The organism is Methylobacterium sp. Leaf108, assembly GCF_001423265.1.
In the GTDB taxonomy this organism is placed as follows: domain Bacteria; phylum Pseudomonadota; class Alphaproteobacteria; order Rhizobiales; family Beijerinckiaceae; genus Methylobacterium.
On the sequence record NZ_LMND01000012.1, the window covers coordinates 456,700 to 511,319 of the forward strand.

The window sequence follows — 54,620 nt, forward strand, 5'->3', positions numbered from 1 at the left end:
ACCAGTTCGGGCAGGTCGCGGAAGGTGCCGACCACCTCGCGCTCGATCAGCGCCCCGTTGGGGATGCGCCCGGCGGTGGGCACGCCCTGCGTCACCGTCTCGGCCGCGCCGCCGGCGGTGAAGCCCGAGACCGCCAGCGGTCCCTGCGCCGCGGCGTAGACGAGGCCGTCGCCGCCCATCAGCGGCGTCATCAGCAGGGTGCCGCCCTTGAGCGACGAGGAATCGCCCAGCGAGGTCACCGTGACGTCGATGCGCGAGCCGGTGCCGGTGTAGGGCGGCAGGTCGGCGGTCACCATCACGGCGGCGACGTTGCGGGTGCGCAGGCGGGCGTCGCGGACGTTGATGCCCATCTTGTCGAGCATCGACTGCAGCGACTGCTCGGTGAACTGGGCGTTGCGCAGGGTGTCGCCGGTGCCTTGCAGGCCGGTGACGAGGCCGTAGCCGACGAGCTGGTTGTCGCGCACGCCCTTGAGGGTGGCGATGTCCTTGATCCGCGTGCCGGCGGCGGCGGGGACGGCCGCGAGGACGAGGGCTGCCAGGACCAGGAGGATGCGGCGCATCACTTGTCCCCGGTGCGGATGCGGCCGTCGGCCATCACCGTGCCGAGGACGATGCGGCCGGTGTCGGCGTTGCGCACCCGGATGAGTTCGCCCAGGCCCCCGTTCTGGAGGGGCGAGCCCACCGTGGTGATGAACAGGCCGTTCTCCTCGAACACGATCTGGGTGGGGGCGCCGCGGCTGACGAGGCGCGGGTCCTCGACGGCGTTGACCGGCACCGGCTCGCCCGGCAGCAGCATCCGCCGGGCGGTGCGCCCGACCATGGCCAGCGGCGCGTCGATGACCGCGCCCCGCGCCCTGAAGGTCTCGGGATAGGCCTGGGAGCGCAGCATCGACTCCTTGATGACGTCGCCGGCGTAGATCGTCACCGTGGGCACCGGCAGCACGAGGTCGGCCGCCCAGAGCGGGCCGGCGCAGAGGGCGAGCCCTGTCGCGGCCGAGGCGAGGCCCCGCGCGATCCGTCCGGTGAGATGTGTCTGGCCCATGGTGGTCGCGCTCTTCATCGTGTGTCCGGCCGGCGGCGAGCCGGGTCCCTCGGCCGGGCGTCCGCCCCGCCGTCCGCCTGTTCGAGGTCTCGGGCGGCACGCATCGAGCGGGCGCCGCCGGTGGGGTGGAGGAGCGGGGCGGCCCCGCCTCAGCGCGGCCGGTGGCCCTATCGGATACCCTTCGCTCAGCGGATGCCCTTCGCTCAGCGGATGCCCTTGGAGACCGTGCCGGCCATCTCGTCGGCGGCCTGGATCACCTTCGAGTTCATCTCGAAGGCGCGCTGGGCGGTGATCATGTTAGTGATCTCCTTGACCGGATCGACGTTCGATCCTTCGAGGTAGCCCTGCTGGATCTTGCCGAAGCTGACGTCGCCGGCGACGCCCACCACCGGCTGCCCGGAGGCCGGGGTCTCGCGGTAGAGGCCGTTGCCCAGGGGCTCGAGGCCGGATTCGTTGGCGAAGTTGGCGAGCGAGAGCTGGCCGATGTTCTGCTGGGCGACCTGGCCGTCGATCTTGGCGAAGACCTGGCCGGACTGGTTGACTACCACGTCGACGGCGTTGGCGGGCAGGAGGATCGCCGGCTCGACGGTGTAGCCCTCCAGCGTCACCAGCTGGCCGGCGTTGTTGCGGTTGAACGAGCCGGCGCGGGTGTAGTTGATCTCGCCGTTGGGGTTGGTGATCTGGAAGTAGCCGCGGCCGTTGATGGCCAGGTCGAGCTGGTTCGACGTGTTGGCGAGCTGCCCCTGGCGGTGGAGGTTGCGGATCGCGGCGGTGCGCACGCCCAGGCCCAGCATGGCGCCCTCGGGCACCGGCTCCTGGCCGGCCTGGTTGGGCACGCCCTGCTGGCGCTCGGCCTGGTAGAGCAGGTCGGTGAACTCGGCCCGCGCCTGCTTGAAGCCGGTGGTGTTGAGGTTGGCGATGTTGTTGGCGATGACCTCGAGGTTCATCTGCTGGGCGTTCATGCCGGTCGCGGCGATGGCGAGTGCTCTCACGGCGGTACTTCCTTAAATCGGCGGATCTCAGATCGGCATGCGGCTGAGTTCGAGGTAGGCGGCCACGACCTTGTCGCGCACTGCGATGGCGGTCTGCAGGCTCTGTTCGGCGGAGAGCACCGCCTCCACCACCTGTTGGGCGGAGGCCTTGCCCTGGATGCCCTGGATGGCGGTGGCCTCGCCGGTCCGCACCGAGGTGCGCACCCCCGACACCAGCTGGGCCATGACGTCGCCGAAGTCCGTGACCGGGGCGGCGCCGCCCACGGCGGGCATCACCGCCCGCTGCAGGGCGGCGGTGCCTTCGGTGCGCGAGGCCGCGCCGGCCCGGTCGAAGGCGGAAATGGAGGCGAGGGCTTCGATCATCGGGGCGGGTCTTCTTTCAGGACTTCAGGAGGTCGATGACGCTGGCCACCATGGCGCGGGCCTGCTTGATCACCTGCACGTTGGCCTCGTAGGAGCGGTTGGCCTCGCGGATGTCGGCCATCTCCACGAGCATGTTCACGTTGGGCATCTTGACGTTGCCCTCGTCGTCGGCGGCCGGGTTGCCGGGATCGCGCTCGATCCGGAACGGGCTCTTGTCGGTGCCGATGGTGTTCAGCTTCACCGAGGCGAGGCCCGCGGCCCGGTCCATGGCCGAGCGGAACGACACCGTCTTGCGCGCATAGGGGTCCGAGCCCGGCTCCGCCCCGGTGGACTGGGCGTTGGCGACGTTCTCGGCGGCGATGCGCAGGCGCAGGGACTGCGCCTCCATGCCGGCGCTGGCCAGGCGCGTGGAGGCGGAGAGCGGATCGATCATCAGCCCGCCCTCACGGCGGACATCAGCATGCGGTGAAACGCCTTCACGATGCCGGTGTTGAGGTTGTGGTCGCGGCTGACCTCGCCGGCCTTGAGCATCTCCTGCTCCAGGCTGACAGAGCTCGAGGTCTCGAGGGCGTCCCAGGCCGCTTCGGCCTTGACCGGCCGCGTCGGAACCGGGCTCTCGGCGGAGGCGACATGGGCGCTCGCCGTCATCGCCAGCCCGGTCATGGAGCCGGCGCGGGAGAGCACCTCGGCGAAGGGCACCACGTCGCGGGCCTTGTAGTCGGGGGTGTTGGCGTTGGCGACGTTGCTGGCGATCGTCGCCTGCCGGACGGCGAGGTGACGGGCCTGCTGCGAGGCGATCTCGAAAAGGTAAACGCCTGTCACCGCCCTGGCTCCGGATGTGATCGTCTTCGATGTGGACCAGTAGGGCGGCAACCTTGTCCGAAGCTGACGGGCGAGGCCGGCGCCGCGCCCAACCTTGACAGGCCGGGGAGGAGACCGCAGGTCCGAGGCCGGCCCGGGCCCCTGCCCGTTCGATGGTCCGTCCCGCTTGATCCCGAGCCCGCGATGACCCTTCGCCCCCTGCCGGACGTCGCATGAGCGGGCCGACCCCCTCGCCTGACCCCTCCCCGGCCCGCTATGCCGGCGGCGCCCACCCCGGCGCTGGCGAAGACGAGCACGTGGTCGGCACCAAGAACCGCTGGTCGCGGGTGGTGCTCGCCTACGGCGACCTCGTCCCCGACGGGTGGTGCGAGGTCCGGTTCGGCATCGCCTGGGACGCGGACGAGACCGCGGCGGCCGCCCCCGATTTCGCCCTGGTCGGCATCGACCCGCAGGCGCAGGACGGATCGAGCCTCGACCTCGACCAGGTGCTGGGCCTCGACCGCACGCAACTCGACCCCCACGGCACCTGGATCGCCGGCCCGGCCTATCACCCCGGCGAAGCGGCGGCGCCCCGCGCCGCGCTCGTGCGCGTCGCCTTCATGCTGCCGGCCCCGGCCGCGCGGGTGGCGGTGACGATCCGCTCCTGGCGCAACACCCGGCCCTTCGTCGTCACCCGCCCGCAGCTGAGCCAGGCCCGGCGCGACGCCCTCGCCCCATTGCCCTCGCGCCGCCGCCGGCGTCTCGGGCCTGAGCCGGTATGGTTCGACCACGTCCTGGTGCCGGGGCGGCCCCTGGTCCTGCGCGGGCAGATCTTCGCGGCGACCCCCGGCGAGCACGCCGCCCACGCACGCATCCTCTACCGCGACGCGGACGGCACGCCGATCCCGCCGCCCTATCCCGGCACCATCGTGCTCCCGGCATTGGGCGCCTTCGTCGACCTGCCGACCCAGCAGCAGGCCCGCCGCTTCACCCTCGACCTCATGCCGCCACCGGACGCGGCCCGCGTCTCGGTGGGGTTTGCCGCCTGGGACGGGGACGGGCGCCCGGTCGAACTCATCGACGACCCCGAGGTCGCCCTCGACGACAGGCTGCGGCTGGAGAGCGTGAGCGGCGACGACCTCCTCGCGGCCCCCGCCTTCCTCGCGCGGCTGGCCGAACACCTCGAGCTGTCGGACGCGGCGGTGGCGGCCTGGTGCCCTCCGCGCAGGACGGTCGCCGCGGTGCCCCCGATCCTGGCCAGGGCGCGCGCCCTGCAGGACGGCGAGGCGAAGGCCGGGGCCGGCGTGCTGCGGCTTGCCGCCTGCCCCGACTGGCCCGTGCCGGAAACACCGGACTGGACCGAGGATCCGTTCCGCTCGGTGCCCTGGCGCATCGCCTACCAGGCCCTGACCTGGCTATGGCCCATGGCCGAATCCCCGGACGGGCCGGAGCGGGCGCTGGCGCTGGCGCTATCGTGGTCCGCGGGCAATCCCTGGGGCGATCCGGCCGACGGACTCGCCCTGCATCCGGCCGCCCTCGCCCAGCGGGCCGAGGTCTTCGTCAGACTGCTCGGGCGTGCGCCCGAGGGCGAGGCCGCCGCCCTCGTCCTCACCGGCGAGATCGCCCGGCACGGGTTCGCCCTCGCCGAGATCGTCGGGCAGAACGCCCTGGCGCGCTCCCTCCTGCAGCTCGAGGCCGCCGCCGCCCTCCTCGGGGTCGCCCGCGCCCTGCCCGCCCTGCCCGTGGCCGCCCATTGGACGGGGCTGGCGCTTAGCGGCGTCGCCGCCTGCATCGAGCGCCAGATCCGGCCCGACGGGTCCATCCCCGACCCGAGCCTGCATCGGCGCCTCGACCTCGCGACCCTGGGACGCGCGCTGGCCGAGGGGCTGACGGACCACCCCCTCGCCGCGACCATCGCGGGACGGGTGGAAGCGGCGATGCCCGGGCTCACCGGCCTCCTCGATCCCGGCGGACGGCTGCCGCCGTTCGGGGACACGCCCCACGGGGTGGACCACGCCGCCTGGATCGGACGCCTGCGCGGCCGCAGAGCGCTGGAGACGGACTTGGTGGCCGACCGCCGGCGCGGCCCGCCGCCACCGCCCCCGGAGCCGGCCGCCCCGTCGGGCGGCGTCATCGTCCTGCGCCAGGACGCCCCGGGACGGCTGTGGGGCCACCTCGCCTGCACCTACGCGGCCAACGGGTCCGGGCATCGCGACGCCACCTCCTTCGTCTACGCGACGGAGGGCGTGCGCTGGATCGTCGAGGCGGGCGGGTCGAGCCTCGTGGAGACGGGGGCGGTGCGCCACCACCTCGTGAGCGCGCAGGGCCACAACGTGGCCGCTCCCGACGGGCGCGAACCGATGGCGGGCGAGGCCTGGCTCGCGGGCGTGACCGCCCTCGACGGCGCCACCGCCTACGAGATCGGCACCGGCGTCCACGGCCCCGCCTATGCCCATGCCCGCCTCGTGGTGGCGCTGCACGACCTCAGCGGGCTCGTCGTCCTCGATCGCTTCGCGACGCGGGGCGGGCCGATCGCGATGGAAGGATTGCTGCACCTGGGCCCCGACATCCTGGCCGCCATCGTCTCGCCGCGCCGGGCGATGGCGCAGCACGGGCGCTCGCGGCTGGCCTTCACGCCGATCGTCCAGGCCGGACGCGCGGCGGGGCTCGCCATCGTCAACGGCCGCAACGACCGGCCCGGGACGATGCAGGGATTCGTTTCGCAGGCCGCGGGTGCGCTCACCCCCTCCAGCGTGCTGCGCTACGCCCTGTCCGGGACGGACCGGGTCTGCGGTGGGATGATGATCGCCTCCGACACCGTGGCCGAGGGGCGTCTGGCCACCCTGCTCGCCGGGCGTGCCCTCGCCCCGATCCTGGCCGGACCCGAGTCCTGAGGGCCTTCGCCGCCCGTCGTGCAAAATCCGTCTGATTGCTTTGCAATGCGGATTTTGGCTTCGCTCAGATGCCGCGCGGGCTTGGTGATAAGGTTCCCGCTTTATCCAAGCGGAAACCGTATCACTGGCCGACGATGCCGTAGATCACGATGCAGGTGCCGATGGCGATGAGGCCATAGGCCAGGGCGGTGTTCTTCCAGTGGTCGAACTCGGATGGGGTGTCGCCGTCGAACTCGTTCATCTCGGCCTCCGTCGTCGATCGTGAGGGATGCTCTGGGCAGGCGCCGCCGGCCTCACGGCCCGCAGCGGGCGCGAGGCCGGCGGCGGGCTCGCTCAACGGAAGGAGATCCCGGCGCCGAAGGGGCCGACGTGAAAGACGGGACGGACGCCGTAATGGCCGCGGCCGCCATAGCCGTCGTCACCGCGATAGGGCCGGCCGTAGCCGTAGCCGTAGCCGTAGCGGCGATACATCGGGCGGCAATCGCCGAAGCGGTTGGGGATCCAGCCGGGGCCGCAGCCGTAGGCGACCGTGTCGACCAGCGTCGCCGCCGGCGAGGCGGGCACGGCGAGCGGCGCCGCGACCGCCGGGAACACGAGGCCGACGCCGGTCAGGGCGAAGGCGGCAAATCCGATGTTTGAAAGGCACGTCATGATGGGACCTCCTCGAAACGTCGAAGCGGCACCGGCCGGCTCCGAACGACGACTGGGTTAGGCCCCCACCACACCTGTGGATGTGCTGTTCGTTACATGTGGATATTGATTTCGGCACGGGCCAGCCAGCGGAGCCGAAGGACATCGCATCCGTGTGCGGGCTCGCACGATCGGGCCGCCGTTAGCCGGATCCCGCCGTCGTCAGCCGGATCGGGCGCGGCGGCGGGATCGGTCCGTCGCGGTCGATCCACGCGATGACACGGGGGTACCCGCGACCGCGATTCGGCCGAGCGCGGCTCGCCCCCTCCCCGCGAGCGGGGAGAGGGGATAGGCGGGCGTCGCGCTACTTCTTGGGCTCGGGCGCGGCGGCCGGGGCGGCGTCGGTGCGCTCGATCTTGGCGCCCTCGCGCAGCTTCAGGATCAGGTCCTGCTGCGCCTTGCGGGTGATGTACTGGTCGACCTGATCCTTCATCTCGGCGAAGGTCGGCACCGGCTTCACGCGCTTCTCCTCGACCTTGATCACGTGCCAGCCGAACTGGGTCTTGATCGGGTCGGAGACCTCGCCGGCCTTCATCTTGAACGCGGCCTCGGCGAAGGGGGCGACCATGCGCTCCTTCGTGAACCAGCCGAGATCGCCGCCCTCGGTCTTGGAGCCGGGGTCCTTCGAGGCCTCGCCGGCCACCTTGGCGAACTCCTCGCCGCCCTTGATCCGCGCGGCGATCGCCTTGGCCTCGGCCTCGTTGTCCACCAGGATATGGCGGGCGTGGACCTCCTCCTCGGGCTTCATCGCCTTCACGGTCTGCTCGTAGAGGGCTTTGGCGGCCTCCGGGGTGGCGGCCTTCTTGGCCTCGCGCTCCAGGTATTCGTCGAGCAGGAGCTTGTCCTTGAAGTAGGCGAGCTTGCGCTGGAAGTCGGCGGTCTCGCCGATCTTGGCCGCGTTCGCCGCCTGGGCGCCGACCTTCAGGTCGACCATGTAGTCCACGAGCAGGTTCTTCTTCTGGTCCTCGTCGACGCCGGGCAGAGACAGGGCCGGGTCGTCGCTGGCCACGGCGAGGTCGCCGGCGGTGATGGGCGCGCCGTTGACCTTGGCCACCACGGTCTCGGGCGCCACCAGCGCCGCCGCGGGGGCGGGCGTAGCGGCCGGGGGCGTCTGGGCATCGGCGGGCAGGGCCGCACCGAGCGCGAGGGCGCTCGCGAGCCAGAGACGGGAGGGCTTGATCATGGGGGATGCGTCCTTGGAAGCGCCGCCGCGGGCCGGCTCTCGTGGCCGGATGGGGCGCGGAAGGCGTGGCGGTTTGCGGCGTGACGGCCGCGGCGTTTCACGCCGACACACGTGGCGCGGGCCGGGCCCGATGGCAAGCCCGAGGGGACCGCAGCACCTCCGCCCGATCGCACGGAAAGCGTCGAATACGAACGGTTGCATCCACTCGGCCTTAAGGCCCCCGCCGTAGGATGGCGCCGTCTCAGCCTCGACCCGGAGGACAATCGGATGCGCCACGCCGTCGTGATCGGTGCCCTCGCCCTGGCGTTCGCCTCCGTCCAGGAGGCCCAGGCCCGCGGCGGGCGCGGCGGCGGTGGCCGCGGGGGTGGCGGCATCGTCTACGCGACCCCGGCCCGGACCCACGACGCCTCCGCTAGGCGCACGGCGACGGCCGGCATGCCGGTGGAGCCGCAGGCGGCCTTCCTGCGGCCGATCCTGCCGGTGCGCGCCCCCGTCCAGGCGATCCAGCCGGCCTCGACGGGGGCGGTGGCGGCGAACTGCGCCAGCGGCCGCCTCGTCGGCCAGGGCGCCGGGTTCTGTCAGATCAACTGACCGATCGAACGCCGCCCCTGCGATCGGGCGCCTGCGCGGAACCAAGCGTCCGCCGGGCGCCTTTGGCATGGCCCGTCCTCTTCTGCCCGTGATCGGGCCGCGGGGGCGCCAACCCTTGTCTGATGCGCAGGCCGATAATTACCTCTATAAGCCCGGCCCAACAGACCGTTCAGACACTTTCGATCGACCGCAGGTTCACGATGCTCGGCGCCCTCGCTAAGAAGATTTTCGGCTCGTCCAACGACAGGCGCGTCAAGGGCTATCGTCCCCGTGTGGCCGAGATCAACGCCCTGGAGCCGCAGATCGCAGCCCTGTCGGACGATCAGCTGCGCGCCCGCACCGAGATGCTGAAGGCCGAGATCGCCGCGGGCAAGAGCCTCGACGACATCCTCGTGCCCGCCTTCGCCACCGTGCGCGAGGGCGCCAAGCGCGTCCTCGGCCAGCGGCACTTCGACGTGCAGATGATCGGCGGCATGGTGCTGCACGAGAGCGGCATCGCCGAGATGAAGACCGGCGAGGGCAAGACCCTGGTCGCCACGCTGCCGGTCTACCTCAACGCCCTCTCGGGGCTCGGCGTCCACGTCGTCACCGTCAACGACTACCTCGCCTCGCGCGACGCCGAGTGGATGGGCCGGGTCTACCGGTTCCTCGGCCTCACCGTCGGCACCATCGTGCACGGCCTCGACGACGAGCAGCGCAAGGCGGCCTACGCCTGCGACATCACCTACGGCACCAACAACGAGTTCGGCTTCGACTACCTGCGCGACAACATGAAGTACGAGCTGAGCCAGCTCGCGCAGCGCGGCCACAACTTCGCGATCGTCGACGAGGTCGATTCGATCCTGATCGACGAGGCGCGCACCCCGCTCATCATCTCCGGCCCCGTCGACGACCGCTCCGACCTCTACGTCTCGGTGGACGCGCTGATGCCTCACCTCGAGCGCGAGCACTACGACCTCGACGAGAAGCAGCGCACGGTCTCGCTCACCGAGAGCGGCAACGAGTTCATCGAGGAACTGCTGCGCGGCGCCGACCTCCTGAAGGAGGGCGACCTCTACGACGCGCACAACGTCACCCTGGTCCACCACGTCAACCAGGCTCTGCGCGCCCACACCCTGTTCACCCTCGACAAGGACTACATCGTCAAGAACGACGAGGTGGTGATCATCGACGAGTTCACGGGCCGCATGATGCAGGGCCGGCGCTACTCGGAGGGGCTGCACCAGGCCCTGGAGGCCAAGGAGCGGGTCACCATCCAGCCCGAGAACCAGACGCTCGCCTCGATCACCTTCCAGAACTACTTCCGCCTCTACTCCAAGCTCGCGGGCATGACCGGCACCGCCTCGACGGAAGCGGACGAGTTCGCCGAGATCTACAAGCTCGAGGTCGTCGACATCCCGACCAACAAGGAGGTCGAGCGCGTCGACGAGGACGACGAGGTCTACCGGACGGTGGACGAGAAATACGCCGGCATCATCGCCGAGATCGAGAAGGCGCACGCCCGCCACCAGCCGATCCTGGTGGGCACCGGCTCCATCGAGAAGTCGGAGCACCTGGCCGACCTCCTGCGCAAGGCCGGCTTCAAGGCCCTGGACTATTCGGACCTGAACGCGCTGACCGACGTCTACAAGGCCGCCCGCGAGGGCAAGGTCACCAAGACCTTCGCGGTCCTCAACGCCCGTTTCCACGAGCAGGAGGCCTACATCGTGGCCGAGGCCGGCGTGCCGGGCGCCATCACCATCGCCACCAACATGGCCGGGCGCGGCACCGACATCAAACTCGGCGGCAACCTCGAGATGCGCATCGGCAAGGAGCTCGCCGACGTGCCTGAGGGGCCCGAGCGCGAGGCCCGCATCGCCGCGATCAAGGCCGAGATCGAGGCGTACCGCGCCAAGGTGCTGGCCTCGGGCGAGCCGGCCGATCCGGAGGCCGGCCGCAAGAAGGCCCTACCCGGCGGGCTCTACATCATCGGCACCGAGCGCCACGAGTCGCGCCGCATCGACAACCAGCTGCGCGGGCGTTCCGGCCGCCAGGGCGATCCGGGCCGCTCGAAGTTCTACCTCTCGCTCCAGGACGACCTGATGCGGATCTTTGGGTCCGACCGCATGGACGGGATGCTGACGCGCCTGGGGCTCGAGCCCGGCGAGGCGATCATCCACCCCTGGATCAATAAGGCCATCGAGAAGGCGCAGCAGAAGGTCGAGGCGCGCAACTTCGACATGCGCAAGAACGTGCTCAAGTACGACAACGTCATGAACGACCAGCGCAAGGTCGTGTTCGAGCAGCGCCGCGATTTCATGGGCCAGGAGAGCGTGCGCGACACCGTCGACGAGATGCGTCACGGCGTCATCGACGACCTCGTGAGCGTCCACATCCCCGAGAACGCCTACGCCGAGCAGTGGGACGTGGAGGGGCTGCGCGAGCGGGTCACCACCGTCCTCAACCTCGACGTGCCGGTGGAGGACTGGGCCAAGGAAGAGGGCATCGCCGACGAGGAGATGCGCGAGCGCCTGCGCACCGCCGCCGACGACGCCTATGCCGGCCGCGTCGAGAAGAACACGCCCGAGCTGATGACCTACGTCGAGAAGCAGGTGCTGCTCCAGACCCTCGACCACCTCTGGCGCGAGCATCTCGTCACCCTCGACCACCTGCGCCAGGTGGTGGGTTGGCGCGGTGTCGCCCAGCGCGATCCGCTCAACGAGTACAAATCGGAGGCGTTCGAGCTGTTCAACGGCCTCGTCGCCTCCCTGCGCGAGCAGGTGACCCAACAGCTTTCGCGCATCGAGATCATGTACGAGCAGCAGGATCAGGCCCCCGATCCCTTCGCCTCGCCGGCCCTGCCGCCGATGTTCGCCCAGCACCTCGATCCGGTCACCGGCGAGAACGAGATGGACTATGCCGGTGCCGCCCGCGCCACCATGGTGGCCGGCGCCGAGGCCGGCGACACCGCGGTGCTGGAGCGCAACCCGGACGACACGGAGACCTGGGGCCGCGTCGGGCGCAACGAGCCCTGCCCGTGCGGGTCGGGCAAGAAGTACAAGCACTGCCACGGCCGCTTTTCGGTCTGACGCCGTTCGGGCGCGCGGTCGACGGAGGGGTCCGGCATCGAGCCGGACCTGGGCGTGAGGAATGACGCCGGGTTCTCGTCGTCTACGGCGTCAACAGCCGCCAGCGTCGTGCTGCCGCTCGCGGCTGCGCCCCGGGTAGTCGTCGTAGGCGATCGCAAAGGCATGCCGCGTGCGGCGGACACCGTCCGCGATCCGGCAGCGGGGTGCGCGGAGGACTCGGGGTAAGGCGGTCTCCGCCTCAGGCGGCGGTGCCCTCGGCCAGGGTTCGGATCGCACGGATGATCGCGGAGGCCCGGTAGGGCTTGGTGAAGAACATGCTGCCTTCGATCAGGCGCGGCGGCGTCGTCGTGAAGCCGGTGGCGTAGATCACCGGAAGTCCGGGCCGCAGGCGGCGAGCCGCCTCGGCGAGCTGCCATCCGTCCATCGCCCCCGGCAGCCGGATGTCCGTGAACAGCAGGTCGACGGCCAAGCCCTCGCGCAGGAGAGTGATGGCGTTCTCCGCATTGGCCGCACTGGTGACGGTGAAGCCCGCATCCTCGAGATCCGCCGTGATCACTTCCAAGAGCAGCGATTCGTCCTCGACCATCAGCACCCTGTGTGTGGATGTCTCGCTCATCGATGAAGACCTCAGGCAAACTTCGGCATGGAGAAGGCGGACGGGCCGGACCGCTCGGACGCGGCGGGGAGCAGACGCGGTTCGGGTAGCCGCGAGGGATCGTGACGCGGCAGGTAGAGACGTACCACGGTGCCGCTGCCGATGCGGCTTTCGATCTCGGCATGCCCATCGGACTGCTTCGCGAAGCCGAACACCTGGCTGAGGCCGAGACCGGTGCCCTGGCCCACCGCCTTCGTCGTGAAGAACGGCTCGAAGGCCCGCTCGGCCACCTCCCGCGACATGCCAGAGCCGGTATCCACCACCTCGATGCAGACGTAGTCGCGCGGCTGGAGCCCGGCGTGAGCGGCCGCCGTGGCCGCCGGCAGGTTGCGTGTGCGGATCGTGAGCACGCCGCCCGGCTGCATCGCGTCCCGGGCGTTGACGGCGAGGTTGAGGAGGACGCTCTCCAGCTGGTTGGTGTCGGCGTTCACGGCCCAGAGGCCCTCGGCCAGTTCCAGCCGCGGCTGGGCGATGGCGTGGAGGGCGCCGCGGACCAGTTCCGAGAGATCGCCGATCAGGCGGTTGGCGTCGATCACGGTCGGGTGGAGCGGCTGGCGGCGGGCGAAGGCGAGCATCTTCTGCACCAGGTTCGCCGCACGCTCGGCCCCCGTCATCGCATCGGCGATGGCGTGGTCGGCCTTCGCGTCCCGGGGGACGACCTGGGCGATACGGTCGAGGTTGGCGATGACGATGCCGAGGAGGTTGTTGAAGTCGTGGGCGACGCCGCCGGTCAATTCGCCGATCGCCTCCATCTTCTGGGTCTGGCGCAGCATCTCCTCGGCCCGGTCGCGCTCGGCATTGGCCTGGCGCAGGGCCGCCAGGGCCGCGTCACGCTCGGCGATGCGGGCCCGCAGATCGGCGTTGGCCTGCCGCAGCGTCTCGGGCGAGGGCAGCGCCAGGGCCTTGGGCAGGAGCGGCCACAGCGCCGCCGCGGTACCGACGGAGACGACCGCCGTCGCCGCCTTCACCAGCGCCTCGGCACCGTAGTCGGGCACCCACAGGGTCCAGATCGCGAAGAAATGCGTGGTGCCGCACGCCAGGATGAAGAGCGCGAAGGCCCAGAACATCCAGCCGAAGGCGATGTCGCGCCGTTGCGTCACGAACACCCCGAGCGCCACGGGGATCGAGAAGTACGCCAGCCCGATCACGAGGTCTGAGACGACATGCGTCCAGATCAGTTCGGGACGCCACAGCAGGCAGATCCCATGCGGAGCGAGGGGGCTCCGATCGAAGAAGGTCCCGAGAAAATCCAACATGGCGAGTCTCGGTCTCGGATCAGGTTAGCTTGGCGACCTGTTCAGCGTTTGGCGAAGGAAAGACGGATGCGGTTGGCATACCGCATCCTCAAATGCTCCCACAAACATGCTGACATCAATTCACATCATATGACAAGTTGCGCCCAAAGCAACTTTCGGTAATCTTCGACCGCTCCGACACATCCCAGAGACGCGGTCGGAACCCTCCCGCCGATCGATGATGAAGACGATAGTCCACGCGAACGGCGGGACGGCATAGTCGTCACGGGAGAATTCGCCGTCATCGCGGAACCGTGATGTGCGGATCGGGCCGGCAAAACCTGTGGAAGAAGGCCGGCGGCGCCCGCCCTCCCCGTTCAGGGCCGTGGCGCCCTCAGCGGCACTCCTCGCGGGTCCGCTTCATCGCGTCGCCGAAACCCGCCAGAGCGTATTCGTCGCTGGTCGGGTTGCCCTTCATCGACGTCGCCTTGACGACGACCTTGGGCGTCCGGGACATTTCGGCCACGACCCGCGCCTCCTCGGCGGGGTTCTGCAGCCAGGCGTTCCCATCCTTGACCACGAGGCCGTAGCGGACGGCACCGAGGGCCAGGGCGGGATCGCCGGAGGCGGAGATCGCCGGTGCCGCGGCTGCGGCCGGCTTGGCCTGGCTGGCGGCGGGCTTGGCGGGGAAGCCGAGCATCACGGCGACCTCGTTCTGGATGTTCTCGCCCTTGCGAACCGTGACGAAGAGATAGGCGGAATCGCGCTTGAGGGTCTTGGGCGTGCGCGTCTGCGGCTGGGCGATGGCGTAGCACACGCGGGTCTTGCCCTGGCCGGAGGCGAACACGTTCCAGTCCCCGAAGATGGCGACGGGGGTGGCCTGCTGCATGCCCGGCGCCGTCCGTGTCGCCTCGCGGGAGGCCTCGCGGCCGCGGCGGCCGCGCTTGCGCGAGGGTGGCGCCTCGGTCTCCTCGACGGCGGCGGGAGCCTGCTGCTGGGCGAGGGCCGGTCCGGGACCGACCGGCCCGGCGATCGGCACCGACAGGAGGACGAGGGCCGAGGTTCCGAGAACGAGACTGCGGGCGACGACACGCGACATGGGCTTCTTGGGTCCTGTGGGCCTCGAGGCGGCCGCCGTGGCCGCTCCCGCCGCATCGCCCGGCCGGAGGCCCCGTTTTAACCGTCACGCCTTTTTCGGCAAGCATCGGCCGGCGCGGCGCAGGACATCACCCCCTTCAGCCGCGGGCGTCGCCGGTCAGCGGACGTGATGGTCGACAGGGCCCGGGGCGGCCGGGATCGCGGCGAGATGGGCGAGGTCCGCGGCCTCGACCGGGCCTTCGCCATCGGGCGTCTCGTCCGCCAGCACGATCCGGACCGGGGCCGGGGCCGGGCGCACCAGGGTGCGGGGCTCGGGGTCGTTGTAGGGCGTGTTGTAGCACTTCACGATCGAGGCCCAGAACGCCTCTCGCTCGGCCTCGTCGAGGCGCGCAAGGGCCGCGTCGATGTACGTTCTGGCCTGCGCCGCCTGGGCGGGCACGTCGTCCGGCCGAGTCCAACTTTCGACGGGCATCAAGCGATCTCCGAAACGCTGGCGGTGATCTAACGGGGCAAACCTGGCTGGGCCGTGAACGGCCACGCTTACAACCCGTGAGACCACAAACAAGTTTCACGCCGATTGCGCGGGAACGCCGGGATCGGTTTTGCCGGCCTCTTCCCCGGCGGCGGGCCGGAACGGGGCCGCGCCCCTGCCGTCAGACCCCGTAGTAATCCCGGTACCATCGCACGAAGCGCTCGACGCCGACCTCGATCGGGGTCGAGGGGCGAAAGCCCACGGCCTCGGTCAGGGCGTCGATGTCGGCATAGGTCGCGGGAACGTCGCCCGCCTGCATCGGCAGCAGCTGGCGGACCGCCTTGCGGCCCAGGCACGTCTCCAGCACCTCGATCAGCCGCAGCAGCGCCACCGGCCGGTTGTTGCCGATGTTGTAGATGCGATAGGGCGCGCTGCTGCTGGCGGGGTCGGGAGCCATGCCGGTCCAGGCCGCATTCCCGGACGGGACGGCCTCGCCCACCCGCAGCACGCCTTCCGCGACGTCGTCGATGTAGGTGAAGTCACGCTGCATCGCGCCGTTGTTGAACACGGTGATCGGCTCGCCCGCCAGGATGGCCTTGGTGAAGATGAACAGCGCCATGTCCGGCCGATACCAAGGGCCGTAGACGGTGAAGAACCGCAGGCCCGTCGTGGGCAGGCCGTAGAGGTGGCTGTAGGAATGGGCGAAGAGCTCGTTGGCCTTCTTGGTGGCGGCGTACAGGCTGACGGGATGGTCGACGTTGTCGTGCACCGAGAACGGCATCTTGGTGAGCTTGCCGTAGACCGAGCTCGACGAGGCGTAGACGAGGTGTTCGCAGCCGTGATGCCGGCACCCTTCGAGGATGTTGAGGAAGCCGTCGACGTTGCTGTGGGCGTAGGCGCGCGGGTTCTTCAGCGAGTATCGCACCCCCGCCTGGGCGGCCAGGTGGACGACCAGCCGAAAACGATGCTCGGAAAACAGCACATCGACCGCCGCGTGGTCGGCGATGTCCATCCGGACGAACCGGAAATTCGGGTCGGCCGCGAGCCGTGCCAGCCGCGCTTCCTTGAGGGAGACGTCGTAGTAATCGTTGAGGTTGTCGATGCCGACGACCGGCCGCCCTGCGGCCAAATACCGTTCGGCGACGTGGAGCCCGATGAAGCCGGCAACGCCCGTGACCAGCACCGTATCCATCGCTCGACTCCTATCGCGACGTGAGCGGGATCCGCAAAAGAGCGGCCCGCGGTTCTGCGGTCGCAGCCCGCGGCACCCGAGCGACCGAGGTAGCGCGGGTCCGTCGACCGCGCTTGCGCATCACGCCGCAGGCGCGTCCAGCGCCGCGAGCCAGCGCGTGGCCTGGGCACGCACGTTGTCGGGGGCGGTGCCGCCGTGGCTGGTCCGGCTCGCCACCGAATTCTCGACCCCCAGAACCGCATAGACGGCCTCGCCGATGCGCGGCTCCGCCTCCTGCAGGTCCGCGAGCGACAACGCCTCCAGGCCGACGCCCCTGGCCGCGGCGACGCCGACGAGGCGCCCGGTGACGTGGTGCGCCTCCCGGAACGGCAGCCCGAGCTCGCGCACCAGCCAGTCGGCCAGATCCGTGGCGGTGGCGTAGCCGGAGCCGGCGGCGCGGGCGAGCACCTCCGCGTTGGGCTCGAGGTCGCGCACCATGCCGGTCATGGCGGCCAGACACAGGGACAGGGCCTGGAGCGCGTCGAAGGTGCCCTCCTTGTCCTCCTGCATGTCCTTCGAATAGGCGAGCGGCAGGCCCTTCATCACGATGAGCAGGCCGGTGAGCGCGCCGATCACCCGCCCGGACTTGGCCCGCACCAGTTCGGCCGCGTCCGGGTTGCGCTTCTGCGGCATGATCGACGAGCCGGTGGTGTAGCCGTCCGACAGGCGCACGAAGTCGAACTGGGCCGAGGTCCACACCACCAGTTCCTCGGCGAAGCGCGAGAGGTGGACGGCGCAGATGGCGGCGGCCGAGAGCGACTCCAGCGCGAAGTCCCGGTCGGCCACCGAATCGAGGGAGTTCGCGGTCGGCCGGTCGAAACCGAGCGCGGCGGCCGTGGCGTGGCGGTCGATCGGGAACGACGTGCCGGCCAGTGCGGCGGCACCCAGCGGGCATTCGTTGAGCCGGCGGCGCGCGTCCTGGAACCGGCCGCGGTCGCGCGCCAGCATCTCGACATAGGCCAGGCAATGGTGGCCGAAGGTGACGGGCTGGGCCGACTGCAGGTGGGTGAAGCCCGGCATCACCGTGGCGGCATGCGCCAGCGCCTTTTGCGCGAGCGCCTTCTGCAGACCGGCGGCCTGGGCGTCGAGGCCCTCGAGGGTGTCGCGCACCCACAGCTTCATGTCGGTGGCGACCTGGTCGTTGCGCGAGCGGGCGGTGTGCAGGCGCCCGGCGGCCGGGCCGACGATCTCGGTCAGGCGGCTCTCGACCGCCATGTGGATGTCCTCGAGCTCCCGGCGGAACGCGAAGCGGCCCTCCTCGATTTCCGCGGCCACGGCCTTGAGCCCGGCCTCGATCGCGGTCACATCGTCGGCCGGCAGGATGCCGGCTTGCCCCAGCATCGCCACATGCGCCAGCGAGCCGCGGATGTCCTGGGGTGCGAGGCGCTTGTCGAATCCGATGGAGGCGTTGATCTCCTCCATGATCTCGGCCGGTCCGCTCGCGAACCGCCCGCCCCACATCCGGTTGCTCATGTCGTCATCGATCCTTCCATCCGCCGCGGGCACGCAACGATGATGCCTCGCACCACAGCGGCGTTCGCCGCCGGCATCGGGCTCGTCGCGGCGCTCGCCGCCGGCCTCGCCCTATACGGGACCGGGACGACGGGCGGCAACACCGGCGCCTGCGCGGGCGCCGCCAAGACCTCCGCGCGCCTCGCGCCGCTGGCACGGGGCGAAGTCGCCGCCCTCCAGGTGCTGGAGACGCCGCGCCCGGCGCCGGCCTTCCCGTTCAAGGACCCGGAGGGCAGGGACGTCACCCTGGCGGGAATGGGCGGGCGCACGCTCCTGGTCAACCTGTGGGCGACGTGGTGCGCCCCCTGCAAGGCGGAGATGCCGGCCCTCGACCGCCTGCAGGCGGCCTTCGACGCGAAGGACTTCCACGTCGTCGCCATCAACCTCGACACGCGCAACCTCGAAACGCCACCGCTCTGGCTGAAGGAGAACGGCATCCGGGCCCTGGCCTATTACGCCGACCCGACGGGGCGCGTGCTGCCCGTGCTCCAGAAGGAGACGGGCACGCTGGGCCTGCCGACCACGATCCTGGTGGATGCGGGCGGCTGCACGCTCGGCATCATGAAGGGCCCGGCCGACTGGGCGAGCGAGGATGCCAAGCGCCTCATCGCGGCGGCGATCGGGCGGCCGTGACCGCGGCGTCGCGTTCAGTTCCTGCCGGCGGGTGACGCAACGTTGTGGGCGGCGGGCTTCGGCTCCGCCTTGCCATCGCCCTTGGCGGGTTTGGCCACCGTCGCCGGATTCGGTGCCGGCTTGACGGCGGCGGCGGCCGTCCGCACGGGCTTGGCGGGCGTCACCGGCGCGGCGGCGACCACGGCGGGAATGGTGGCCGCATCGGTAGCCGGCGTCGCCGGCGCGGTGGGGCCGGACTTCAGCAGCCCGCCCAGCAGCTTCTGGTAGGCGCTCGGGTCGCCATCGGCATCGGCCACCATCACCCGGGCCGGCTTGACCGGCTCCGGCGCCTTGGCCGGCTCGGGCGCGGCCATGCGGGTGGCGCCCTTGCGATCGGCCCCCGCCTTGTCGGCGACGGACTTGTCGGCGACGGATTTGGCGGTGAGGGCCGCGGCGGCGGCCTTGGTCGGGATCGCCGGTTCGGCGGCGGCGACCATCACCGGACGGCCCTTGGCGTCGACCTCGATCTCGCGACCGGCGGCGGCCAGGGCATCGGGCCGGCTCACCTCGCCGAGATGGCGGCGGGCGAAGTCCTTGGCGTCGTAGGGGAGTTCGGGCTCCTCGGACTTGCCGAGGCTGGCGAAGGCGGTGGTCGTGGCCGGCGCCCGGAACACCGGGTTCTGGCCGCCGTCCTCGTAGACCACCCGCGTCGCCGGGGTGCCCTTGGCGATCAGCTCGGCCACGGCCTGGTTGTCGCGCTCGCGCTTCTCGGCGACCAGGGTCTCGACCTTGGGCGTGCAGGAGCCCGCCGCCACGTCGGCACCGCCGAAGACGTAGCGCGAGCCGCACACCGCCACCCGCGGCTCCTCGCCCAGGGCCTCGAAATAGTCCGAGCCCTCCTTGAGGTTCTTCCAGAACGGGGTGTTGGGGTCGTTGCGGTACTTGGCGACGTTCTGGGCCGTCATCCGGAACGGATAGGACTGGAACTGGAACGCGCGCTGGCCGCCGGCGAAGGAGTCGCGCGCGAGGGCGTAGAGCTCGCCCATCGACTCGTCGGTCATGGCAAAGCAGCCCGCCGACGAGCAGGTGCCGTGGACCATGATGTAGTTGCCGGTGCGGCCCTGCGCCCGGTCGTAGGCGTTCGGATAGCCGGTGTCGAAGGAGAGGTAGTACGAGGAATTCGGGTTCATCTGCCCCGGGGTCACCGTGTAGAAGCCCTCCGGCGCCTGACGGTCGCCCTGCTTGGTCTTGGGGCCGAGCTGGCCCGACCAGCGGCAGATCGGGAAGGTCTTCAGGAGCGCGTAGCGGCCGCGGCCGTCGCGTTTCCAGACCTCCATCTCCGCTTCCTTCTTGAAGGCGCGGATCAGGATCGGGTCGTTCTGGCTCATGCCCTTCTGCGCCATCAGCGCGAGGGTCTTCGGCGGCACCGGGGCGAGGTGACGCGTCGAGGCGACACCGCCGAGCCCGCCGTCCTGGCAGGCGCCCAGCGAGATCGTCAGAGCGGTGATGCACGCCGCCGCGAAGGGACGAAAAGCCATGGGGAACCCCGTCTTGCCGTCGTGCGCGGGATGTCACCCTCGCGCCCAATACTCCCCAAACCCATAGCGTCGTTAAACTTACCCGTTCTTTACCGCAAGGCGAGCGACATGGCCGCAGGCCCCGCGACCGCGCCGGGGTGTGAATTCCGGGATTGTCGGGGGGAGATACTGGATCGCGGGAACCCGAATACGTCGGGGCCCCACGACCGGATTCAGCCGCGCAGGAGGTTCGCGACGAAGACGTCGTCGGCCGGGTCGCGAAAGCGGATGCCGGTGGAAACCGAGCGGGTTGCGACCCGAAGCCGGGTCAGGTCGGCACGCGGCTGCTCGACCCGCTCCACGGCCGCCGCGGCCTGGCCGGGCGCGACTTCGAGAAGCGTGAGATGGTTCCGGGACGTACGCCGCGCCAAAAGGTCGCAGAGCTGCATCAGGGCCGCCTCCCGGACCGGCATCGCGGTCATCAGGTAGAACCGGTTCTCGGTGCCCGGGGTGTCGAGGGCACGGCGCAGGCGTTCGACGCCGCGCTCGAGGAAGGCGTAGTCCACGTCGTTGCCGGCCGGGTCGTGGTGGTTGAACACGAACGGGATCCGGTGGCGCTGGCAGTAGATGCGGTGCCGGCCCAGGAACTCGCCGGGCTTGGGCCGCTCCTCGGGCCGCGTGGTCTCGTGCTGGCGCCGGTCGAGGAGCAGCGCGAAGTCGTCCGAGAGGCAGTCTCGCACCATGCCCGGCGCGGAGAAGATCCAGTCGAACGGGCCTGACCAGGTCCTGAGGCCGCTGTCCTTGAGGATCTGGGCCATGTGGCAGTGGCTGCCCAGCGAGACGTGGTTGAGGGCGCCCGGCTCGCGGGTATCGGGCGCGCGCTCGGTCCGGCGCCTCAGGAGGGAGCCGAGGGACAGGCGCATCGGCGCTAGAGCTTGCGCCCGATGTCGAGGAACTTCGCCGCGCGCCGGTCGCGGACCTCGTCCGGCGAGAGGCCGTCGAATTCGGCGAGGGAGGCCGCGATCGCCTCGCCGGCCGCCGCGATGGCCGCCTCGCGGCCGCGGTGGGCGCCCCCGGTCGCCTCGGGCACGATCCGGTCGATGATGCCCAGCCGCAGGAGGTCCTGCGCGGTGATCTTCATGGCGGTGGCCGCGTCGCTGGCCCGGCCCTGGTCGCGCCACAGGATCGAGGCGGCGCCCTCGGGCGAGATCACCCCGTAGATCGCGTGCTCCATCATCAGGACGCGGTTGGCGGTGGCGAGCGCGATGGCGCCGCCCGAGCCGCCCTCGCCGATGACGAGGGCGACGTTGGGGACACCGAGCGCCAGGCAGGCCTGGGTCGAGCGGGCGATGGCCTCGGCCTGGCCGCGCTCCTCCGCCTCGATGCCGGGGAAGGCGCCCGCCGTGTCGATGAAGGCGAGCACCGGCAGTCCGAAGCGGTCGGCGAGTTCCATCAGGCGCACCGCCTTGCGGTAGCCCTCCGGCCGCGCCATTCCGAAATTGTGGCGCAGGCGCGCCTCGGTGGTCGCCCCCTTCTCCTGGCCGATGACGCACACCGAGCGCCCCTGGAAGCGCCCGAACCCGGCCACCACCGCGGCGTCCTCGCCGAAGGTGCGGTCGCCCGAGAGCGGCGTGAACTCGGCGATCAGCCCGGCGCAGTAATCGACGAAATGCGGGCGCTGCGGATGACGGGCGACCTGCGTCTTCTGCCAGGGCGTGAGGGCGGCGTAGATGTCCGAGAGCGCGGCCGCGGCCTTGGCCTCCAGGCGCCCGACCTCGTCGGCGATGGAGACGGCGCCGTCGCGGGCGGCCACCGTCCGCAATTCCTCGACCTTCGCCTCGAGTTCGGCCACCGGCTTCTCGAAATCGAGGTAGGAGCGCATCACCGTCATCGATCGGGGGTCCATGTTGGTCGCCGCGGCCGGATGGGTCGCCCCGGGCCATGCTCGTCGCCCGGGCACGGCCGGCCCGCCCAGGCGAACGGTGCCGTGGCCGCCGGGCCGAGAACGGCCGGCACCCGGCCCGGGGGTGTTGGCGAAGCCGCCTCGGCTGTCAACAGCGAGGGGTCCTTGCGATCGCCGACCCCGCCCCCTTTTTCCCGGGCCACCGGCCCGACCGCATCCTACCGGGCGACCAGGATGCCAGCCCGTGGCGACAGGCGCAGCCAGGGCACGCGGTCCGCCTCGAACCGACTGCGCGCCGCGCGCCGCCACAGGGGCGGGGCATGATCTCCCACGAGAAGGATCTCGGTCCGCGGGTTGGCCACGGCCAGGCGGGTCACCGCCGCGAACAGGTCCTGCCAGATCTCGGCCATGGCGCAGACCTCCGGATCTCCGAACGGGCCGCCACCGTCGTTGCAATCGTGGCGCCGCGTCGCCTGGCCGGGCTTGACCGGCACGTGGGAGTTCAGGGTCAGCCAGTAGACGAAGAGGGGGTCGCGGGCCTCCGCCATCGTCCGGCCGATCGTCTGCGCGATATCGACGTCGCAGGGCCCCGAGAAGGCGCTGCCGCACCGGCGCGGCGCGATGCCGGTGAGGGTCTCGCCGAAGGCGCTGCGGGCGAACCCGACCTGCGGATACCAGGCGGCACGGTCGCAGAACATCCGGCTGAAGCCATGCAGCGCCAGGGTGCTGTAGCCGTGCGCGGCCATCCGGTTGGGCAGGCAGGCGGTGGTTTCCCCGCTCGCCGCGATGTCGCCGTAAGCGGTGCGCGTGCGGCAGAGTTCACGGATCTCGCCGTGGGAGGTCGCCCCGAAGAAGGTCGTCGTGCCGCGGGTGACGTCGAACCGCTGGACCAGATCCGGCGCCTCGAAGGCGGAGAACAGGATGGCGCGAGCCCGGGCATCGCGCAGCACGCCGAGGCTCTCGACGACGACGAGGAGGACGTTGCGACCGGGCACCGCCGGGCTTGCGAGGGTGTCGAAGCCCGAGGCGATCACCGCCGATTCGAACGGCTGGCCGATGCTCGCGAGCGGACCCACCGCCTGGGCGAGCATGCCGTCGTCGCTCAGGTCTGCCACGCCCAGCGCGAGGGCCGCCGCGAGGAGGAGCGACCGGTTGCCCGCGGCCATCCGCCGACCGCACGAGGCCAGGACCGCGAGGTTGACGGCGAGGTGGACGCAAAGGCCGGCCAGCAAGGCGATGTAGAATGGTGACGCCAGCAGATCGACCTGCGCCAGCAGGCCGAGGTTGCGCCCCATCGCCCCGATCTCGATGAAGAACATCCGAGGGATGGTCATGGCGAGATCGAACAGGAGGAGAAGGGGAAACAGGGCGACCACGAGTGCCCTCGGCCAACGTCCGCAAGTGAGGGCGAGAATGGCGTAGGCCGTGATCGACAGCGTCCGGCACGGGAGCCCGAAGGCGAGTTCGGCGCCGAGCGCGAGGGCGTTGGGGAGGATCAGGCCGGCGGCCAGCAGCCACAGCGTCGGTCCGATCCGGAGCGTGCCCGGCGACGGCAGGCGTGACCACCATGGCGCCCGGTACGTCGCCGGCGCTGGCACCCCCACCGACGCTGCCATCGTGCCACTCCCCATCGTCCGGGATGCGACATCGACAGCCTTCCCGTGCAACCGATAAGTGCATCGACTCAGTATCGATCCCGTAAACGCGGGCGCGAAACGGCATGCACGGCGAGAAGAATGAGATTCGCCGGCACCTGCCGGTCAGTTTCCGTCGAGGAACGTCAGCATCAGGTCGTTGAAGCGGGCCGTCGCCTCCATGTGGACGAGATGGCCGATGCCGGGCAGCACCTCGGCGCGGCCGTTGGGCATCTTCGCGGCGAGGGCCTTCGCATGGGCCGCGTTGTCGCCCATCCGGTCCTTCAGGGCGGGCGGGGCGAAGGGTTTGCCCGGCGCATTGCGGTCGTTCTCGCCCATCACGAACAGGGTCGGGGCGGTGACGAGGGGGATCTCGTGCACCACCGGCTGGCCCCAGATGATCTGGTAGGAGTTCACGAAGGACTGCACCCAGCGCGGATACTCGCCCGAGCCCTTCACCCGCTCGCGCAACGCGACGAACGGCTCGATGGCGGAGGCGGGCAGCGACAGGGCGTAGTTCGTCATCAGCTGGCGGCGGTAGGCCTCGGCGGTGGCGTCGGTCTCGATCCGCAGCAGGGTGTCGTTGGAGACCGGCGGCACGAAGAACCGGTAGTCCTCCAGGCCGATCGGGGCTTCGAGGACCAGGGCATTGACCCGCGCCGGCGCGTTGCGGGCGAGCCGGACCGCGAGCATGCCGCCCATCGAATGGGCGACCACGTCGACCCGGGGCAGGCCGAGGGCATCGAGCAGCGCCACCGTCTCGGCCGCCATGGTGTCGAAGCTAAAGGGCGCCACCGGCTTCGACGACTTGCCGAAGCCGAGCTGGTCGGGCGCCACCACCCGGTAGCCACCGGCGCTCAGGGCGGCGATCACCGGCTCCCAGTAGCTCGACGGAAAATTGCGCCCGTGCAGCAGGAGCGCGGTGCGGCCGTTGGGGGTGCCCGAGGCCGGCACGTCCATGTAGGCGAGGCGCTGGCGCTCCCCATCGCGCATCAGGTCGAGGAAGCGCACCGGATAGGGATAGGCGAAGCCCTCGATCCCGATCCCGAGGGGAGCCTCGTCGGCCCGGACGGGAAGCGGCGCGAGGCCGAGCACGAGCGCCAGGCACAGGGCCGAACCGGTCAGCGCCGAGGACACGGCAGGGCCGCGTTTGGGGAAAGCCATGGGGAACTCCGGTGTGGCATGCCTTGAACGAGGCGGATGCGCGGTGACATAGGGCGGCACGGTCGCCGTACCGGCCATGGACACGCTCATGACGCAAGAGGCCGATACGCAAGCCGCCAGCGGGCCGGACGCTGCAAAGTCGATGGACGGCCTGCCGCCGCGCGAGCGGATGCTGGCGCTCCTGGCGATCGCGCTCGCCATGACCATGGCAGTGCTCGACGGGGCGATCGTCAACGTCGCCCTGCCGGTGATGGCCAAGGACCTCGGGGTGAGTCCGTCCGCGGCGATCTTCGTGGTCAACGGCTTCCAGATCGCGGTGACGGCCTGCCTGCTGCCGTTCGCGTCGCTGGGCGACATCCTCGGCTACCGCCGGGTCTACCTCGGGGGGCTGGTCCTGTTCACCGCCGCCTCGCTGGCCTGTGCCCTGTCGCCCTCGCTCGGCTGGCTGGTGGCGGCGCGGATCGCCCAAGGGGTGGGGGCGGCCGGGATAATGAGCGTGAACATCGCGCTGGTGCGCTTCATCTATCCGAGCCGGCTGATCGGGCGCGGGGTCGGCAACGTCGCCCTGATCGTGGCGATGGCCTCGGCGGCCGGCCCCACCGTGGCGGCGGCGATCCTGTCGGTGGCGACCTGGCCGTGGCTTTTTCTCGTCAACCTGCCCGTCGGGGTCGTCGCCTTCGCGGTGGCGTTGCGCACGCTCCCCGCCACGCCCCGCAGCGGCGCCCGGTTCGACGGGGTCAGCGCGGTGCTCAACGCGCTCAGCTTCGGCCTCCTCATCATCGGCATCGACGGCATCGGCCAGGCCGAGGGGCGCGCAATCGCCCTCCTCGAGATCGGCGCGGCGCTGGCCGTCGGCACGGTGTTCGTCCTCACGCAGCTGCGTAGGCCGGCACCCCTGCTGCCGGTCGATCTCCTGCGCATCCCCGCCTTCGCCCTGTCGATGGCGACCTCCGTCGCCTCCTTCGCGGCGCAGATGATGGCCTACGTGGCGCTGCCGTTCTACTTCCAGGACGTGATGCGGCTCTCCGAGACGCAGACCGGCTTCCTGATGACGCCCTGGCCCATCGCCATCGCGGTCATGGCGCCGATCTCGGGGCGGCTCGCCGACCGCTACGCGCCGGGCCTGCTCGGCGGCGTCGGCCTCACGCTCCTCGCCCTCGGGCTGGCCGCGGTGGCCCTGCTGCCGGCCGATCCGTCCGCCGTCGACATCGGCTGGCGCCTGACCCTGTGCGGCCTCGGCTTCGGGCTATTCCAGTCACCCAACAACAAGGTCATCATCACGAGCGCACCGCGCCACCGCAGCGGGGGCGCGAGCGGCATGCAATCGACGGCCCGCCTCACCGGGCAATCCCTCGGCGCGGCCCTGGTGGCGGTGATCTTCGGGCTCGGCCAAGGTCTCGGGCCCGGCCCCGCCATCACGGTCGCCCTGTGGTGCGCCTGCGGGCTGGCGGCGCTGGGCGCGGCGGCCAGCGTGATGCGGCGCCAGCCGCAGGGGTGACCTCCGCCAACCCGGCGGCCTCCGACGCGTTGTCGGGGTACGTCGACCAGCATCAGGAGTGGCCATGAACCTCGACCTCACCGGGCGTACCGCCCTCGTCACCGGCTCCACCGGCGGCATCGGCTACGCCATCGCCAAGGCACTGGCGGGCCTGGGCGCCACCGTCGCCGTCAACGGGCGTACCCCCGACCGCTGCGCCGACGCGGTGGCCCGCCTCAAGCGGGAGACCGGCTCGGGCGCGATCTTCGCCGCCCCCGGCGACGTCTCGGCGGCCACGGGCACGCAGGCCGTGGTGGCCGGCCTGCCGGCGGTGGACATCCTCGTCAACAACGCCGGCATCTTCGAGCCGAAACCCTTCTTCGAGATCCCGGACGAGGACTGGCAGCGGTTCTACGAGACCAACGTGATGAGCGGGGTGCGGCTGTCGCGGGCCTACACGCCCGGCATGGTCGAGAAGGGCTGGGGCCGCGTGGTCTTCATCTCCAGCGAATCCGCCGTGAACATCCCCGTGGAGATGGTCCACTACGGCATGACGAAGACCGCGCAGCTCGCCATCGCCCGGGGCCTCGCCGAGACGGTCTCGGGCTCGGGCGTGACCGTCAACAGCGTGCTGCCCGGCCCGACCCTGTCGGAGGGCGTGGCCGACTTCATGAAGGCGATGGCCGAGGGCAGCGAGAATCCGGACCTCGACGCGATGGGCAAGGCTTTCGTTGCCGAGCACCGGCCGACCTCGCTGATCGGGCGGCTCGCCACCGTGGACGAGGTCGCCAACATGGTCGCCTACGTCTGCAGCCCGGCGGCCAGCGCCACCAGCGGCGCGGCCCTGCGTGTCGACGGCGGCGTGCTGCGCAACATCGCCTGACGGAAGACCCCGGACACGACGACGCCCGGTCCGTGACGGACCGGGCGTGGTTTTCGGTTGGGTCGGAAGCGGACCGTCAGGCCGACTTGAGATGGGCCGCGAGGTGCTTGTTCATCTCGAACATCGTGCACTTGTCCTTGCCGAAGACCTTCTTGAGCTTGTCGTCGGCCAGAATCTCGCGCTTGTTCTCGGGGTTCTGGAGATTGTGTTTCTTGATGTACTCCCAGACCTTGCTGACCACTTCACCGCGCGGCAGCGAGGCGGCGCCGACGATGGCGGCGAGTTCCTCGGTGGGCTTGAGGGGCTGCTGCAGGGCGTTGGGCTTGGCGGCCTTGGTCTCGGCGGCCTTGCCATCGGAGCCCTTGGTCTCGGCTGCCTTCTTCCCCTTGGGAGCGGCGGCCGCCTTCTCGGTGGCCTTCGGTGCGGTCTTGGTAGCCATGGCTTCCCTCCGGATGTGGCTGCGAGCGCCAGTCGATCCGTGGCCCAAGGCCTCGGGGCGCATAGCTGCAACAACTAAGCGGTGACCACCGCGTTCCAAGGGGAAATCACCGCCAGCGCGATCGTCATCCACAGATGGTGAAGACGGAGCGACCTGGAAGACCCATTCCGCGCGCCGCGGCGGCCGCCCGGCGGAACCTCGCGGCCCGCGACGGGCTTCCCCTTCGGCAACAGCGAACCCGCGCCGGCCCGGCCCCGTCGGCGCCACTCCAGGAGACCGCATGCCCACGGACCTGCCCGCCTCGCACCGCCCGCCGCAGGACGATCAGGAGCGGATTCTGCGCGCCCCCGGATCGCTCGAACTCGACCCCGCCGCCGAGGACATCGGCACCGACGAGACCGCGCGCCTCATCGCCTCGACCCGCGTCGAGGGCACCGCGGTCTACGACCAGGAGGGCACGCACCTCGGCGCAGTGAAGAGCGTCATGCTCGACAAGGTCTCGGGTCAGGTCGCCTACGTCGTGCTGGCCGCCGGCGGCTTCCTGGGGCTGGGCGAGAGCCTGCACCCGCTGCCCTGGCGCTCCCTGCGCTACAGCGTCGAGCTCGGCGGCTACGTGGTCGAGATCGACCGCGACGCCCTGGAGCAGGCGCCCGGGGACGGTCGCGACCAACCCCTCCTGGCGAACGACATGCCGACTTCGGGCGGCGAACCACGCCTGTAGCCACCATGCCCGGACGGCGAGCGGACGACGCCGAGACGTCCGGGCTAGCCGCCGGTCCCATGTCCCGGCCCGATGTCATCGTCCTGCCTCGCGGGGGACGGTGAACGCATCGACGAGCGCTCCGGCTCGACCGAGAGCGCCGTGGGCCCGTGCGGGTACCGCTTGAAAGGCAGCGACAAGGTCGGCAGGCCGTCGCTTCGACGGCGGCGGATGATCGTCTCGCTCTCGTGTTCCGCGGGAACGGCTACGACGAGACTTCGCCGGCCCGGGGCCCCGCTCGACGCCACACCGGTCTGCCTCAGCGAGGAAACCCGCGATGGCGGTGCAGCCAACGCATTCGAGGTCGGCCTGAGCGTGCAATCCGCCCCGTGGGATTCGATCTTGTCAGCACCGGCCGTCCAGCCTAGGTCCGGATGCGCAAGCAACGCAAGACGTACATTGGAATGTTTATCATTCTTACCTGCGTAGCGACACGGCGATTGATGCGACATTATTGAAGGCATCGATTTTTTGTCCGACAATGGCGGTCGATGGAATTCCGGCTCCGACGCCGAGGCATGAGGTTTTTGCAGTGTCGAACACCACCTCGACCTCGATCCGCAGCGGATCTCGCCTCGTCGGTGGAGCCAGGATCGCCGGACGGGTCGCCCTGGCAACGGGAGGAGGCTACGGGATCGCCGCGCTCGTCACCGCGCTCCTGTCGCTGACGCTGCCCCTGTCGCGGCCCGAGGCGGTGACGACGGCGACGCTTCTCAGCTTTGCCGTCATGGCGGGGGTCGTCGTGCTGGTCTTCGCGATGCGCTCCCTCCTGCGGGCGACCGTCATGACGGCGGGTGCCGCAATCGTCATCGGCGGGAGCCTGTGGCTGGTGGCCTCCGCGGGAGCGGGATTCTGATGCCGGCCGCCCTCGTTCTCAACCTCGGGCTGGGTTTTGCGGCGCTCGCGGCCCTCTGCCTGAGCCTGGACCGGCACCACAGGGAGGTGTTCCGGTCGAGGCCGGGAAAACGGCGGGTCGTCGCCCTGCGCCTGGCCGGATGGGTCGGCATCGGCCTGTCCCTGCTCCTGACCGGGCACGTGGAAGGCTGGGACCTCGGGCTCGTCGGATGGATCGGTGCGCTGACGGGGGCGGCCGTCGCCCTCGTCCTGCTGCTGTCCTATCGTCCCCGCATCGTTTATCCGGCCGGCGCGGGAGCATTCCTCGTCGGAGCGTGCGCGGGTCTGCTGCTCTTGTTGCGCTGAGGCCGATCCGGCCGGGCGTGACAGGACGTGTTCTTCAAGAGACCGTCATCGTCGGCTCGATCGGGCGGTCCGAAGCCTTCCGCCGCGGGGCTTCGTAGCGGACGACCTTGCGGGCCGCGAGGGCGAACAGGGCCGCCAGCATCAGCATCGCGGCGTCGAACCAGGCGAAGAGCGGATCGCCGCCGGATCGGCGCAAGGGGTGACCGGGCGTCGTGAGGACGTCGGCGGCGACGACGGCCAGGCACAGGAGCGCGACCGCGGCGAGGCCCTCGCACCAGGCCCGCCGCTCCGGGCGGGCGAGCGGCAACACGGCCGCGACGATCCAGGCGGCGAAGAACGCCTGGACCTCCCGATCCCCCCGTCCGGCGAGGTCCACGGGCAGGAGCCGGTTGGCGAGGAAATAGACGGCGACCGCCGCCGGAAGACCCACGATGCTGCCGACGTTCAGCGCCTGGACGAGGCGCAGGCCGAAGAAGGGTCGCTCGGCCGCTTTCGGCAGGCGCGCCAGCGACCACAGGACGATCCCGGTCGCGATCATGGCGCAGCCCATCACGCCGCACAGGAAGAACAGCAGGCGCAGGGCCGTGCCGGCGAACTGCCCTTCGTGCAGGCCGGTCATGACCGTCAAGGTCTTGGCTGCGGGCTCGAGGCCGCCGTTGCGGACCTCGAGGATCTCGCCGCTCACGCCGTCGAAGGCGATCTGGGGCTGCTCGTGGGAAATGCCGTGCGGCTCCTCGAACATCGCCACCACGGTCGCCTTGGCATCGCCCTGGTTCGCGATCGTCAGCCGCTCCAGCCTCTCCGGCACGGTGGCGAGCGCCCGCGCGACGAGCGGCCCGACCGGCGCGAGGGCGGCGGGCTTTCCACTCGGCGGGCGGGCCGTCGTGGTCCAGCCGGCCTCGGCGAAGAAAGTCCTGGCCTCGCCCTTGTAGGCCGCGGTCACACCCCACGGCATGTAGAACGTCGCCAGCGTCACGAACCCCGTGTAGGTGATCATCAGGTGGAACGGCAGCGCCAGGACGCCGGTGACGTTGTGGGCGTCGAGGAAGCTGCGCCGGGACGCCTTGTCCCGGCGGAAGGTGAAGAAGTCGGCGAAGATCCGCTTGTGGGTGACGATGCCGGAGATCAGCGCCACCAGCATGATCATGGTGCAGACGCCGACCGCCCAGCGCCCCCAGAACGACGGCAGATGCAGTTCGAAGTGGAACAGATAGAGGAAGTCGCCGCCCTCCGTGTCCCGCACGGCGGCCGGTGCGCCGGTGCGCGGATCGAGCAGGACGTGGCCCGGCGGCTCCCCGGGCCGGTTGCGCCAGAACAGGTCGAGCACCGGGTGATCGGGCCGGGGCATGCCAACGAGCCAGGTCCTGGCTTTGGGCGCGTGCTCCTTGAGATAGGCCACCGCCCGCTCGGCGGCCGCGGCGAGTTCCGGCCCCTGCACCGCCTCGACCTGGGCGAGTTCGGGGCGCATCCAGCGGGAGATGTCGGTGCGGTAGTAGCTCGCGGTGCCCGTCACGAAGACGGCGAACAGCACCCAGCCGACGACGAGGCCGGACCAGGTGTGCAGCCACGCCATCGACTGGCGAAAGCTTCCTGTCACGATGCGGTCCCCCCACCGGGGGCGAGGATCGTCGCGGGTCCGATCGTCATCGCAGGCCTCAGAAGTCGAAGGATGCGGACAGGATGAACGTGCGGGGCGCCCCCACCGCGAGGAAGCCGCGGGCGGCCGACGCCCAGTACGAATCGTCGAGGAGGTTCTCGACGATGGCGCGGACGACGACGGGCTTGCCGTTCACGCCCTCGAAGACGTAGCGCAGGCCGGCGTCGAAGCGGGTCCAGTCCGGCACCGACTGCGTGTTGGCCTGGTTGTAGAACTGGCCGCTCGTGTAGATCGCCCGGCCGGTCAGCGTCAGCCCCGGCGCCAGCCACGGCGGCAGGTCGTACTCGCCGTAGAGGTTGAACGCGGTGTCGGGGACGCCGGGCGCGGCATTCCCGTCGAACTGGCGCCCCAGGGTGTTGACGAGCTTGGCGTCGATGAGGGTGACGCCGCCGAGCAGCCGCACGCCGGCGAAGGGCTCGCCGAACACATTGAACTCGATGCCGCGGTTGCGCTGGAGGCCGCTGACGGAGAACCGCCTGGTGGTGGGATCGGTGAAGGCGCTCGGCTGCTCGATCTCGAACAGCGACGCCGTGACCGCGACGGTGCCGAAATCGTACTTGGCGCCGACCTCCTTCTGCATGTTCACCGTGGGGGCGAAGATCTCGTTGGCGTTGACGGCCACGGTCGGTGCGGTCGCCCCCGGCACCAGGGCCTCGATATAGTTGCCGTAGAACGACAGCGCGTCGAAGGGGCTGAAGACGACGGCGATGGCCGGAGTGATCTTGCCCTCCTTGTATTGCGACGTCGGCGACCCCTGGGTCGGGCCCGGGAGCGCCACGAAGCCGTTCTGGTCGATCTCCTGGTAGCGCCCGCCCAGCGTCAGCAGGAAGCGGTCGCCCGCGAGGGAGAGGGTATCGGCGATGGCCACGCTGCGCGCGGTGAGGTCGGCGAAAATGGGCTGTCCGCCCGAGCGAGGGAATCCGATCGTCGGGACGGAGCCAGACGGCAGGTAGACCGGGTCGTAGATGTTGGTCTGGTAGCTGGGGAGCCGCGGTGCGGTGTAGCCGCGCGAGAAATTGCCGTTGTAGGCCTCGACGGCCGAGACGTTGAACCGGTGGCCGACGAACCCCGTCTCGAACTGGGAGCGCAGCCCGACTTCGATGCTGCGGCCCTGAAGCTCGGTGGGAGAGATGGACAGCGTGTTCGTCGCCCGGCCGGTCGGGCTCGTGATCTGATAGAAGGAGGACAGGGAATCCTCGTTGTAGCGGCTGATGCCGCCGGCGGCGTAGACCGTCGTGTCCGGCAACAGGTCATATTCGACCCGCCCTGCCAACATATTGTACGACGAATCGTAGTACTCGAAGGAATTCGAGGTGTTGCGTCGATTGTTCGGCGCCCGGGGAATCGCGATATTGGCCGCCGCCGAGTTGAAGAGCGACGACGGTGCCGTGACGTTCTGCTTCGAATGCGTCAGATCGAGCGCGGCGCGGAAACGGTCGCCACGGTAGTCGAGGCCGACCGCGAGGTTGCTGACCTCGAGAGCGTTCTTGTCGAGCGGTGTCGCGCCGTTGCGGTAGGCGCCGTTGAAGCGAACGCCCCATTCCTTGAACGCCCCGTAGCGGCGGCCCACGTCGAGATGCGTCCCGACCTGCGCGTCGCTCGTGTAGAAGGTGTTGATCCGCGTCAGCGGTTCGTCGAAGGCGCGCTTGGGGACGAGATTGATGGTGCCGCCGACCCGGCCGGTCCCGCCGCTCAGGAGCGCGGTCGGACCCTTGAGGATCTCGACCCGCTCGATGCCCTCGAGCTGCGTGCGGCGCGGATTGGCGATGTAGAACAGGCCGTCGAAGGCGGTATCGAGGTTGGTGACCGAGAAGCCGCGGATGAAGAACGAGTCGCGATCGCTGAACGCCGGAGCGTCGTTGCGGACCGACGGATCGTTGAGCACGACGTCGGACAGCGTCCGGGCCTGCTGATCGCCGATCAGCTTGTTGGTGTAGCCCGTGACGTTGAAGGGCGTCTTCAGGACCGAGCGATTGCCCAGGAAGCCGACACGGGTTCCGGACCCGACCTGGCCGCCGGCATAGGGGACGGGGGGCTGTCCCACGGTGCCGGACGAGGGCGGCTGGCCGCCGACGACGCCGCGGCCCTGGACCTGCCCCTCGACGCGCAGCTCTTCGAGCGTCACCGCGTCCGCACCCTGCGCGCCGAGCTGGACGTAGCGCGGATTGACCGGAGCGATCGTCGAGGCGTCGACCCGTCGGAGGGTCGGGCCGGCACCGCCGCCTGCGACCGCCGCCTGGGTCATCACCCCCATGGACACGCCGGCGAGGGCGACCCACGCCGTCCGCCTGTATGATCCACGTACGCACAACGCCATGTCAAAACCCCCGTGATGTGTCCGCCGATCGGCCCGCTGCGCACGATCGCCGGCGCCAGCGAGGCGGCGCTTTTCCAAATTAAGCAACTCCTCCAACAGGTTATATCTATTCCAGCCTGGCATCGGTCGGCACGGCAAGTCGCTGACCTCCCTCACGAATCGTGCCGTCGTCGACGCCGGATGAGAAATAGAACAGTTATAAGATACATTTCATTTAGAGGCGCCGTTGCAGGCAAGACACACGCTCGATACGTTATTATGGAAGTATTCTAATCGATAGATGCTTGCAAAGCGCCACGTTTTTCTGGAACAAGAGCGTGCCATTCGCGATTGGGCCGTGATGACCCTCGCCCTGCGTGAAGGCGCATCCGAGGACACCGGCCGCCGATGATCGCCGGGCCATGCGGAACCGCTCGGTGGGCCGAATACGGGAGGCGCCCGACGTCGTGGCGTTGCCGAAACGCGTCGACCGGAAGATTGGGCGCCCGACAAGCACGGCATATGGATCGGACAAACGAGCTTCCGAACGATAACCCAAACGTGAAAGCCATCGTAAATGACGCCAGCCGCATTGGTTTGCGATAAAAATGGAAATCGACGAATTCCAATCTATCGTTTTTGTCTTGACGTCGTTTCTACGATCGATCATTTCATGCCAAACATCCAATAAATAGTACATGATGCTATCTTAAAATAATATCTATCAATATATGATCTCTATATCAGCGATATCAATACCCATATTGGGCGTGCAATAGAGATGATTCGACGGTTTTATTTCTTTCGTTGGATCTTCGCGACGATCGGCATGGGGAGGAGAATGCCATTGACGAAAACAGGAGGCGCCCGGGTCGTCATCGCGACTTCACGCAACCGCGAATTCGCCGGCGGGGCGATCTCGTACCGGCCGGTGCGCAGCCCTGCGGCCGCGCGCGAAACGATGGCCCGCCGTGCCGCATCGTCGGAGCGACGTGTCGCTCCGCACCGTCCTGAGGCGATGGAGACGTCGCGCAGGATGCCGACCGTCGGCCGGTAGACCGTCCGATCCCCTCGCGGCCGTCCTCGGCCGCGCCGCCTGGCAACCCGAGGCCTTCGCCACCCCAAGGCCTCGCCACCCCAAGGCCTCGCCACCCCAAGGCCTCGCCACCCCAAGGCCTCGCCACCGAAGGCCTTCGCCGAGGATCGATCCTCATGCCACCATCGTCCCAGCCCATTGCCGAGGCGGCGGCCTTTCGCAGTTTCGCGAACGGCTACCTGCGCGAGATCGATCCCGGCATCCGGGTCCGTCATGCCCTGCCGGACAGGCCGCCGGCAGCCTGCGTGGAATGGAACCTGCGCAGCCAGCGCATCGCGATCCGCGCCGAAATCCGCTCCCCTTCGCTGTGCGGCGCGCAGATCTTCGGCCGCCTCTGGACCCGTCATCTCCACGAGCCCCGCTGGCGTTCGGTCGCGCCGATGCGCGCGATCCAGGACCTCCTCGGCGAGGCCTATGCGCGCGTGGACGAAGGATCGGGGGAGACGGCCCGCGGGCGCGAGCTGGAACTGCTCGGGCGCGTGCTCGACAGCTACCGCGAGACCGCCCGCCAGCTCGATCTCGCCCGAGAGGCGACGGCCGACGACACGAGCTTCATCGGGGCCGACCGCGCGCTGGTTTTCGGACACTGGCTCCACCCGACGCCCAAGAGCAGGCAGGGTCTCGCGTCCTGGCAGGCGCGAGCCTATGCGCCCGAGGAAGCGGGCACGTTCCAACTCGCCGTCTTCGCCGTCCGTGCGGACCGCGCCCGGCACGATTCGGCAGGGTCCCGCTCCGCGCCCGAGGTCGCGCTGGAGCTTCTCGGCGCCGATGCGGCCCGGGTGCCGCTGCGGCCGGGCGAGATCGCCGTGCCGATGCATCCGCTCCAGGCCGAGGCCCTGATGCTGGAGCCGCACGTCGCGACGATGGTCGATGCGGGCGTGCTGAGGCGCCTCGGCGCCTTCGGCCCCCGCTTCACAGCGACCTCCTCGCTCCGGACCGTCTACGCGCCGGAGAGCCCCTGGATGGCGAAGTTCTCGCTTCCCGTCACCCTCACCAACTCGCTGCGCGTCAACCGGATCGCCGAACTCGAAGCCGGCGTCGCCATGGCCCGGCTCATCGCGCGCAGCGGGTTCGCTGCGCGCCATCCCGCCTTCCGGATCCTCTCCGACCCGGCCTATCTCACGCTGCGCTGCCCCGACCGCGAGGAGAGCGGCTTCGAGACGGTGTTTCGCGAAAACCCGTTCCGCGATGGGGCCGAGCGGGGCGTCGCCACCCTGGCGGCCCTGACCGCCGAGCCGCTTCCGGGCCGCCCCTCACGGCTCGAGACCCTGCTGCGCCATCTCCGCGACGACGGCACCGCGCCGTCGAAGGCCGCCCGAACCTGGTTCGGCCTCTACCTCGATTGCATGCTGGAGCCCGTGGTCGCGCTCTACGACGCGCACGGGATCGCACTGGAGGCGCATCAGCAGAACGCGCTCCTCGACGTCTCCACCGGCTGGCCGCGCCGGGGCTTCTACCGCGACAACCAGGGCTTCTACCTGTCGGAGTCGGCCCGCCCGCGGCTCCTGCGCCTCGCGCCCGAGACCGCCGCCATCGCCGGGCTCTATTTCGAGGACGGCGAGGTCCGCCGCCGCCTCGCCTATTATCTCGTGGTCAACCAGATCTTCTCCGTGATCTCCCGGATGGGGCACGACGGGCCGGTCGGCGAGGATATCCTCGTCGACGACCTCGCCGACCGGTTGGAGGCGATGGCCCGCCGCATGACGGGACATGGCCGGGCCTTCGCCCGCGCGGTGCTGCAGGGGCCGACCCTCTGCACCAAGGCCAACCTGCGCGTGCGCCTGTCCGATCGCGATGAGCTGGCCTCGGGCGACGGCAGCGGCAACTACATCGACATGCCCAACCCGCTCCGCCTGCGCGCGGCGGCTCGGACGGAGGCCGGCCATGCCCTCGCCTCTTGAGACGGCATGCGCGCGCGATGAGCGCGTCCTTCGGACGGTTTGCGCGCGTGATGAACGCGTCGTGCGGACGATTTGCGCGCCCGATGAGCGCGTCGTGCGGACGGCTTGCGCGCCCGAGCTGCGCGTCCTGCGGCAGCTGGCGGAAGCGATCCTGTTCGAAGGGCTCGGCGAGCATGACACCGCCCGCGACGAAACCTCAGGACGGCTGGCCTCAGGACAACTGACTTGGCGCGCCGGCGGGCGCCGCTTCCGCGCCACCGGCGCGATCGGCCCGTTCGGGCGCCCCCGCCTCGATCCGTCGACCCTCGAGACGGCCGAGGCCGGGGGAGCGTGGCGCCCGGCCGACCTCGCGGCACTCGTGGACGCCCTGCCGGCGCCCCCCGAGCGCCGGGAACGCCTGCTCGCCGAGTTGCGCCAGACGGTGGAACTCTGCCGCTGGAACGCCGAGACCCTGTCCCCGCCGGACCGCCGCGCCCTCCCCTTCGCGACCCTCGACGGCGCCGTCTGGGAGGGACACCCCTACCATCCCTGCTTCAAGGCACGCACCGGGTTCACCCTGGCGGACCATCGCCGCTACGGCCCCGAATGCGCCGAGCCGTTCCGGCTCGAATGGCTGGCCGTGCGCAAGGATGCGATCGCCCTCTCGCTGCCGGGCGCGCAGGCCGGGTTCCACAGCGCCGAACTCGGCCCGGACTGGGACGTGCTGGAGCGGCGCCTCGTCGAGGCCGGCCATGCGTTCGACACCCACGCCCTCCTGCCCGTCCATCCCTGGCAGATGCGCCACCTCGAAGAGGGACCGCTGCGGCCGTGGCTGGCGGAGGGCCGCGCCATCGCGCTGGGCGTCGCCGGGCCGCGCTACCGCGCCAGCCAGTCCCTGCGCACGCTGCACAATCTCGACGACCCGCGCGCGGGCAGCGTGAAGCTCGCCCTGAGCGTCGTCAGCACGTCGAGCCTTCGTACCCTGGACCCGCGTTTCGTGCTCACCGCCCCCGCCCTCTCGGCGTGGCTGGCGGGGATCGTCGCGGGCGATCCATTGCTGCGCGGCCGCTACCGGATGGACGTCCTGCGCGAATACGCGGCCGCGCTCGTCGACCGGGACGGACCGTTCGCGGGCCGGCTCGCCGCGATCTGGCGCGAGAGCGTCGCGCTGTCGCCCGGCGAGGCCGCCCTGCCCTTCAACGTCCTGGCGACGCGCGAGCCGGATGGCACCGCCTTCGTCGCCCCCTGGCTCGCGCGCTACGGCCTGCGGGCGTGGCTCGACCGATGGGTCGAGGTCGCGGTGCTGCCGGTCTGGCATCTTCTGGTGGCCCACGGGGTCGCGCTGGAAGCTCACGGCCAGAACATGATCCTGGTGCATCGCGACGGCTGGCCGGAACGAGTGATCCTGCGCGACTTCCACGAGAGCGCGGAATACGGGGCCGATTTCGTATCGGATCCCGCCCGCGTGCCGGATTTCGGCGCCATCGATGCCGCCCATGCCGGTCCGGTGGACGATCGCTTCCACGCCATGCGCTCGCCCGCCGTCCTCGGCGAACTCGTCACCGACAGCCTGTTCGTCTTCAACCTCTGCGAGGTCACCGATCTCGTCCATCGCACGCATGGGCTCGACGAGACGGATTTCTGGCGACGCCTCGGCCACCGCCTGAAGCGCCATGCGGCCGAGCACGGGCTGGAGGACCGGCTGGCCCGGCTCGCCATCGACGCCCCGCGGCTGCGGGTCGAGGCGCTGCTCTCGCGAAAGCTCGGCCTCGACGAGGAACGGTGCAGCCGCCTCGTGCCCAACGCCCTCTTCCCCTCCCCCAGCGATTCCTCGGGACACCCCATGATCGAGATCGACGGACGCAACGTCGGTGCGGACGAGATGGATGCCGCCATCCGGCGCATCGCAGAACAGGCGCGCCTGTGCGGCGGCGGCGAGCGCATCGCCGCGCGCTTTCGCGACACCGCCGAGGGCCTCGCGCTCATCCTCGCCGCGCGCCGCATCGGCGTCACGCTGCTGCCGATCCACCCGGCCGTGCCTGACGAAGGCGCGCGGCGGCTCGCCGAGCGCGCCGGCTGCCACCGCCTGTTCCTCGACACGCTGGACGGCGAGGTTTTGGGCGGTGCCCCGCCGCCGGTTCCGGGCGAGGGCCGGCTCCTCCAGATGAGCTCCGGCACCACGGGCGAACCCAAGTGCATCGCCCGCCCCTGGAGTGCGGTGGAGCGCGAGATCGAGAGCTACGTCGCGGCCTTCACCGAGCCGGACGGGATGACCCCGGTCGTCGCCTGCCCGATCACCCATTCCTACGGGCTGATCTGCGGGCTCCTCGTCGGCCTGCGCCGCGGCCGCGCGCCGGTGGTGGTGGACACCACCAACCCGAAATACCTCCTGCGCCGCCTGCGCGAGATCGACCGCCCGCTGCTCTACACCTCGCCGGCCATGCTCCACACGCTCGCCCGGCTGCTGCCCGAGGGCGAGTCCATCCACGCCGCGATGGTCTCGGGCACGCTGCTTCCCGCGCCCTGGTTTTCGGCCATCCGGGCCCGCGTCGTCCACCTGTTCCAGCAGTACGGCTGCTCGGAAGCGGGCTGCATCGCCGTCAATCCGGACCTGCGACGGGCAGACGCGATCGGCTACCCGCTGCCCCATCACCGCGTCCTGGCAGGCGCGAGCGCCGAGGGGCCCGCCGAAATCGTGGTGGAGGGCGAGGACGGCCCGGTCCGCACCGCCGATCTCGGCCACCGGCGGCCCGACGGCATGCTCGTCTTCGTGTCGCGCATGGACGACACCATCAACGTGTCCGGCCTCAACGTCTATCCCGGCGAGGTCGAGGACGTGGTGATGGCGATGTCCGGCGTCACCGATGCCGTGGCCTTCGCGCGTCCCGATCCCTTCGCCGGCGAGCGGGTGACGCTCCTGTTCAGCGCCGACGCGCCGGTGCCGCCACGCGCGCTCCAGGACTGGTGCCGCCGCTGGCTCGCCGGCCACCAGGTGCCGGTCGAGGCGGTGCAGGTGCGCGCGATCCCCCGTCAGGCCAACGGCAAGATCTCTCGCCGCGAGGTCGCCGACCGGTACGAAAACGGCCGCCTCGGCGACCTCGTCGCGGAGGCCGTGGCATGAACCGGGACACCGTCGTCGCGGCCATCGGCACGATCCTGCGCGAGGAGATGAACCACCCCCACCTCGATCGGTTCGGGCCGGACGCGCGGCTGAACGAGGACCTCTATCTCGACTCCGTCCAGCTCCTCCAGCTCATGCTGTCGCTGGAAACGAGCCTCGCCCTGTCGATCCCGGAGGAGGCCATCGGGCGGCAGGACCTCTCCACCGTCGCCGACCTCGCAGCGCTCCTGGCTCCGGGCGGGCAGGACGACCGGGCGGCCGCAGCCGGCGAACCGGCGGCGCCCGCGGACGGCGTCCACGGCGAAATGCCCTACGACCTCAAGATCCACTGCTTCGTCAGCTGCCTGTGCGACGGGCTGAAGGCGCGCGGCATCGACCACCGCCCCTTCTACTTCCTGATCTGGGATGCCGAGTTCGCGATCACCGACGGCTTCCGGCTCGCCTACCACTCGGACGCCATGGACCACGAGTCGTTCCGCTACTGGTTCGAGCGGCTCTACGGCGTGCCGCTGCTGGCCTGGTACGACCACTCCCGCTCCAAGGACCGGAACGTGGCGACCCTCCTCGAGTGCCTGGAGCGACGCCCGCCGGACGAGTGCATCATGGTGATGCTCGACATGTTCCACCTGCCGGAGCGCGAGAACAAGTTCAACCAGAACCCCTTCCCGCATTACCTGCTGGTGGAGCTCTCGGAGGATCCCGCCGTCTGGAAGGTGCGCGATCCCGATTTCCGCTGGGAAGGCCCGATCGCGCGCGACACGCTCCTGAACGCCATCCGCCAGCCGAGCGTCGCCGGCGGCTACCGGTTCGATCCCTCGCTCGGCCATCCCCCGGCGGATGCCGACCTCGCGGCCTTCTTCGAGGCCTGCTTCCGCCCCGAGGCCAACCCGCTGATCGACGCGGTGCGCGCCATCGTCTCGGCCCATGCCGAGGGCCGCGGCGGCCTCGCCCTCGCCGATGTCGACGGGGCGCTGCGCGAACTGCCGGTGATCACCATCCGCAAGTGGGCCTACGAGCACGGCTTCGCCTTCTTCTGGCGCGCCCTGGGCTGGCCGGACAGCGCGTTCCAGCGGATCTGCGACGAGATCGAGGCGCTGGTGAACGGTCTGACGGCCCTGCACTACGCCGTCTTGAAGCTCGCCAGGACCCAGGATCCGGCGCAGGTCGCCCCGATCCTCGCCAAGCTCGACGCGCTCGACGCGGTGGAGCTCTCCCTCAAGCGTCGGCTCGGGGACGCCTACGAAGCGTGGCGCGAGGCCCGTCTCGGCCTCGGCCGTCCGTCCTCCCGCCGCGAAAGGCTGACCGCATGAGAGTCTCGCTCTGCACCATCAGCTTTCGCCACCACCTCCTGTCGATCGGCGAAATCGCCCGTTTCGCGCGCGGCAGCGGCTTCGACGGCATCGAGCTGTGGGGGGTGCATGCGCGCAACCTCGGCCCGGGCGATCACGGCGAATGGCTCGCGGCCTACGGCCTGCGCGTGCCGATGCTGAGCGACTACCTGCCGCTCGACGCGCCGCCCGAGGTTCTGATGGAGCGAACCGCCGGCCTGTGCCGGCTCGCCCGGCAGTGGCGGGCGCCGCGGCTTCGCACCTTCGCCGGCACGAAAGGCAGCGCGACGACATCGCCCGAGGAGCGCGCCCTGATGACGACCCGCCTGCGGGAATCGGCGAGCCACCTGGCCGACCACGGCATGCGGCTCCTCGTCGAGACGCACCCCGACACCCTGGCCGACACCGCCGCATCGCTCATGCGCCTCCTCGATGAGGTCGACCATCCGGCGCTCAAGGTGAATTTCGACGCGCTCCACGTCTGGGAAGGCGGCGACGATCCGCTCGCGGCGCACGACGGCCTCGCGGAGCACATCGACTATTATCACCTCAAGAACGTCCGGGCCCGCCCCGACCTCGGCGTCTTCGAGCCGGCCAACGTCTACGCCGCGGCCGGGCGACGCGACGGCATGACCGGACTTTTCGAGGGTGCGCTGGACTACCGGTCGTTCCTGGACGCCCTGGACCCGAACGCCGAGGCCTCCCTCGAATGGTTCGGCGATGCCTGCTTCTCCGTTCTGCCGACCGACCTTCTCGCGCTGCGCGACGTCACCGCCAGGCGCCGCAACGCGCTCGGGTTCCAGATGGATATCGCCGGGTGACCGGATGTCGATCGGCGCATCGAGAGCCGAGCATCGCGCCCAAGACGATCAACGCCAGTTCTACGGAAGAAGACATGCTCCAATCCCGTGCCGTCGTCCCCACCCCCCATGCGAGCCGCTACCTCCAGCAATTGTGCAAGCACTGGGCGCACAGGTTCGAGACCGCGTTCACCGACTCGGACGGCCGCATCGCGCTGCCGCTCGGCGAGACCCGGCTCAGCGCCAGCGCCGAGGCCCTGACCATCGACCTGACGGCGCGGGACACCTCCGACTTGTCCGGCCTCCGCGATGTCGTCGCGCGTCACGTCGAGCGTTTCGCGTTCCGCGAAACGCTCCGCTACGACTGGACCGAGGCGGCCTCCGGCACGCGCGATGCCAAGGAGCCGTCGCAGTGACCCACCCCCAAGGCAGAACGGACGTGATCACCCGCGCCATGCGCCAGGGGGACGCCGCGGACCTCTTCGAAATCTACAACCAGCCCGCCTTCCGCTTCGGAACGTTGGCGCTGCCTTACGAATCCTTCGAGGCCGTCAAGACATGGGCGGTGCCGCGCTCGCCGCGGGATCTCCACCTGGTCGCGGAACGGGACGAGCGCGTCGTCGGCGCGGCGGCCCTGCGCCCGTTCTACGGACGGCGTGCCCATGCCGCAGAGTTCTGGCTCGCCGTCCATGAGGATTTCATGGGCGCCGGCATCGGCTCGCGTCTCCTCGCCGCGATGATCGACACGGCCGACAACTGGCTCAACATCAACCGGATCGAGATGACCGTCTTCGTCGACAACGCGCGGGCGATCGCCCTCTACAAGAGGTTCGGTTTCGAGATCGAGGGCACGCACAAGGCGGCGAGCTTCCGGAACGGCGCGTTCGTGGACGTGCATTGCATGGCACGCGTGAGATTCCCGCAGGCGATCTGAGACCCCGTTTCATAGGGTTCGGCGATCCGAAAGCCTTGAACACGACGTCTTAGCGAAATCCGGACACGATGACGCCGGCCGGCCTGGTCAACACATGCCCCACACGCCCTATGTCGTGTGATCTCACCGATTGAGATCTGAACCATGTGGTATCTCTACGGCTTCGTGCTGCTCGCTGGAGTGGCCAATGCCGTTCAAGCCGGACAGAACGGGGCGCTGTTCAAGGGGTTGGACGAGTCGCTGACGGCCGGGCTGGTTGTTGTGGCTGGTACCGCTACCTGCATCCTTGCCGTGGGATTGATCTTCGGCAAACTCGCGTGGCCAACGGCGGCCCAGGTCTTGGCGATGCCCTGGTGGGCGTGGTTCGGAGGTTTCCTCGGCGGAGGCATCATCCTGGCCCAGTTCGTCGTTGCCCGGCAGATCGGGGCCGCGCCGTTCCTTGGAATGCTCGTGACCGCCGGCGTGATCACCTCGATCTTGCTGGATCATTTTGGATGGGTCGGCTTCGATGAGCACCCTGCCAGCCTATGGCGGATCCTTGGTGGCCTTCTGATGATTGCTGGCGTCGCGCTCGTTGCGCTCTTTTAGTCGATTCTGGACTTGAATCGACGTGTGTCGTCTGCATCGCGCAGAACGATGCGGGATCAGAGCTGGCCTCAGGACCGATACGCATCGCACGCCACCCCGCCGCAGAACATCCACTCGCCCGCCCGGTCGTTGACGCACGTGCGGGCATCATCGCGCGATCCGGGCAGATGGTAGATCCGCTGGCCGCCGGCCGAGATGTTGCCCTCGATCGTGCAGCCGCTCTTACCGGTCGGGGGCGTTACGATCTCTGTCCGCCTGTCCTCGCCCCCGGCACGTTGGGCCGGCGCCACTCGGATGGCTCCCAGAATGGGCCAACCCATATCCCGGTCCGTAGCGCTTTGGCCGTCAGCCTGGCATTCACGTCGTCTTCGCCACGGCGTCGGTACGCGACAGCGTGGCCTCCGCGGGCCGTCCAAGCGTTCGGATCCCCGCCCTCGATCCCACACACGGCCAAGCCCCGGCCGTAGCGGTCGGTATCGCGCGGATCGCAAGCGAGAGACCGCTCGCCGATCCGTTCGGCGAGCGCCAAGGACGCTGCCTCGCCGCACCGGCAATCCTTGCCAGCCACGTCCTTTCAGCGCTGCCCGCTCTCGGGCCCGTCGACGCCGTGCAGCCGGATCCGCATGCCGCGGACGTCGAGCGTGTCTCCGTCGATCACCGCGGCACGACCGACGACCGGCTCGGCAAGAACCGGTGTGGTGCGAAGGAATGTGACACCGGGAGCGGACCGTGCCTTACACGTCTTTGTTTGCGGCGGAAGCGACGAGACGTGGGGTTTGTTGATGCTGTACAACCCGCCACTCTTCATGTGCGAGTCGGCGATAGGTCGAGGTGCAGTGCGCTTCGTAGGTTTCACCGTCTTTCGTCGCCTTGACGGTGTAGGCGATGACGATCAATCCCTCTTGCGGCCTGGCTATCTGTCCATTGTCGATTTCCACGTTGGCCCACCGCGGTGTGTTCGCAACGGCCTCGATTGCTTGCCTGCCGGTGAAAACGTAGGGCGGTTGCGGCAATGCCATCAGGCATTCATTGTCTACCAATTCGCGATAATGATCGGCGCCACCCGTCCACAGGCTCTTCTCGAACGACCAGACCCGATCATCGTCCATCGTGCTCTCCTTGCGACTGTCCAACGTCGAGAGAAGCTGGGGGTGAGGGGATCGTTCCTGTTCGGGGTGCGCTTTCGCCATCGACACCACCGCGGCCGCGACGCGCTTCAAGACGCCTTTGGTAGGTCGATCTCGTTTCCGGCGACTTCGGCTTGCAGGTCGCCGCCTTGCCGGGCGAGCGAATGGATCCCTTCGCCCTGCCATGCGATGACGTAGCCGAGGTCGCCCATGGCTTCGTCGAGCAACGAGGTCGAATCGTCGCCGCACATCGAGGAGTGCTCCTCGAGCTTGGTGCGGATCTGAGCGATGACACGGTGATCGGGTGCTCCGTGCTTGGCCCAATAGGCGTCAAGCACGTTCATGGCTTGGTTGACGGTCTCGATCACGGCGGCACTCCGACCTCGGTGCGATGGCATATGGTGGTCCCTCATCCTCGGGCCTATGGCGCCGGGTCGATGAGCGTGCCGCTAGCGGGCTTCTCGATGCCCGGGGCCGACCCTGCGAGGCGGGCGACATCGCGCCGACTTGCCTGCCCCCAGGGCTGCGCCATCTCCGTGGGCGACGGCATTGCCGTCTTCTGCTCGCAGTGAACTCCTCTTCCCCGTAGGCCGCATGGCAACCTTCTTCACGGCCGACACGCACTTTGGCGATGCGCCTCTCGTGCACCGGCGCCGGAATGCTTTCGGCTCCGTCGAGGGTCATGACGAGGCGCTGATCGATCGCTGGAACGCGGTCGTCGGAGCATCTGACGAGGTCTGGCACCTCGGTGACTTCGCCGCCGGCGCCAGCCGTGAGCATTGTGCCACCGTGTTCGCCCGCCTCAACGGCATCAAGCGCCTCGTGCGCGGCAACCACGATACGAACCGCGTGCTCGACCTTCCGTGGGCCGATCCGCCCGTCGAGAGCGCTCGCATCACCGTACAGGACGCCGAGGGCCGGCCATGGCGGCTCTTCCTCTCACATTATCCGCACCGGTCCTGGCCGGGGTTCTGGCGGGAAACCCGCCACCTCTATGGCCACACGCATGCTTGCCTGCCGGACACCAGCCGGTCGTGTGATGTCGGCGCTGACGCCTGCGACTATCGACCCGTCGGTCTCGGGCGCCTTCTCGCACGCCAGGAGGCGGCCGAGAATCCGCCGGAGGAGATGGCGATACGGGGCCTCCGCTGAGGTGACCCTGACCCACCAAACCGGTCCAAGCCGAGCGCACGGTTTTCGGGCATCCTGAACCCTGAAGAAGGGTGGATGCCATGCCTCGCGAACGCTTCACGAACGAACAGATCGCCTACGCCCTGCGGCAGGACCGCCCGGCCCGGAACGTGGGCTCCATCCAGCGGTTCGGGTCCCCGGGGAACGGTTCCCCGGAGCGCCACGGCCTTGCAGGCACCGACATCAGTCTTTCGTTTCCTCGTCGCGGAGAGCGAGCCTCGGGAAGCCCGTGAGAAGCGCCGCGACAGCGTCGGACGGTCATCCGGCGAGACCTACGTCGCTATGCTGGGCCGAATCGCGCCCGGCGCCGTTTGCCACCGCATCATGCCCGCGGACGCGGATTGCACCCTTCCGGACGGCGAGAGCCTGGCCGGATACGACGCGGTCTTCCTGTCCGGGTCGCCCTTGTCACTCAACGAGGAGACGCCGGAGGTCCGGCGCTCGCTCGCGTTCATGGGAGCCCTGTTCGCTTCCGGGACGCCGTCCTTCGGGTCCTGCGCCGGTCTGCAGATGGCAACCGTCGCCGCGGGCGGCACCGTCAGGCAGAACCGCAACGGTCCCGAGGCGGGCTTCGCGCGGCGGATCGTCCCCACCGAGGCCGGGCGGTCGCATCCGTTGCTGAGGGGTCGGCCCGCTGCCTACGATGCGCCCAGCATCCATACGGACGAGGTCGAGACCCTGCCGCACGGCGCGACCCTCCTGGCACTGAACCGGTCCACAATGGTCCAGGCCGCGGAGATCCGGCACGACGGGGGTATGTTCTGGGGCGTGCAGTACCATCCCGAGATCGGGCTCGACGAGGTCACCGGGGCCTTGCGCCGACAGGCCGACGACTTGGTGGAGAGCGGCCTGGCACGGACCCGGCGAGAGGTCGAGGACCAGGCCGATCTGGTCGAGGCCCTCCACCGCGAGCCCGACCGGCGCGACCTGGCGTGGCGGCTCGGGCTGGACGATCAGGTCACGGACGACGCCAAGCGGCGGACCGAGATCGCGAACTTCGTCGAGGCGCTGGCCATCCCCACGCGGAACGGCAGGCGGTGACGCCGATGGGCCGAACCAATGCCCGACCGTCGCATGGCGCGACCCACGAAAGCATCATCGACAGCGACCGCAGGACGGATAGGGAGTAAGGCCGGCGGGCCGTGGAGGTCGCCCGGTCTTTTCCAGGGGACGCGGGCAGCGCTTCAGCCACGCTCGCTCATGTTGTCGGCCATGCGGTCGCAACAGCAGCCACCCTCCTTCTTCATGGACCCATGGTTCATGGCCATGTTCCGGGTGGACGCACCCGCCGGCATCCTGAATCGGCGTCGAGCGACATCCCGCAAAGCCGCAAGGAGACCATGTTCCACCTGATTTTCGGATTGCCCTGCCTGTACGTCATCATCAGGGTGCTCTGGCCCCTGCCGTGGCCGTTCGCGCTGAAGGCGGTCGTCGCCGTCCTCCTGTTGATCGCGTCCCAATATCACCTGTGGAGCCGCCTTTCGTCTGGCTCGGTGTTCGCACCCGAGTTCCCACGCGCGCTGATCGTGCTGTTCAACTGGGCCTTCGGCGCCATCGTCCTCGTGGCGGCGATGCAGGTGGCGCTCGACGTCGTGGCGTTGGCCACCAGGCTCCTGCCCGGCGGCGGATGGGCGATCCCGACCGGGTTGCGCTACGCCGAGGCGGCGCTGGCCATGCTCATGTCGGCGGTGGCGGTACACCAGGCCGTGCGAGTGCCGCCCCTCAAAGACATCACCGTCGAGATCGACGACCTTCCGGCCAGCTTCGATGGCTACACCCTTCTCCAATTGACCGACCTGCATCTCAGTAGGTTGTTCCCGGCGGGGTGGGCGCGGGAGGTCGTGACACGATCCAACGAACTCGGCGTCGACCTCATCGTGGTCACCGGCGACCTGATCGACGGGTCCCTCGACGCCCGTCGCGCCGACGTCGAACCGCTGCGCGATCTGCGCGCCCCCGATGGGGTCTGGGCGATCCCCGGCAACCACGAGTATTTCTTCGCGTACGCGGCGTGGATGCGCCACTATGCCGACCTGGGTCTGAGCGTGCTCGAGAACCGGCATACGGTCCTGAGGCGCGGGACCGATGCCATGGTGCTGGCGGGCGTGACCGACCTGTCCGCCTCGCATTCCGGCCAGCCGGCGCACGACCTCGACGCAGCCCTGGCCGGTGCGCCGTCGGGCGCGCCCATCGTCCTCCTCGACCATCAGCCACGGGACGCGAGACAGGCAGCCGCGAAGGGTGTGGCCCTGCAGCTTTCGGGGCATACGCACGGTGGGATGATCTTGGGCCTCGACCGGCTGGTCGCGCGCGCCAACGGCGGCTTCGTGTCGGGCGCCTACGCGGTCGGCGGCATGACGCTCTACGTCAACAACGGCACGGCGTTGTGGCCAGGCTTCGCCCTCAGGCTGGGGCGCCCGTCCGAACTGACGCGCATGACGCTCCGGTCCAGGCCCCGACGTTAACCGACCAGTACGACGGCCTTGCGCTCGTAGGACGGGCGGTCGATCTGACCGACGATGAAGTGCGCCACGTCGGCCCGGGAGATCAGGCCGTTGCGCCACGACGACGGATCGGAAAGGACCTTGTAGCGACCGGTCGCAGATCCGGGCGTCAGGACGCCGGGCCTGACGAACGTCCAGTCCAAGGCGCTTCTGCGGATGCGCATCTCCTGCGCGTCCTTGTCGTCGTAGGCCCGTCCGAAAACCAGGCGGAAGGGCACGCGCTGCAGGAAGCCGATCGCCTCGCGGCTGTCGCCGGTGCCGAAGCCCGTGACGGTGATGACCCGTCGCACGCCTGCCGTCTCCATCGCCGGCACCAGCACGTTGGTGGCGTCCGAGAACAGGGTCACGGGACCGAGCAGGTCCTTGACCGGCACCCCGAGCGCCTGGACGACGACGTCGACCCCGACGAGGGCCGACGCCACATCCCCGGCATTCAAGGCGTCCCCGGAGAATCGTTCCAAGCCCGCCCCCGCAAGGGCTATTCCTGCGGCGGACCGTGCGAAGGCTCGGACGCGATGCCCAGCCGCCAGGGCCGCCTTCACGGTCTCAAGGCCGATGCCCTTGCTGGCACCAATGACGAGGACGTGGGCCATGTGCTTCCTGCGAGATGCGAAATGCGACTAGACCCGACGTGGGGAGGTCGCGCCATGCGGTCACTTGACCAAGCGCCGACATCCGCGATGCCTGCATTCACGCTGCAAGCAACGAGGTTTGCCGGTTCGAACAGTCGATCAGGCGACGACCGGCGCTTCCGAACAGGTCTTCGCGCACTTGGGACGGCTCGACGCTCGCGTGTCGCCGGGCGGTGGAGAGGTTAAGGATCGTCCGTTGAGGCCATAGGAGACCGCGACACTCCGCCGACACCCAGCCTGCCAGCCCCTTCCGGATCTCCGTCAGAGTTCAAAGCCCGACAGCGTAGCGGCCGCCTGGATGAGGGCGAGGTGTGTCAGGCACTGCGGAAGGTTGCCGAGGAAGGCACCCGTCTCGGGATCAGCCATCTCGGAATAGGTGCCCGAGTTGCGGTCGAGGGCCTCGATCACCGCCTCGAACTTGACCGCGGCCTCGTCCTTCCGGCCAAGCAAGGCCATCGCCTCGACGAGCCAGAAGGTACAGGCGAGGAAGCAGCCCTCCTCGGCGTCGACCCCGGTATAGCGGTAGTGATAGGGGCCAGCACCGAGTTCGCGGTCGATCGCCTCGCAGGTCGCCCGAAGTCGATCCGGGTTGCCGAACCGGAAGCGGACGGCCAGGGCCAGCGACGCATCGAGCTTGTCGCTGCCCGGGTACATCACGTAGGCCCGCTTCTCCTCCGACCAGCAATGCTCGTCGATCCATGCGGCGACGCGGTCGCGGGCGCGGGCCCAGCGATCCTTGCACGTCCCGGGCAGATGGCCGTCCTCGGCCATCTCGACGGCGCGGGCCAGCGCCTGCCAGCAGCTGATCTTCGATCCGGTGTAGTGCTGCTGCTCGGGAAGCTCCCAGATCCCGGCATCCTTGAGCTTCCACGTCTCGGCGCATTCGTCGGCGAGGCGAGCCAGCAGGGCACCCGACCGAAGGTCGAGCATGCCGCCGCCGACCACGAACCGTTCCGCAGTCTCGAAGATGTCGCCGTAGATGCCATGCTGGTGCTGCCCGGTGGCGGCGTTGCCTCTCCGGACGGGTCGCGAGTTGCGGTAACCCGGAAGGTCGAGCTCCTCCTCCTCGGACACGGTCTCGCCGTTCAGGGTGTAGAGGACCTGCGCGCCATGTTCCTCGAGGCGGCCGACGAGCCACGTCAGAGCGGCGCTGGCCTCCGCGTGGGCGCCGAGCCGGAGGAACGCCTTGATGACGTAGCCGGCATCGCGGATCCAGGCGTAGCGATAGTCGTAGTTCTTCTTTCCGCCGATGCCCTCCGGCAATGAGGTCGTGGCCGCGGCAGCAATGGCGCCGGTGGGGGAGAACAGCAGGAGCTTCAAGGCCAGCCCGCTCCGCTCGACCTGCTCGCGGTACCTCCCCTCGTATCCCAGTCGCTCGGTCCAATTCCGCCAGGCGTCGCAGGAGACCTCGATGCGGCGGTCGATGTCCGCCACCGGTACGACGACCAACGGCTCGTGCTCGCCGGCGACGATCGCGACGAGCTCGCTCTCGCCGGCGGAGACATCGACATGCGCCATGATCGCATGGTCGTCCTCGGCATCGATGAGGACACCTTCGCTGTGCCTGAACAGCCCCATCAGGCTGGCGACATGGAAGGCGCGGCCGCTCGCGTTCGTGGAGAGGAATGGACCGGCGGTATCCCCGCGCGTGCCGAAGACGAGTTCGACACGCAAGCGGACGTGCCCTTCCAGCCCCTCGATCCGCCGGGCCAGCTCCGCCCAGGGCAGCCGGCCGGCCGGGCCGCTGTTCAGGCTCTCGGTCAGCCTCGCCTTGCCCGTCGCCGTGGTGAAGACGGTCTCATGGACGTTGCTACCGTCACGGTACCCGATCTCGGACGTGAAGGGGTCGACCGGCGTCACCGAGAAGTAACCGCCTTCGTGCGGTGACAGCAGGCGGTCGAACAGCGGCGGGGAGTCGAGGTTCGGGCAGCACCACCAGTCGATGGAGCCGTCCGCGCCGGAAAGGGCGACGGAACGGCCCTCACCGAGGGCGGCGTAGGCTTCGAGGGGCAGATATCCATCTTCGCGTTCGACAGACCCGCCGGTGCGGGGAAAAGGCTTCAACACGCGCGGCAGCTCCAGGCAGGCGATAACGATGACGGTGCGGTCGGCTAGACGGGCAGCTGCGGCAGGACGCGGGCACCGAAGGCCTCGATGAAGGCGTCCTGGTTTCGTCCGACCTGGTGGATGATGATCTCCTCGAAGCCGATCTCGGCGAGCTCGGCCAGCCAGGCCGCCTGTCGCCCGAGGTCATCGGACACCCGCACGCAGCCATGGACATCCTCCGGCCGCACGAAGCGAGACGCGGTCTCGAAGTCCTCGGGCGAGCGCAGGTCCCAGTTCGCGTCGCCTTCCAGCATGTTGCTGGCCCACTGCCCATGAGCCTCGGCAAGCGCCCGATCCGGATCGGTGTCCCAGCCCACCTTGGTCTGGAGGAACACCGGCTTGTCGGCACCTCCACCCTCGCGAAAGGCTTCGACCACCGGACGAAGCTTGTCGGGTTCGATGCCGACCGTGACGAGACCGTCGGCCCATGCCGCCACCTTGCGAGCGGTGTCGGCGGTGACGGCACCACCGAGGAGCAGGGGCGCCTTACTGGGACGGGAATACAGCTTCGCGTCCACGACAGTGACGCGGCCCCGGTGCGTCACGGTCTCGCCCTCGAACAGGGCCCGGATCACGCAGGCGCATTCGGCCAACCGCGCGGTACGCTCGGCCTTCTCCGGCCAAGCGAGCCCGGTGATGTCCTCGTTCAGGCGCTGTCCGCTGCCGAGGGCCAACCAAAGGCGGTCCGGGAACATTTCTGAGAGGGTCGCGGCGGATTGGGCGAGGACGGCCGGGTGGTGACGGTACCCCGGCGCAGTGATGATGCCGAAGGGCAGACGCGTCGTCGCCAGTGCGGCCCCGAGCCAGGACCACGCATGACCCGCGTGCCCTTGGGCGTTGCTCCAAGGCTTGAAATGCTCCGACGACATCGCGCAGGCGAAACCCGCCCGCTCGGCCGACTGCACGTGGGCGAGGAGCGTGGACGGAGCGTATTGCTCATGGGATGCGTGGTAGCCGAAATGCGCCAAGTCGATCGTCCCGCACAAACGGAAACCGAACGGACGCAGGAACCCGACGTTCCGGAATGCGACTGCTTCAACTCGACACGTCCACCATGGGCGTGCCCGGACCGCCATCGCCCTCGGTGCCGCCGCGGCATGTCCCGGGCATCGATCCACGAAGACGTTCGTCACGCCGGCAGCTGCGTTCGATGGTATCCTGGCATGGTCGTATCGGCCGAAGCGCAAGCGTGAACGGGCGCTCTGCGTCATCCTGGGGGGCCCCGCTCCGGACGGTGACCCGGGCGACGATGGCCCACGCACCGGGTGGGGAACCGCCCTCGCCCTTCTCGGATTTCGAACCTGTCCGGGCATGCCGACATAGGCGCCTGCCGCGACCGTTTCAAAAAACCAGGTCGCCTTTTCAGGATTCATCGATGACAGACGCACAGAGCCATCGCGTTGCGATGCAGGACCCGCGCACCCAGTACCCGCAGCCACCCTTCAAGCGTCAGCCGCAGGAGGCGCCCGGTCTGGCGGAGGCGATGGATCCGAAGCCGGACCACGGTGAGACGAGTTATGTCGGGCATGGTCGCCTCGCCGGTCGCAAAGCCCTCGTGACCGGAGCCGACAGCGGTGTCGGTCGCGCCGCGGCCATCGCGTTCGCCAGGGAGGGCGCGGACGTCGCCCTCAGCTTCCTGGAGGCCGAGATGCCCGACGCGCATGAGGTTGCCAAGCTGATCGAGGCCGAGGGACGTAAGGCGGTCCTGCTGCCGGGCGACATCACCGACAGGGCGTTCTGCGAGACCCTGGTCCACAAGGCCATCGTCGGCCTGGGCGGCCTCGACATCCTCGTGAACAACGCCGGCAAGCAGACGAACCAGTCGGACATCGGCGACATCACGGACGAGCAGTTCGACCTGACGCTGAAGACCAACCTTTACGCCATGTTCTGGATCACCAAGGCGGCGATGCCCCTGCTGCCGCCCGGGGCCTCCATCATCAACACGGCGTCGGTCGTGGCCTACACCCCCCCGAAGATCCTCCTGGACTACGCGACCACGAAGGCCGGCATCGTCGCGTTCTCGAAGGCGCTGGCCAAGCAGGCGATCTCGAAGGGCATCCGCGTCAACGCCGTCGCCCCGGGGCCGTTTTGGACCGCGCTGCAGCCGTCCGGCGGCCAGCCGCAGGAGGCGGTGGAGAAGTTCGGATCGGAGGTGCCGCTGGGTCGGCCCGGCCAGCCCGTCGAACTCGCGCCGATCTACGTCTTCCTGGCGTCCCAGGAGGCGAGCTTCGTGACCGGCGAGGTCTACGGGGCCACGGGCGGAAATGGAACGGCATAGGCCGGAGTCTCGCGACGAGCGGGACAGGACAACTGTCCCTCGGCTGTGTCGTCGACCTGCTGGGCGTTGCAGTCGCTGACGACGCGGCCCTTCGAGCTGACCACGTTTCGTCCCGGCAGCGACCTGACCGCCGTCGGGACGACAAGGAACCTGAGCAGTTGCTGTCGGACGGCTCCCGGTCCGGCGACGATCCAGTCCCTCCCATCGGCAACCGGCCTCCCGGCCAGTGGGTCCTGGACGGCGAATTTCGAAGGGCCGGAATAGCGGTGCCGGGCGCCTGCCAATCCAGCTTGCCGCGCTCGCTCGCCTCGGTCGACCCGACGCTCGTGCCGGTGTTGGGTTCTCCGATCGGAACCTGCACCCAAGGGTGGGGTACGATACGGATAGCGATGCAGGTGATACGGTTTCCGCTTGGATCAAGCGGGAGCCGTATCACGGAGCCCGCGCGGCGCTTGAGCGAAGCCGATTTCCGCATCACGAAGTGATCAACCGGAAATGGCATGACACGTCAGGTCTGTCGCGAAGGAATGGCCAATACGCCGAGCACCTCGCGCCGGACGAGTGACTCAGTTTTTCATCGCCCGCGCCATCTAGCAGCGCATGCATCGTTCCCGTCCGACCAGAGGAATGAGGCCGGGTAACGCTCAGGGGTCTGTTCCGGATCCGCCCTCGACCCTCGCCGGGCACCATTCGGTCCTAGAGGCTGTTATGGACCTGTGACGGGTGGGTTCCAGATGAAGGGGGATGACCTSTTCGCGCTCTGCCTACCCGTCCGACGTTTCCGATGATGAATGGGCGCTGGTGGCCCCCTACCTGACGCTGCTGCGCGAGGATGCGGGGCAGCGCGAGCGTTCGCGCTCTGCCTACCCGTCCGACGTTTCCGATGATGAATGGGCGCTGGTGGCCCCCTACCTGACGCTGCTGCGCGAGGATGCGGGGCAGCGCGAGCACTCGCTTCGCGAGGTGTTCAACGGATTGCGCTACGTCGTGAAGACGGGCGCGCCGTGGCGGTGGATGCCCAACGACCTCCCACCSTGGGAGGCCGTCTACCAGCAGGCTCAGCGCTGGCTGGCGGCGGGCTGCTTCGAGCAACTGGCCGACGATCTACGAGGGCTCCTGCGCCTGGCTTCCGGCCGCAACCCGGAGCCGAGCGCGGCCATCCTCGACAGTCGGACCCTGCGCTCGACACCYGAGAGCGGTGAGCGGGCCGGCTATGATGGGGCCAAGCGCAAGAAGGGCTCCAAGGTCCATCTGGCYGTCGACACCCTCGGACATCTCCTGGCRCTGCACGTCACGCCCGCCGACGCGGACGATCGCRCTCAGGTCGGGCGTCTGGCGCAAGCCGTGCAGGCCRCCACCGGGGACAGCGTCGATCTGGCCTATGTCGACCAGGGCTATACCGGCGAGAARCCGGCCAAGGCCGCCCGCGCGCACGGCATCGAACTGGAGGTCGTCAAGTTGCCTGAGGCCAAGCGCGGCTTCGTGCTGCTACCGCGGCGATGGGTGGTCGAACGCTCCTTCGCCTGGGCAACGCGCTTCCGCCGCCTCGTCAAGGATTACGAGCGCTATCCCAGCACACTCGCAGACCTCCACATCGTCGCCTTCGTCTGCCTCATGCTCAAACAGGCCGCTCAACTGGCGGGAGGTTCATAACAGCCTCTAG

Annotated in this window: 49 protein-coding genes (1 of these 49 running past the window's edge); 21 read left to right on the forward strand and 28 right to left on the reverse strand. The window is 69.6% G+C overall.

Annotated elements, in window-relative coordinates; all coding sequences use genetic code 11:
- The 6 genes from flgI to flgB form a co-directional block, all read right to left on the reverse strand.
- On the reverse strand, window positions 1–560 hold the 5' portion of the coding sequence (gene flgI, locus ASF39_RS10355; protein ID WP_056283395.1) for a flagellar basal body P-ring protein FlgI. 541 nt of this gene lie to the left of the window's left edge; only the first 560 of its 1,101 coding nucleotides appear in the window; the start codon lies at window positions 558–560; the stop codon falls past the left edge of the window.
- The gene (gene flgA / locus ASF39_RS10360; RefSeq protein ID WP_244472345.1) at window positions 560–1,060 is read right to left on the reverse strand and encodes a flagellar basal body P-ring formation chaperone FlgA; all 501 of its coding nucleotides are present in this window, start codon (window positions 1,058–1,060) and stop codon (window positions 560–562) included. The genes flgI and flgA overlap by 1 nt, the downstream gene beginning before the upstream one ends.
- 185 nt (window positions 1,061–1,245) lie before the next feature.
- Entirely contained in the window at window positions 1,246–2,034 is a 789-nt protein-coding gene (gene flgG / locus ASF39_RS10365) for a flagellar basal-body rod protein FlgG (RefSeq protein ID WP_055887005.1), read from the reverse strand.
- 27 nt (window positions 2,035–2,061) lie between these two features.
- On the reverse strand, window positions 2,062–2,397 hold the full coding sequence (locus ASF39_RS10370; RefSeq protein ID WP_055887008.1) for a flagellar hook-basal body complex protein FliE: 336 nt from the start codon (window positions 2,395–2,397) through the stop codon (window positions 2,062–2,064).
- 16 nt (window positions 2,398–2,413) lie between these two features.
- The gene (gene flgC, locus ASF39_RS10375; protein ID WP_055887010.1) at window positions 2,414–2,830 is read right to left on the reverse strand and encodes a flagellar basal body rod protein FlgC; all 417 of its coding nucleotides are present in this window, start codon (window positions 2,828–2,830) and stop codon (window positions 2,414–2,416) included.
- Complete coding sequence (flgB, locus tag ASF39_RS10380) at window positions 2,830–3,219, reverse strand: flagellar basal body rod protein FlgB (RefSeq protein WP_055887014.1); 390 nt, start codon at window positions 3,217–3,219, stop codon at window positions 2,830–2,832. Before flgB ends, flgC begins: the two co-directional genes overlap by 1 nt.
- Window positions 3,220–3,431: 212 nt before the next feature.
- Between flgB and ASF39_RS10385 the strand changes: the two genes are divergently transcribed.
- Complete coding sequence (locus ASF39_RS10385) at window positions 3,432–6,092, forward strand: heparinase II/III family protein (RefSeq protein ID WP_056283398.1); 2,661 nt, start codon at window positions 3,432–3,434, stop codon at window positions 6,090–6,092.
- Window positions 6,093–6,213: 121 nt separating this feature from the next.
- Here the strand turns inward: ASF39_RS10385 and ASF39_RS21165 are convergent, their stop codons facing one another.
- The 3 genes from ASF39_RS21165 to ASF39_RS10395 all read right to left on the reverse strand — a co-directional run bounded on the left by ASF39_RS21165 (window position 6,214) and on the right by ASF39_RS10395 (window position 7,965).
- On the reverse strand, window positions 6,214–6,429 hold the full coding sequence (locus ASF39_RS21165) for a hypothetical protein (RefSeq protein ID WP_156399106.1): 216 nt from the start codon (window positions 6,427–6,429) through the stop codon (window positions 6,214–6,216).
- Window positions 6,426–6,743 (reverse strand): hypothetical protein, encoded by a 318-nt coding sequence (locus ASF39_RS21865; RefSeq protein ID WP_056283399.1) that lies wholly within the window; start codon window positions 6,741–6,743, stop codon window positions 6,426–6,428. Before ASF39_RS21865 ends, ASF39_RS21165 begins: the two co-directional genes overlap by 4 nt.
- Window positions 6,744–7,086: 343 nt before the next feature.
- Window positions 7,087–7,965: a peptidylprolyl isomerase gene (locus ASF39_RS10395; RefSeq protein ID WP_056283402.1), complete on the reverse strand. Its 879-nt coding sequence runs from the start codon at window positions 7,963–7,965 to the stop codon at window positions 7,087–7,089.
- 267 nt (window positions 7,966–8,232) lie between these two features.
- Between ASF39_RS10395 and ASF39_RS10400 the strand changes: the two genes are divergently transcribed.
- Complete coding sequence (locus ASF39_RS10400) at window positions 8,233–8,556, forward strand: hypothetical protein (RefSeq protein ID WP_056283404.1); 324 nt, start codon at window positions 8,233–8,235, stop codon at window positions 8,554–8,556.
- 200 nt (window positions 8,557–8,756) lie between these two features.
- Window positions 8,757–11,624 (forward strand): preprotein translocase subunit SecA, encoded by a 2,868-nt coding sequence (gene secA, locus ASF39_RS10405; RefSeq protein ID WP_055887028.1) that lies wholly within the window; start codon window positions 8,757–8,759, stop codon window positions 11,622–11,624.
- Window positions 11,625–11,862: 238 nt separating this feature from the next.
- On the opposite strand, the gene ASF39_RS10410 is transcribed toward secA, so the two are convergent.
- The 6 genes from ASF39_RS10410 to argH form a co-directional block, all read right to left on the reverse strand.
- Window positions 11,863–12,240, reverse strand: coding sequence for a response regulator (locus tag ASF39_RS10410; protein WP_055887031.1), 378 nt, complete (start codon window positions 12,238–12,240; stop codon window positions 11,863–11,865).
- Between the two features lie 11 nt (window positions 12,241–12,251).
- Complete coding sequence (locus ASF39_RS10415; protein WP_056283407.1) at window positions 12,252–13,535, reverse strand: ATP-binding protein; 1,284 nt, start codon at window positions 13,533–13,535, stop codon at window positions 12,252–12,254.
- A gap of 373 nt (window positions 13,536–13,908) precedes the next feature.
- On the reverse strand, window positions 13,909–14,613 hold the full coding sequence (locus ASF39_RS10420; protein ID WP_055887037.1) for a hypothetical protein: 705 nt from the start codon (window positions 14,611–14,613) through the stop codon (window positions 13,909–13,911).
- 156 nt (window positions 14,614–14,769) lie between these two features.
- Window positions 14,770–15,084, reverse strand: a complete 315-nt coding sequence (locus ASF39_RS10425; protein WP_056283410.1) for a hypothetical protein — start codon at window positions 15,082–15,084, stop codon at window positions 14,770–14,772.
- A gap of 181 nt (window positions 15,085–15,265) precedes the next feature.
- On the reverse strand, window positions 15,266–16,276 hold the full coding sequence (locus tag ASF39_RS10430) for an NAD-dependent epimerase (protein ID WP_056283412.1): 1,011 nt from the start codon (window positions 16,274–16,276) through the stop codon (window positions 15,266–15,268).
- Window positions 16,277–16,396: 120 nt separating this feature from the next.
- Window positions 16,397–17,788 carry an argininosuccinate lyase gene (argH, locus tag ASF39_RS10435; RefSeq protein ID WP_055887047.1) on the reverse strand — a complete coding sequence of 464 codons (1,392 nt, stop codon included), beginning with the start codon at window positions 17,786–17,788 and terminating at the stop codon, window positions 16,397–16,399.
- Between the two features lie 42 nt (window positions 17,789–17,830).
- Between argH and ASF39_RS10440 the strand changes: the two genes are divergently transcribed.
- Window positions 17,831–18,460: a TlpA disulfide reductase family protein gene (locus tag ASF39_RS10440; protein ID WP_056283600.1), complete on the forward strand. Its 630-nt coding sequence runs from the start codon at window positions 17,831–17,833 to the stop codon at window positions 18,458–18,460.
- 14 nt (window positions 18,461–18,474) lie between these two features.
- On the opposite strand, the gene ASF39_RS10445 is transcribed toward ASF39_RS10440, so the two are convergent.
- The 5 genes from ASF39_RS10445 to ASF39_RS10465 form a co-directional block, all read right to left on the reverse strand.
- The gene (locus ASF39_RS10445; protein WP_055887051.1) at window positions 18,475–19,977 is read right to left on the reverse strand and encodes a murein L,D-transpeptidase family protein; all 1,503 of its coding nucleotides are present in this window, start codon (window positions 19,975–19,977) and stop codon (window positions 18,475–18,477) included.
- A 212-nt stretch (window positions 19,978–20,189) separates the two neighbouring features.
- The gene (locus ASF39_RS10450) at window positions 20,190–20,879 is read right to left on the reverse strand and encodes a DUF1796 family putative cysteine peptidase (RefSeq protein ID WP_056283415.1); all 690 of its coding nucleotides are present in this window, start codon (window positions 20,877–20,879) and stop codon (window positions 20,190–20,192) included.
- A 5-nt stretch (window positions 20,880–20,884) separates the two neighbouring features.
- A complete protein-coding gene (locus ASF39_RS10455; protein WP_200938196.1) occupies window positions 20,885–21,838 on the reverse strand; it encodes an acetyl-CoA carboxylase carboxyltransferase subunit alpha in 954 nt (317 codons plus the stop codon).
- A gap of 239 nt (window positions 21,839–22,077) precedes the next feature.
- A complete protein-coding gene (locus ASF39_RS10460) occupies window positions 22,078–23,475 on the reverse strand; it encodes a hypothetical protein (RefSeq protein ID WP_056283420.1) in 1,398 nt (465 codons plus the stop codon).
- A 144-nt stretch (window positions 23,476–23,619) separates the two neighbouring features.
- A complete protein-coding gene (locus tag ASF39_RS10465; RefSeq protein WP_056283423.1) occupies window positions 23,620–24,657 on the reverse strand; it encodes an alpha/beta fold hydrolase in 1,038 nt (345 codons plus the stop codon).
- A gap of 88 nt (window positions 24,658–24,745) precedes the next feature.
- Here ASF39_RS10465 and ASF39_RS10470 point away from each other — a divergent pair, with 88 nt between their 5' ends.
- Together ASF39_RS10470 and ASF39_RS10475 are read left to right on the forward strand one after the other, a co-directional pair.
- On the forward strand, window positions 24,746–26,155 hold the full coding sequence (locus ASF39_RS10470; RefSeq protein WP_244472346.1) for an MFS transporter: 1,410 nt from the start codon (window positions 24,746–24,748) through the stop codon (window positions 26,153–26,155).
- 64 nt (window positions 26,156–26,219) lie between these two features.
- Window positions 26,220–27,017, forward strand: coding sequence for an SDR family oxidoreductase (locus ASF39_RS10475; protein WP_056283431.1), 798 nt, complete (start codon window positions 26,220–26,222; stop codon window positions 27,015–27,017).
- 76 nt (window positions 27,018–27,093) lie between these two features.
- Here ASF39_RS10475 and ASF39_RS10480 read toward each other — a convergent pair whose 3' ends face one another.
- The gene (locus ASF39_RS10480) at window positions 27,094–27,456 is read right to left on the reverse strand and encodes an SWIB/MDM2 domain-containing protein (protein ID WP_055887078.1); all 363 of its coding nucleotides are present in this window, start codon (window positions 27,454–27,456) and stop codon (window positions 27,094–27,096) included.
- Window positions 27,457–27,736: 280 nt separating this feature from the next.
- Here ASF39_RS10480 and ASF39_RS10485 point away from each other — a divergent pair, with 280 nt between their 5' ends.
- From ASF39_RS10485 to ASF39_RS10495, 3 genes are all read left to right on the forward strand, one after another.
- On the forward strand, window positions 27,737–28,177 hold the full coding sequence (locus ASF39_RS10485) for a PRC-barrel domain-containing protein (protein WP_055887082.1): 441 nt from the start codon (window positions 27,737–27,739) through the stop codon (window positions 28,175–28,177).
- A gap of 571 nt (window positions 28,178–28,748) precedes the next feature.
- Complete coding sequence (locus ASF39_RS10490) at window positions 28,749–29,072, forward strand: iron transporter (protein WP_244472347.1); 324 nt, start codon at window positions 28,749–28,751, stop codon at window positions 29,070–29,072.
- The gene (locus ASF39_RS10495; protein ID WP_055887085.1) at window positions 29,072–29,416 is read left to right on the forward strand and encodes a DUF3325 domain-containing protein; all 345 of its coding nucleotides are present in this window, start codon (window positions 29,072–29,074) and stop codon (window positions 29,414–29,416) included. Before ASF39_RS10490 ends, ASF39_RS10495 begins: the two co-directional genes overlap by 1 nt.
- A 34-nt stretch (window positions 29,417–29,450) precedes the next feature.
- Here ASF39_RS10495 and ASF39_RS10500 read toward each other — a convergent pair whose 3' ends face one another.
- Both ASF39_RS10500 and ASF39_RS10505 read right to left on the reverse strand, forming a co-directional pair.
- Entirely contained in the window at window positions 29,451–31,013 is a 1,563-nt protein-coding gene (locus tag ASF39_RS10500; protein ID WP_056283433.1) for a PepSY-associated TM helix domain-containing protein, read from the reverse strand.
- Between the two features lie 58 nt (window positions 31,014–31,071).
- Window positions 31,072–33,318 (reverse strand): TonB-dependent siderophore receptor, encoded by a 2,247-nt coding sequence (locus ASF39_RS10505; protein WP_244472348.1) that lies wholly within the window; start codon window positions 33,316–33,318, stop codon window positions 31,072–31,074.
- 1,263 nt (window positions 33,319–34,581) lie between these two features.
- Here ASF39_RS10505 and ASF39_RS10510 point away from each other — a divergent pair.
- From ASF39_RS10510 to ASF39_RS10540, 7 genes are all read left to right on the forward strand, one after another.
- Entirely contained in the window at window positions 34,582–36,366 is a 1,785-nt protein-coding gene (locus ASF39_RS10510) for an IucA/IucC family protein (RefSeq protein WP_056283435.1), read from the forward strand.
- 94 nt (window positions 36,367–36,460) lie between these two features.
- The gene (locus tag ASF39_RS10515) at window positions 36,461–39,466 is read left to right on the forward strand and encodes an IucA/IucC family protein (RefSeq protein WP_244472349.1); all 3,006 of its coding nucleotides are present in this window, start codon (window positions 36,461–36,463) and stop codon (window positions 39,464–39,466) included.
- Window positions 39,463–40,776 carry a DUF6005 family protein gene (locus tag ASF39_RS10520; protein ID WP_056283437.1) on the forward strand — a complete coding sequence of 438 codons (1,314 nt, stop codon included), beginning with the start codon at window positions 39,463–39,465 and terminating at the stop codon, window positions 40,774–40,776. The genes ASF39_RS10515 and ASF39_RS10520 overlap by 4 nt, the downstream gene beginning before the upstream one ends.
- A complete protein-coding gene (locus ASF39_RS10525) occupies window positions 40,773–41,615 on the forward strand; it encodes a sugar phosphate isomerase/epimerase family protein (protein ID WP_056283440.1) in 843 nt (280 codons plus the stop codon). The genes ASF39_RS10520 and ASF39_RS10525 overlap by 4 nt, the downstream gene beginning before the upstream one ends.
- 74 nt (window positions 41,616–41,689) lie before the next feature.
- Complete coding sequence (locus ASF39_RS10530) at window positions 41,690–42,010, forward strand: DUF2218 domain-containing protein (protein WP_056283444.1); 321 nt, start codon at window positions 41,690–41,692, stop codon at window positions 42,008–42,010.
- A 38-nt stretch (window positions 42,011–42,048) separates the two neighbouring features.
- On the forward strand, window positions 42,049–42,528 hold the full coding sequence (locus ASF39_RS10535) for a GNAT family N-acetyltransferase (RefSeq protein ID WP_056283605.1): 480 nt from the start codon (window positions 42,049–42,051) through the stop codon (window positions 42,526–42,528).
- A gap of 144 nt (window positions 42,529–42,672) precedes the next feature.
- Window positions 42,673–43,116, forward strand: a complete 444-nt coding sequence (locus ASF39_RS10540) for a DMT family transporter (protein WP_056283447.1) — start codon at window positions 42,673–42,675, stop codon at window positions 43,114–43,116.
- A 734-nt stretch (window positions 43,117–43,850) separates the two neighbouring features.
- Here the strand turns inward: ASF39_RS10540 and ASF39_RS20410 are convergent.
- Together ASF39_RS20410 and ASF39_RS10550 are read right to left on the reverse strand one after the other, a co-directional pair.
- Complete coding sequence (locus tag ASF39_RS20410) at window positions 43,851–44,336, reverse strand: DUF4440 domain-containing protein (RefSeq protein WP_244472350.1); 486 nt, start codon at window positions 44,334–44,336, stop codon at window positions 43,851–43,853.
- Complete coding sequence (locus ASF39_RS10550) at window positions 44,333–44,611, reverse strand: hypothetical protein (protein ID WP_056283450.1); 279 nt, start codon at window positions 44,609–44,611, stop codon at window positions 44,333–44,335. The genes ASF39_RS20410 and ASF39_RS10550 overlap by 4 nt, the downstream gene beginning before the upstream one ends.
- Window positions 44,612–44,837: 226 nt before the next feature.
- Between ASF39_RS10550 and ASF39_RS10555 the strand changes: the two genes are divergently transcribed.
- The 3 genes from ASF39_RS10555 (at window position 44,838) to ASF39_RS10565 (ending at window position 47,899) form a co-directional block, all read left to right on the forward strand.
- Window positions 44,838–45,395 carry a metallophosphoesterase gene (locus ASF39_RS10555; RefSeq protein WP_056283453.1) on the forward strand — a complete coding sequence of 186 codons (558 nt, stop codon included), beginning with the start codon at window positions 44,838–44,840 and terminating at the stop codon, window positions 45,393–45,395.
- 321 nt (window positions 45,396–45,716) lie between these two features.
- Window positions 45,717–46,475 (forward strand): type 1 glutamine amidotransferase, encoded by a 759-nt coding sequence (locus tag ASF39_RS10560; RefSeq protein ID WP_244472351.1) that lies wholly within the window; start codon window positions 45,717–45,719, stop codon window positions 46,473–46,475.
- Window positions 46,476–46,774: 299 nt separating this feature from the next.
- On the forward strand, window positions 46,775–47,899 hold the full coding sequence (locus tag ASF39_RS10565; protein ID WP_055887115.1) for a metallophosphoesterase: 1,125 nt from the start codon (window positions 46,775–46,777) through the stop codon (window positions 47,897–47,899).
- On the opposite strand, the gene ASF39_RS10570 is transcribed toward ASF39_RS10565, so the two are convergent.
- The 3 genes from ASF39_RS10570 to ASF39_RS10580 form a co-directional block, all read right to left on the reverse strand.
- Window positions 47,896–48,531 (reverse strand): NAD(P)H-binding protein, encoded by a 636-nt coding sequence (locus tag ASF39_RS10570; RefSeq protein ID WP_055887119.1) that lies wholly within the window; start codon window positions 48,529–48,531, stop codon window positions 47,896–47,898. The two genes, ASF39_RS10565 and ASF39_RS10570, sit on opposite strands and share 4 nt — an antisense overlap.
- Window positions 48,532–48,831: 300 nt before the next feature.
- Window positions 48,832–50,637 (reverse strand): glycoside hydrolase family 15 protein, encoded by a 1,806-nt coding sequence (locus ASF39_RS10575; RefSeq protein ID WP_056283460.1) that lies wholly within the window; start codon window positions 50,635–50,637, stop codon window positions 48,832–48,834.
- Between the two features lie 44 nt (window positions 50,638–50,681).
- On the reverse strand, window positions 50,682–51,644 hold the full coding sequence (locus ASF39_RS10580) for a TIGR03885 family FMN-dependent LLM class oxidoreductase (RefSeq protein WP_056283463.1): 963 nt from the start codon (window positions 51,642–51,644) through the stop codon (window positions 50,682–50,684).
- 407 nt (window positions 51,645–52,051) lie between these two features.
- Between ASF39_RS10580 and ASF39_RS10585 the strand changes: the two genes are divergently transcribed.
- Together ASF39_RS10585 and ASF39_RS10590 are read left to right on the forward strand one after the other, a co-directional pair.
- Entirely contained in the window at window positions 52,052–52,957 is a 906-nt protein-coding gene (locus ASF39_RS10585) for an SDR family oxidoreductase (protein WP_056283466.1), read from the forward strand.
- Between the two features lie 744 nt (window positions 52,958–53,701).
- A complete protein-coding gene (locus ASF39_RS10590) occupies window positions 53,702–54,610 on the forward strand; it encodes an IS5 family transposase (protein ID WP_244472352.1) in 909 nt (302 codons plus the stop codon).
- The last annotated feature ends 10 nt before the right edge of the window (window positions 54,611–54,620 follow it).

What these genes read in the sequence shown, in the direction of transcription:
- flgA (WP_244472345.1), bottom strand. Translation starts at nt 1,060, where the DNA reads ATGAAGAGCGCGACCACCATGGGCCAGACACATCTCACCGGACGGATC.
- ASF39_RS10370 (WP_055887008.1), bottom strand. Translation starts at nt 2,397, where the DNA reads ATGATCGAAGCCCTCGCCTCCATTTCCGCCTTCGACCGGGCCGGCGCG.
- flgC (WP_055887010.1), bottom strand. Translation starts at nt 2,830, where the DNA reads ATGATCGATCCGCTCTCCGCCTCCACGCGCCTGGCCAGCGCCGGCATG.
- ASF39_RS10385 (WP_056283398.1), top strand. Translation starts at nt 3,432, where the DNA reads ATGAGCGGGCCGACCCCCTCGCCTGACCCCTCCCCGGCCCGCTATGCC.
- ASF39_RS21865 (WP_056283399.1), bottom strand. Translation starts at nt 6,743, where the DNA reads ATGACGTGCCTTTCAAACATCGGATTTGCCGCCTTCGCCCTGACCGGC.
- ASF39_RS10395 (WP_056283402.1), bottom strand. Translation starts at nt 7,965, where the DNA reads ATGATCAAGCCCTCCCGTCTCTGGCTCGCGAGCGCCCTCGCGCTCGGT.
- ASF39_RS10400 (WP_056283404.1), top strand. Translation starts at nt 8,233, where the DNA reads ATGCGCCACGCCGTCGTGATCGGTGCCCTCGCCCTGGCGTTCGCCTCC.
- secA (WP_055887028.1), top strand. Translation starts at nt 8,757, where the DNA reads ATGCTCGGCGCCCTCGCTAAGAAGATTTTCGGCTCGTCCAACGACAGG.
- ASF39_RS10410 (WP_055887031.1), bottom strand. Translation starts at nt 12,240, where the DNA reads ATGAGCGAGACATCCACACACAGGGTGCTGATGGTCGAGGACGAATCG.
- ASF39_RS10415 (WP_056283407.1), bottom strand. Translation starts at nt 13,535, where the DNA reads ATGTTGGATTTTCTCGGGACCTTCTTCGATCGGAGCCCCCTCGCTCCG.
- ASF39_RS10420 (WP_055887037.1), bottom strand. Translation starts at nt 14,613, where the DNA reads ATGTCGCGTGTCGTCGCCCGCAGTCTCGTTCTCGGAACCTCGGCCCTC.
- ASF39_RS10425 (WP_056283410.1), bottom strand. Translation starts at nt 15,084, where the DNA reads ATGCCCGTCGAAAGTTGGACTCGGCCGGACGACGTGCCCGCCCAGGCG.
- ASF39_RS10430 (WP_056283412.1), bottom strand. Translation starts at nt 16,276, where the DNA reads ATGGATACGGTGCTGGTCACGGGCGTTGCCGGCTTCATCGGGCTCCAC.
- argH (WP_055887047.1), bottom strand. Translation starts at nt 17,788, where the DNA reads ATGAGCAACCGGATGTGGGGCGGGCGGTTCGCGAGCGGACCGGCCGAG.
- ASF39_RS10440 (WP_056283600.1), top strand. Translation starts at nt 17,831, where the DNA reads ATGCCTCGCACCACAGCGGCGTTCGCCGCCGGCATCGGGCTCGTCGCG.
- ASF39_RS10445 (WP_055887051.1), bottom strand. Translation starts at nt 19,977, where the DNA reads ATGGCTTTTCGTCCCTTCGCGGCGGCGTGCATCACCGCTCTGACGATC.
- ASF39_RS10450 (WP_056283415.1), bottom strand. Translation starts at nt 20,879, where the DNA reads ATGCGCCTGTCCCTCGGCTCCCTCCTGAGGCGCCGGACCGAGCGCGCG.
- ASF39_RS10455 (WP_200938196.1), bottom strand. Translation starts at nt 21,838, where the DNA reads ATGCGCTCCTACCTCGATTTCGAGAAGCCGGTGGCCGAACTCGAGGCG.
- ASF39_RS10460 (WP_056283420.1), bottom strand. Translation starts at nt 23,475, where the DNA reads ATGGCAGCGTCGGTGGGGGTGCCAGCGCCGGCGACGTACCGGGCGCCA.
- ASF39_RS10465 (WP_056283423.1), bottom strand. Translation starts at nt 24,657, where the DNA reads ATGGCTTTCCCCAAACGCGGCCCTGCCGTGTCCTCGGCGCTGACCGGT.
- ASF39_RS10470 (WP_244472346.1), top strand. Translation starts at nt 24,746, where the DNA reads ATGACGCAAGAGGCCGATACGCAAGCCGCCAGCGGGCCGGACGCTGCA.
- ASF39_RS10475 (WP_056283431.1), top strand. Translation starts at nt 26,220, where the DNA reads ATGAACCTCGACCTCACCGGGCGTACCGCCCTCGTCACCGGCTCCACC.
- ASF39_RS10480 (WP_055887078.1), bottom strand. Translation starts at nt 27,456, where the DNA reads ATGGCTACCAAGACCGCACCGAAGGCCACCGAGAAGGCGGCCGCCGCT.
- ASF39_RS10485 (WP_055887082.1), top strand. Translation starts at nt 27,737, where the DNA reads ATGCCCACGGACCTGCCCGCCTCGCACCGCCCGCCGCAGGACGATCAG.
- ASF39_RS10495 (WP_055887085.1), top strand. Translation starts at nt 29,072, where the DNA reads ATGCCGGCCGCCCTCGTTCTCAACCTCGGGCTGGGTTTTGCGGCGCTC.
- ASF39_RS10505 (WP_244472348.1), bottom strand. Translation starts at nt 33,318, where the DNA reads ATGACCCAGGCGGCGGTCGCAGGCGGCGGTGCCGGCCCGACCCTCCGA.
- ASF39_RS10510 (WP_056283435.1), top strand. Translation starts at nt 34,582, where the DNA reads ATGCCACCATCGTCCCAGCCCATTGCCGAGGCGGCGGCCTTTCGCAGT.
- ASF39_RS10520 (WP_056283437.1), top strand. Translation starts at nt 39,463, where the DNA reads ATGAACCGGGACACCGTCGTCGCGGCCATCGGCACGATCCTGCGCGAG.
- ASF39_RS10525 (WP_056283440.1), top strand. Translation starts at nt 40,773, where the DNA reads ATGAGAGTCTCGCTCTGCACCATCAGCTTTCGCCACCACCTCCTGTCG.
- ASF39_RS10530 (WP_056283444.1), top strand. Translation starts at nt 41,690, where the DNA reads ATGCTCCAATCCCGTGCCGTCGTCCCCACCCCCCATGCGAGCCGCTAC.
- ASF39_RS10535 (WP_056283605.1), top strand. Translation starts at nt 42,049, where the DNA reads ATGCGCCAGGGGGACGCCGCGGACCTCTTCGAAATCTACAACCAGCCC.
- ASF39_RS10540 (WP_056283447.1), top strand. Translation starts at nt 42,673, where the DNA reads ATGTGGTATCTCTACGGCTTCGTGCTGCTCGCTGGAGTGGCCAATGCC.
- ASF39_RS10555 (WP_056283453.1), top strand. Translation starts at nt 44,838, where the DNA reads ATGGCAACCTTCTTCACGGCCGACACGCACTTTGGCGATGCGCCTCTC.
- ASF39_RS10560 (WP_244472351.1), top strand. Translation starts at nt 45,717, where the DNA reads ATGCTGGGCCGAATCGCGCCCGGCGCCGTTTGCCACCGCATCATGCCC.
- ASF39_RS10565 (WP_055887115.1), top strand. Translation starts at nt 46,775, where the DNA reads ATGTTCCACCTGATTTTCGGATTGCCCTGCCTGTACGTCATCATCAGG.
- ASF39_RS10570 (WP_055887119.1), bottom strand. Translation starts at nt 48,531, where the DNA reads ATGGCCCACGTCCTCGTCATTGGTGCCAGCAAGGGCATCGGCCTTGAG.
- ASF39_RS10585 (WP_056283466.1), top strand. Translation starts at nt 52,052, where the DNA reads ATGACAGACGCACAGAGCCATCGCGTTGCGATGCAGGACCCGCGCACC.